Source organism: Streptococcus equinus (assembly GCF_900104225.1).
Classification (GTDB): Bacteria; Bacillota; Bacilli; order Lactobacillales; family Streptococcaceae; genus Streptococcus; species Streptococcus equinus_D.
The window spans coordinates 1-44,837 of the sequence record NZ_FNJK01000009.1 but is presented as its reverse complement, the minus strand read 5'-3'; the positions used below and the strand labels follow the sequence as shown (position 1 = coordinate 44,837).

Annotated in this window: 55 protein-coding genes; all 55 read right to left on the bottom strand. The window is 37.9% G+C overall.

Annotated features, from left to right (window positions below; translation table 11 throughout):
* Window positions 1-1,135: 1,135 nt before the first annotated feature.
* The gene (gene rplQ / locus BLP98_RS08840) at window positions 1,136-1,522 is read right to left on the bottom strand and encodes a 50S ribosomal protein L17 (RefSeq protein ID WP_003062890.1); all 387 of its coding nucleotides are present in this window, start codon (window positions 1,520-1,522) and stop codon (window positions 1,136-1,138) included.
* A gap of 14 nt (window positions 1,523-1,536) precedes the next feature.
* Window positions 1,537-2,475 carry a DNA-directed RNA polymerase subunit alpha gene (locus BLP98_RS08835; RefSeq protein ID WP_009853219.1) on the bottom strand — a complete coding sequence of 313 codons (939 nt, stop codon included), beginning with the start codon at window positions 2,473-2,475 and terminating at the stop codon, window positions 1,537-1,539.
* Window positions 2,476-2,523: 48 nt separating this feature from the next.
* Window positions 2,524-2,907, bottom strand: a complete 384-nt coding sequence (rpsK, locus tag BLP98_RS08830; protein WP_003062885.1) for a 30S ribosomal protein S11 — start codon at window positions 2,905-2,907, stop codon at window positions 2,524-2,526.
* Between the two features lie 17 nt (window positions 2,908-2,924).
* Window positions 2,925-3,290, bottom strand: coding sequence for a 30S ribosomal protein S13 (gene rpsM / locus BLP98_RS08825; protein ID WP_003067196.1), 366 nt, complete (start codon window positions 3,288-3,290; stop codon window positions 2,925-2,927).
* Window positions 3,291-3,307: 17 nt separating this feature from the next.
* On the bottom strand, window positions 3,308-3,424 hold the full coding sequence (rpmJ, locus tag BLP98_RS08820) for a 50S ribosomal protein L36 (protein WP_002959355.1): 117 nt from the start codon (window positions 3,422-3,424) through the stop codon (window positions 3,308-3,310).
* 26 nt (window positions 3,425-3,450) lie between these two features.
* The gene (infA, locus tag BLP98_RS08815; RefSeq protein ID WP_001040189.1) at window positions 3,451-3,669 is read right to left on the bottom strand and encodes a translation initiation factor IF-1; all 219 of its coding nucleotides are present in this window, start codon (window positions 3,667-3,669) and stop codon (window positions 3,451-3,453) included.
* Window positions 3,670-3,786: 117 nt separating this feature from the next.
* Entirely contained in the window at window positions 3,787-4,443 is a 657-nt protein-coding gene (locus tag BLP98_RS08810; protein ID WP_074482941.1) for an adenylate kinase, read from the bottom strand.
* Window positions 4,444-4,539: 96 nt separating this feature from the next.
* Window positions 4,540-5,844: a preprotein translocase subunit SecY gene (secY, locus tag BLP98_RS08805; RefSeq protein WP_074482940.1), complete on the bottom strand. Its 1,305-nt coding sequence runs from the start codon at window positions 5,842-5,844 to the stop codon at window positions 4,540-4,542.
* Window positions 5,845-5,860: 16 nt separating this feature from the next.
* Complete coding sequence (rplO, locus tag BLP98_RS08800) at window positions 5,861-6,301, bottom strand: 50S ribosomal protein L15 (RefSeq protein ID WP_003067203.1); 441 nt, start codon at window positions 6,299-6,301, stop codon at window positions 5,861-5,863.
* A gap of 140 nt (window positions 6,302-6,441) precedes the next feature.
* Complete coding sequence (gene rpmD / locus BLP98_RS08795) at window positions 6,442-6,624, bottom strand: 50S ribosomal protein L30 (RefSeq protein ID WP_074482939.1); 183 nt, start codon at window positions 6,622-6,624, stop codon at window positions 6,442-6,444.
* A gap of 14 nt (window positions 6,625-6,638) precedes the next feature.
* Complete coding sequence (gene rpsE, locus BLP98_RS08790; protein ID WP_003067208.1) at window positions 6,639-7,133, bottom strand: 30S ribosomal protein S5; 495 nt, start codon at window positions 7,131-7,133, stop codon at window positions 6,639-6,641.
* Between the two features lie 18 nt (window positions 7,134-7,151).
* The gene (rplR, locus tag BLP98_RS08785) at window positions 7,152-7,508 is read right to left on the bottom strand and encodes a 50S ribosomal protein L18 (protein WP_003001342.1); all 357 of its coding nucleotides are present in this window, start codon (window positions 7,506-7,508) and stop codon (window positions 7,152-7,154) included.
* 107 nt (window positions 7,509-7,615) lie between these two features.
* A complete protein-coding gene (gene rplF / locus BLP98_RS08780) occupies window positions 7,616-8,152 on the bottom strand; it encodes a 50S ribosomal protein L6 (RefSeq protein WP_074482938.1) in 537 nt (178 codons plus the stop codon).
* Window positions 8,153-8,294: 142 nt separating this feature from the next.
* Entirely contained in the window at window positions 8,295-8,693 is a 399-nt protein-coding gene (rpsH, locus tag BLP98_RS08775; protein ID WP_006531328.1) for a 30S ribosomal protein S8, read from the bottom strand.
* A gap of 177 nt (window positions 8,694-8,870) precedes the next feature.
* Entirely contained in the window at window positions 8,871-9,056 is a 186-nt protein-coding gene (locus tag BLP98_RS08770) for a type Z 30S ribosomal protein S14 (RefSeq protein WP_003062863.1), read from the bottom strand.
* Between the two features lie 17 nt (window positions 9,057-9,073).
* Window positions 9,074-9,616, bottom strand: a complete 543-nt coding sequence (rplE, locus tag BLP98_RS08765) for a 50S ribosomal protein L5 (RefSeq protein WP_003067215.1) — start codon at window positions 9,614-9,616, stop codon at window positions 9,074-9,076.
* A 26-nt stretch (window positions 9,617-9,642) separates the two neighbouring features.
* Window positions 9,643-9,948, bottom strand: coding sequence for a 50S ribosomal protein L24 (rplX, locus tag BLP98_RS08760; RefSeq protein WP_003067218.1), 306 nt, complete (start codon window positions 9,946-9,948; stop codon window positions 9,643-9,645).
* Window positions 9,949-10,024: 76 nt separating this feature from the next.
* The gene (gene rplN / locus BLP98_RS08755) at window positions 10,025-10,393 is read right to left on the bottom strand and encodes a 50S ribosomal protein L14 (protein ID WP_020916217.1); all 369 of its coding nucleotides are present in this window, start codon (window positions 10,391-10,393) and stop codon (window positions 10,025-10,027) included.
* A 24-nt stretch (window positions 10,394-10,417) separates the two neighbouring features.
* Entirely contained in the window at window positions 10,418-10,678 is a 261-nt protein-coding gene (gene rpsQ / locus BLP98_RS08750; protein WP_002885836.1) for a 30S ribosomal protein S17, read from the bottom strand.
* A 27-nt stretch (window positions 10,679-10,705) separates the two neighbouring features.
* A complete protein-coding gene (gene rpmC / locus BLP98_RS08745) occupies window positions 10,706-10,912 on the bottom strand; it encodes a 50S ribosomal protein L29 (RefSeq protein ID WP_003062854.1) in 207 nt (68 codons plus the stop codon).
* A gap of 9 nt (window positions 10,913-10,921) precedes the next feature.
* Window positions 10,922-11,335 carry a 50S ribosomal protein L16 gene (gene rplP / locus BLP98_RS08740; protein ID WP_003029477.1) on the bottom strand — a complete coding sequence of 138 codons (414 nt, stop codon included), beginning with the start codon at window positions 11,333-11,335 and terminating at the stop codon, window positions 10,922-10,924.
* Window positions 11,336-11,338: 3 nt separating this feature from the next.
* Window positions 11,339-11,992 (bottom strand): 30S ribosomal protein S3, encoded by a 654-nt coding sequence (gene rpsC, locus BLP98_RS08735; RefSeq protein ID WP_021141408.1) that lies wholly within the window; start codon window positions 11,990-11,992, stop codon window positions 11,339-11,341.
* Between the two features lie 12 nt (window positions 11,993-12,004).
* A complete protein-coding gene (rplV, locus tag BLP98_RS08730) occupies window positions 12,005-12,349 on the bottom strand; it encodes a 50S ribosomal protein L22 (RefSeq protein ID WP_074482937.1) in 345 nt (114 codons plus the stop codon).
* Between the two features lie 15 nt (window positions 12,350-12,364).
* A complete protein-coding gene (rpsS, locus tag BLP98_RS08725; protein WP_074482936.1) occupies window positions 12,365-12,640 on the bottom strand; it encodes a 30S ribosomal protein S19 in 276 nt (91 codons plus the stop codon).
* Between the two features lie 99 nt (window positions 12,641-12,739).
* Complete coding sequence (gene rplB, locus BLP98_RS08720; RefSeq protein WP_074482935.1) at window positions 12,740-13,573, bottom strand: 50S ribosomal protein L2; 834 nt, start codon at window positions 13,571-13,573, stop codon at window positions 12,740-12,742.
* Window positions 13,574-13,590: 17 nt separating this feature from the next.
* Window positions 13,591-13,887 (bottom strand): 50S ribosomal protein L23, encoded by a 297-nt coding sequence (locus BLP98_RS08715; RefSeq protein WP_003062842.1) that lies wholly within the window; start codon window positions 13,885-13,887, stop codon window positions 13,591-13,593.
* Complete coding sequence (gene rplD / locus BLP98_RS08710) at window positions 13,887-14,510, bottom strand: 50S ribosomal protein L4 (protein WP_003067225.1); 624 nt, start codon at window positions 14,508-14,510, stop codon at window positions 13,887-13,889. Before rplD ends, BLP98_RS08715 begins: the two co-directional genes overlap by 1 nt.
* Window positions 14,511-14,533: 23 nt before the next feature.
* Entirely contained in the window at window positions 14,534-15,160 is a 627-nt protein-coding gene (rplC, locus tag BLP98_RS08705; RefSeq protein WP_003067226.1) for a 50S ribosomal protein L3, read from the bottom strand.
* Between the two features lie 109 nt (window positions 15,161-15,269).
* The gene (gene rpsJ, locus BLP98_RS08700; protein WP_006531319.1) at window positions 15,270-15,578 is read right to left on the bottom strand and encodes a 30S ribosomal protein S10; all 309 of its coding nucleotides are present in this window, start codon (window positions 15,576-15,578) and stop codon (window positions 15,270-15,272) included.
* A gap of 272 nt (window positions 15,579-15,850) precedes the next feature.
* Complete coding sequence (locus BLP98_RS08690; RefSeq protein ID WP_074482933.1) at window positions 15,851-17,149, bottom strand: MATE family efflux transporter; 1,299 nt, start codon at window positions 17,147-17,149, stop codon at window positions 15,851-15,853.
* Between the two features lie 52 nt (window positions 17,150-17,201).
* Entirely contained in the window at window positions 17,202-18,686 is a 1,485-nt protein-coding gene (gene thrC / locus BLP98_RS08685) for a threonine synthase (protein ID WP_074482932.1), read from the bottom strand.
* 351 nt (window positions 18,687-19,037) lie between these two features.
* The gene (locus BLP98_RS08680) at window positions 19,038-20,831 is read right to left on the bottom strand and encodes an acyltransferase family protein (RefSeq protein ID WP_074482931.1); all 1,794 of its coding nucleotides are present in this window, start codon (window positions 20,829-20,831) and stop codon (window positions 19,038-19,040) included.
* A complete protein-coding gene (locus BLP98_RS08675) occupies window positions 20,828-21,208 on the bottom strand; it encodes an MORN repeat-containing protein (RefSeq protein ID WP_074482930.1) in 381 nt (126 codons plus the stop codon). The genes BLP98_RS08680 and BLP98_RS08675 overlap by 4 nt, the downstream gene beginning before the upstream one ends.
* 18 nt (window positions 21,209-21,226) lie before the next feature.
* Complete coding sequence (locus BLP98_RS08670) at window positions 21,227-21,658, bottom strand: low molecular weight protein-tyrosine-phosphatase (RefSeq protein ID WP_074482929.1); 432 nt, start codon at window positions 21,656-21,658, stop codon at window positions 21,227-21,229.
* A 242-nt stretch (window positions 21,659-21,900) separates the two neighbouring features.
* On the bottom strand, window positions 21,901-22,428 hold the full coding sequence (locus tag BLP98_RS08665) for a DUF7010 family protein (RefSeq protein ID WP_074482928.1): 528 nt from the start codon (window positions 22,426-22,428) through the stop codon (window positions 21,901-21,903).
* A 170-nt stretch (window positions 22,429-22,598) separates the two neighbouring features.
* Window positions 22,599-23,597, bottom strand: a complete 999-nt coding sequence (gene ruvB, locus BLP98_RS08660) for a Holliday junction branch migration DNA helicase RuvB (protein ID WP_074482927.1) — start codon at window positions 23,595-23,597, stop codon at window positions 22,599-22,601.
* A gap of 173 nt (window positions 23,598-23,770) precedes the next feature.
* Window positions 23,771-24,679, bottom strand: a complete 909-nt coding sequence (locus BLP98_RS08655; protein WP_074482926.1) for a helix-turn-helix domain-containing protein — start codon at window positions 24,677-24,679, stop codon at window positions 23,771-23,773.
* A gap of 146 nt (window positions 24,680-24,825) precedes the next feature.
* Window positions 24,826-26,124 carry an adenylosuccinate lyase gene (gene purB / locus BLP98_RS08650; protein ID WP_074482943.1) on the bottom strand — a complete coding sequence of 433 codons (1,299 nt, stop codon included), beginning with the start codon at window positions 26,122-26,124 and terminating at the stop codon, window positions 24,826-24,828.
* 92 nt (window positions 26,125-26,216) lie between these two features.
* Window positions 26,217-26,441 (bottom strand): phosphoribosylaminoimidazole carboxylase, encoded by a 225-nt coding sequence (locus BLP98_RS08645; RefSeq protein WP_074482942.1) that lies wholly within the window; start codon window positions 26,439-26,441, stop codon window positions 26,217-26,219.
* A 19-nt stretch (window positions 26,442-26,460) separates the two neighbouring features.
* Window positions 26,461-27,552, bottom strand: coding sequence for a 5-(carboxyamino)imidazole ribonucleotide synthase (gene purK, locus BLP98_RS08640; RefSeq protein WP_074482925.1), 1,092 nt, complete (start codon window positions 27,550-27,552; stop codon window positions 26,461-26,463).
* Window positions 27,539-28,027 carry a 5-(carboxyamino)imidazole ribonucleotide mutase gene (purE, locus tag BLP98_RS08635; protein ID WP_074482924.1) on the bottom strand — a complete coding sequence of 163 codons (489 nt, stop codon included), beginning with the start codon at window positions 28,025-28,027 and terminating at the stop codon, window positions 27,539-27,541. Before purE ends, purK begins: the two co-directional genes overlap by 14 nt.
* Entirely contained in the window at window positions 28,027-28,434 is a 408-nt protein-coding gene (locus tag BLP98_RS08630) for a 2-thiouracil desulfurase family protein (RefSeq protein WP_234792820.1), read from the bottom strand. Before BLP98_RS08630 ends, purE begins: the two co-directional genes overlap by 1 nt.
* Before the next feature lie 31 nt (window positions 28,435-28,465).
* A complete protein-coding gene (gene purD / locus BLP98_RS08625) occupies window positions 28,466-29,728 on the bottom strand; it encodes a phosphoribosylamine--glycine ligase (RefSeq protein WP_074482922.1) in 1,263 nt (420 codons plus the stop codon).
* A 364-nt stretch (window positions 29,729-30,092) separates the two neighbouring features.
* Entirely contained in the window at window positions 30,093-31,640 is a 1,548-nt protein-coding gene (purH, locus tag BLP98_RS08620) for a bifunctional phosphoribosylaminoimidazolecarboxamide formyltransferase/IMP cyclohydrolase (RefSeq protein WP_074482921.1), read from the bottom strand.
* A 71-nt stretch (window positions 31,641-31,711) separates the two neighbouring features.
* Complete coding sequence (gene purN, locus BLP98_RS08615; RefSeq protein WP_074482920.1) at window positions 31,712-32,263, bottom strand: phosphoribosylglycinamide formyltransferase; 552 nt, start codon at window positions 32,261-32,263, stop codon at window positions 31,712-31,714.
* Window positions 32,263-33,282, bottom strand: a complete 1,020-nt coding sequence (gene purM / locus BLP98_RS08610; RefSeq protein ID WP_033152113.1) for a phosphoribosylformylglycinamidine cyclo-ligase — start codon at window positions 33,280-33,282, stop codon at window positions 32,263-32,265. Before purM ends, purN begins: the two co-directional genes overlap by 1 nt.
* 41 nt (window positions 33,283-33,323) lie before the next feature.
* On the bottom strand, window positions 33,324-34,787 hold the full coding sequence (gene purF, locus BLP98_RS08605) for an amidophosphoribosyltransferase (RefSeq protein ID WP_074482919.1): 1,464 nt from the start codon (window positions 34,785-34,787) through the stop codon (window positions 33,324-33,326).
* 111 nt (window positions 34,788-34,898) lie between these two features.
* Window positions 34,899-38,624 (bottom strand): phosphoribosylformylglycinamidine synthase, encoded by a 3,726-nt coding sequence (locus tag BLP98_RS08600; RefSeq protein WP_074482918.1) that lies wholly within the window; start codon window positions 38,622-38,624, stop codon window positions 34,899-34,901.
* A 51-nt stretch (window positions 38,625-38,675) separates the two neighbouring features.
* Window positions 38,676-39,386: a phosphoribosylaminoimidazolesuccinocarboxamide synthase gene (gene purC / locus BLP98_RS08595; RefSeq protein WP_074482917.1), complete on the bottom strand. Its 711-nt coding sequence runs from the start codon at window positions 39,384-39,386 to the stop codon at window positions 38,676-38,678.
* A 124-nt stretch (window positions 39,387-39,510) separates the two neighbouring features.
* Entirely contained in the window at window positions 39,511-39,753 is a 243-nt protein-coding gene (locus BLP98_RS08590; protein ID WP_074482916.1) for an acyl carrier protein, read from the bottom strand.
* A gap of 17 nt (window positions 39,754-39,770) precedes the next feature.
* Window positions 39,771-40,766 carry a phosphate acyltransferase PlsX gene (gene plsX / locus BLP98_RS08585; protein WP_074482915.1) on the bottom strand — a complete coding sequence of 332 codons (996 nt, stop codon included), beginning with the start codon at window positions 40,764-40,766 and terminating at the stop codon, window positions 39,771-39,773.
* 137 nt (window positions 40,767-40,903) lie between these two features.
* A complete protein-coding gene (recO, locus tag BLP98_RS08580) occupies window positions 40,904-41,659 on the bottom strand; it encodes a DNA repair protein RecO (RefSeq protein ID WP_074482914.1) in 756 nt (251 codons plus the stop codon).
* Window positions 41,649-42,824 carry a pyridoxal phosphate-dependent aminotransferase gene (locus tag BLP98_RS08575; RefSeq protein WP_074482913.1) on the bottom strand — a complete coding sequence of 392 codons (1,176 nt, stop codon included), beginning with the start codon at window positions 42,822-42,824 and terminating at the stop codon, window positions 41,649-41,651. The genes recO and BLP98_RS08575 overlap by 11 nt, the downstream gene beginning before the upstream one ends.
* Before the next feature lie 185 nt (window positions 42,825-43,009).
* A complete protein-coding gene (locus BLP98_RS08570; RefSeq protein ID WP_006531291.1) occupies window positions 43,010-43,981 on the bottom strand; it encodes a ribose-phosphate diphosphokinase in 972 nt (323 codons plus the stop codon).
* A 140-nt stretch (window positions 43,982-44,121) separates the two neighbouring features.
* Window positions 44,122-44,837, bottom strand: a 716-nt coding sequence (locus tag BLP98_RS08565; protein WP_142349372.1) for a CHAP domain-containing protein, incomplete at its 5' end; no start/stop codon positions are given.

Here is a 44,837-nt window from a genome sequence, read left to right as displayed (position 1 = left end):
CTGACAGATTTATCGTTTCTTTGACAGGTTACTTCCGTAACCCGCACGTTTGGTTCGTATTGTTCAGTTTTCAAAGGTCTTTGTCTCATCAGAGACAACTTCTATATTCTATCAAATTTAAAACTTGTTGTCAACACCTTTTTCAAGAAATTTTCAAACTTGTTTCAAACTTGTTACCGCTATCCTCTCGGACAACAGCTATATTAGTTTATCATTTCTATCACGCTTTGTCAAGAACTTTTTTTAAGTTTTTTTAAAGCCTTCTGAAATGTTTGCTGCCTCAAACAACAGCTTATTTAGTATACTAAACTTAACTTTCACTGTCAACACTTTTTTGATAGTTTTTTGATATTTTTTTGTAACAATGTCACAAAACCTGTCATAGTAGGTTTTCTTTGATATTTTAAAGTTCAAAAAAGTAACTTTTCTGTCTTATTTCTCTTACTTTTTATCAATTTATCATAGTCGTAATACCAATAAAATGGTAACTTTCATCCTTCCACGTTCGACTTTTTAAGGACAATATCATTTCTTCCAATTCAAAATTTGCTCCACAACTTTCTCTGCTTATTTAGCCAAACACGTCGATGTAGCCTTTTTTGGTAATAACCAGCAATTTCTATACTTATATCTTTAACTATCTTGATTATCAAATCATCAAGTTTCATATTATCAGACCTCACTATTTCAAGAAATAAATATTTTAATCAGTTATCATGCATCTAAACTAAACACTAAAAAACACGTGACTACATAATCAAAGGGGGCTTAAACGCCATTTAAGGCCATTTTATACCCTATTTAGTCGCTTTTTCATAAAGGGCCTCTAAATTCCTGTATAATGCCCATATAACGCCTTTAAAACATTTATCTCACATATTTCTTGTGAAACACTAAAATGTATCAAAAATGTGATTTTGAGCCTTTAAGATAATCTTGCATAACAGTGAATAATAGAAATAGAAAAACGCCTGCTTACGAAGTGTTTCTAATCTAGAGACATTTCGTAAACAAGCGTTACTAAATCACCAATATGATGAGTGTTCCCGCTAGGGAAAATCCCTAGCGGTAGACCAGAGCTAGACTAAGAACCCAAGAGTTCCATCATCATAACACTCAACAAAATTGATAAAAATTATACTAATTCAATGATTGCCATTGGAGCAGCATCACCACGGCGAGGTTCAGTTTTAAGAATACGAGTGTATCCACCGTTGCGTTCTGCGTAACGAGGTGCGATTTCATCGAAAAGTTTTTGAAGTGCTGTTTGTGAAGTGTATTTTTCAGTAGCTTCATCAAAGTTTTCAGATGCAATTTCATTGCGAACGAAAGCAGCAGCTTGACGACGAGCATGAAGATCACCACGTTTACCTAAAGTAATCATTTTTTCAACTGTTTTGCGGATTTCTTTAGCACGAGCTTCTGTAGTTACAATAGATTCGTTAATCAAAAGATCTGTTGTCAAATCACGAAGCATTGCTTTACGTTGTGAGCTAGTGCGTCCTAGTTTACGGTAAGCCATTTTATCCTCCTATATTATTTATCGTTTTTGAGTCCGAGTCCAAGATCAGCAAGTTTAACTTTAACTTCTTCAAGGCTCTTACGACCAAGGTTACGGACTTTCATCATTTCAGGCTCAGTTTTTTCTGTCAAATCAAATACAGTATTGATACCTGCACGTTTAAGACAGTTATATGAGCGGACTGACAAATCAAGTTCTTCGATAGTACGGTCAAGCACTTTTTCATCGTTAACTTTTTCTGTTTCTTTCATCACATCAGTGTTTTTAGCCACTTCAGTAAGGTCAGTAAACAAATTCAAGTGTTCAATCAAAACGCGTGCAGATAGACCTAAAGCATCTTCAGGAATGATTGTGCCATTTGTCATGATTTCGATTGTTAATTTATCAAAGCCATCATTGCTACCTACGCGAGCAGGTTCAACTTGATAATTAACTTTTTTCACTGGTGTGTAGATAGAGTCTACAGCCAATGTTCCCACTGGAGCATCTTCTTTTTTATTACCTTCTGCTGGAACGTAACCACGTTTTTTAGCAACAGTCATTGTAGCTTTCAAACTGTGTCCTTCAGCGATTGTAAAGAGATAGTGGTCTGGGTTGACGATTTCAACATCGCTATCTGTTAAAATATCTCCTGCAGTAACTTCTGCTGGACCTTCAACATCAAGTTCGATAATTTTTTCATCATCAACATAAGATTTTACTGCAAGTCCTTTAATATTAAGGATGATTTGCATAACATCTTCGCGTACACCTGGAATAGTGTCAAATTCGTGGAGTACTCCATCAATTTTAATTGATGTTACTGCCGCACCTGGGAGTGAAGACAAGAGTACACGACGAAGAGAATTACCTAGAGTTGTCCCGTATCCACGTTCAAGTGGTTCGATGACAAATCTGCCGTAATCTTTATTTTCATCAATTTTTGTTATTATTGGTTTTTCAAACTCAATCATTTATTATACTCCCTCGAAACGAATCTTGTGTACTATTAACAATTATGATTACACACGACGACGTTTTGGAGGACGAGCACCATTGTGTGGCACAGGAGTAACGTCACGGATTGAAGTCACTTCAAGACCAGCAGCAGCAAGAGCACGAATAGCAGACTCACGACCTGAACCAGGACCTTTTACAGTAACTTCAACAGTTTTAAGACCATGTTCTTGTGCAGATTTAGCAGCAGCTTCAGCAGCCATTTGTGCAGCGAATGGAGTAGATTTACGAGAACCTTTGAATCCAAGAGCACCAGCTGATGACCAAGCAATTGCATTACCGTGCACATCTGTAATCATAACAATAGTGTTATTGAATGTAGCGTGAATATGAGCAACACCAGATTCGATGTTCTTTTTCACACGACGTTTACGTGTTGGTTTAGCCAATTTTTTTACCTCCTATTTTATTTTTTCTTACCAGCAATCGCAACAGCTTTACCTTTACGAGTGCGAGCGTTATTTTTAGTGTTTTGACCACGGACAGGAAGTCCACGACGGTGACGAATACCACGGTATGAACCAATTTCCATCAAACGTTTGATGTTCATGTTCACTTCACGACGAAGGTCACCTTCAACTTTAATTGCATCAACTTCACGACGGATAGCATCTTCTTGATCTGATGTCAAATCTTTAACACGGATGTCTTCAGAAACACCAGCAGCTGCTAAGATTTTCTTAGAAGTTGCAAGACCGATACCATATACATAAGTAAGTGAAATTACTACACGTTTTTCATTTGGAATATCAACTCCAGCAATACGAGCCATTTTTTCTCCTTTCTATATTATCCTTGACGTTGTTTGTGTTTTGGATTTGATGGACAAATTACCATAACACGACCGTTACGACGAATAACTTTACAGTATTCGCAAATTGGTTTAACTGATGGTCTTACCTTCATTTTTTTAATCCCTCCAATTATTTCGATTATTTAAAGCGGTATGTGATACGTCCACGTGTTAAATCGTACGGACTCATTTCAACAGTAACACGGTCACCTACCAAAATACGAATGTAGTTTTTACGGATTTTTCCTGATACAGTTGCCAAGATTTGGTGTCCATTTTCTAATTCAACAGTAAACATAGCATTAGGCATCGTCTCAACAACTTTACCTTCAATTTCAATCACATCTTCTTTTGCCACGCAAAAGTACCCCCTAAATTTCGATTTGATGTCCTCTGAGCACAGAGGTAACAATTATAAGCCAGACTAGCCTATTATATCACGACTCTTCTACTTGTGCAAGTAGAAACTCTTAAATTATTTTAATGATGAGATTGCTTTTTCAATGTCAGCAAATACATCATTGATGTCTTGGTTACCTTGAATATCAAAAACAATACCAGCTTTACGATAGTGTTCAATGATTGGTGCACCTTGAGCAATATTAACATCAAGACGACGTTTTACAGTTTCAGGTTTGTCATCTTCACGTTGGTAGAATTCGTGTCCGCCACATGCATCACAAGTTCCTTCAACTTTTGTTGGATTGAATACTTTGTGGTATGTTGCTCCACAAGAACGGCAAATAAAGCGGCCAGATAAGCGTTCAATCAAGCTGTCTGGATTAACATCAATGTTAATAACACCGTCTAATTTAAGATCCAAATTTTTAAGTGTTTCATCCAAAGCATGTGCTTGTTCGATAGTACGTGGGTAACCATCAAGCAAGAAACCTTTTTCAGCGATATCAGCTTGCGCCAAACGTTCTTTAACAATACCGTTAGTTACTTCGTCAGGTACAAGTTCACCTTTATCGATGAATGATTTAGCAAGAACACCCATTTCAGTTTTGTTTGCCATTGCAGCACGGAACATATCTCCGGTAGAAATGTGTGCAACGCCGAATTCTTCAACGATTTTTGCTGCTTGAGTCCCTTTACCAGCACCTGGTAAACCCATGATTAAAAGATTCATGATACTCTCCTTATTTTATTTTTAAATAAATTTAACACCGAAGTGCTAAACTTATTCAAAAACAAAATAGAAAGGTTGACTAGGTCAACCTATATTCTATTCTGCTGTGTTCATGAAACCAACATACTGTCTCTTCAAGAGATAACCTTCAAGTTGTTTCATTCCTTCAATGCCTGTTGAAATCAAGATAAGAAGACTTGTTCCTCCAAGGGCAATACTGCTAGATAAATTCATAGCTTGTTGTGCAATAATTGGTGTTAATGAAATAAACGCCAAGAATATTGAACCTACAGTAGCTAATTTCTTCAATAGTGAAGAAAGATATTCTTCTGTTTCGCGTCCAGGTCGAACACTAGGAATATATGACGCACCTTTTTGCAAGTTTTCTGCTGTTTTTTCAGGATTAACTTGAACAAAAGTATAGAAGAATGAGAATAAAATAATTAGTACTGCGTAAATTACCATTCCGATCGGTGTTTGGTAATTCAAGTATGATTCTAGAGTTGTAAGCCAAGGAATATCATGTCCATTTGAAATCAACGGAATAATCGTACTTGGAATCGTTGTAATCGAGCTGGCAAATATAACGGGAATGACGCCAGCCGGATTAATTTTTAAAGGAAGATAAGAACTTGTTGGTGCACCTTGAACAAGCTTTGTATATTGGATTGGAATTTTATATTCTGCTTGTTGGACAAAGGTTGTAAAGAACACAATTGCCAATACAGCTACTATTAACAAAGCTACGAAGATATATGAAGATATTAAATCACTTGAACGAACGTTTACAAAGAAATCTTCATAGATTGTTGAAATAGCATTTGGAATTGATGAAATGATACCTGCGAAGATAATCATTGAAACACCATTCCCGAAACCTTTGTCGGTGATTTGTTCACCGAGCCATGTCACAATCATACTACCGGTAGTTAGCAAGGCACCAATTAAAATGTAAGTTTTAACATTTGGTGTTGACACCAATGCAATACTTGATAAAGTATTAAAACCTGCTGTAATCCCGATTGATTGAATAAAAGCTAAGACAAGGGAAATATAGCGAGTCGCCTGATTTAACTTACGACGTCCAACTTCACCTTGTTTGCTCCACTCAACAAACTTAGGTAAAATATCCATTTGCAACAGTTGAACAATGATAGATGCTGTGATGTACGGGCTAACACCCATTGAGAATACAGAGAAGTTACTCATAGCATTACCAGAAACAAGGTTCAACATATTTAGAAAGGGAAGCTCACCTAGTTGATCAAGACTCTTAGCATTGATACCTGGCACAGTAATATGTGTTCCAACACGGAAAACAAAGATGATAAAAAGTGTAAAGAAAATTTTATTTCTAACATTTTTTACCTTTAGTGCATCTTTAAGTAATTTAAAGAACATACCGAGTCCTCCTTAATTAGATGACTTCGATTGAACCACCTTTTGCAGTGATAGCTGCTTCAGCAGATTTAGAGAATTTAGCTGCTTTAACAGTCAATTTTTTAGTCAATTCGCCGTTACCAAGAACTTTAACACCTGATTTTTCAGCACGAATGATTCCAGCTTCTTTAAGAACAACTGGTGTTACTTCTGTACCATCTTCGAAAACGTTAAGTTGATCAAGGTTTACAAGAGCGTATTCTTTAGCGTTGATGTTCAAGAAACCACGTTTTGGCATACGACGGAACAATGGAGTTTGTCCACCTTCAAAACCAAGACGTACTTTACCACCACTACGAGCTTTTTGACCTTTTTGACCGCGTCCTGCAGTTTTACCGTTACCAGATGATGTACCACGACCTACACGGTTACGTACTTTACGAGAACCTTCAGCAGGTTTAAGTTCATGAAGTTTCATTATTATTTTCTCCTTATTTGTAAAATGCTAGCGCCTCTATGAGGGGAAAGGACTCCCCATAGAAACTCGCCTATACTATATCTAGTTTAAGTCGCAAGAGTATCCCTTGCGACTTAAACCTAAAATTTATTTAATGTTAATTATTTAACATCTTCAACAGTTACCAAGTGTGAAACTGAAGTAATCATTCCACGGATAGCTGGAGTATCTTCTTTGACAACTGAGCTATGTAATTTACCAAGTCCAAGAGCAGCAACTGTTTTACGTTGTGCAGGAATGCGTCCGATTGGAGACTTAGTCAAAGTAATTTTAATTTGAGCCATTATTATCCCCTTTCTTATGCTAAATCAGAAACTGAAATACCGCGAAGAGCAGCAACTTCTTCTGCACGTTTAAGTTGTTTCAAACCTTCAACAGTTGCACGAACGATGTTGATTGGAGTGTTTGAGCCAAGTGATTTAGATGTAACATCTGCAACACCAGCCAATTCGATGACGGCACGTACAGCACCACCAGCGGCAACCCCAGCACCTTCTACAGCAGGTTTCAACAATACTTTAGCTCCACCAAATTCTGAACGAACTTCGTGAGGAATTGTTGTACCAACCATAGGTACTTCGATCAAGTTTTTCTTAGCGTCTTCAACAGCTTTACGAATAGCTTCTGGTACTTCTTGAGCTTTACCAGTACCGAAACCTACACGACCATTACGGTCACCAACAACTACAAGAGCAGCAAAGCGAAGACGACGTCCACCTTTAACAACTTTTGTAACACGGTTGATCGCAACAACGCGTTCTTCAAGTTCAACTGCATTATCTTTAAATGCCATTATTAAGTGTCCTCCCTATTAGAATTTCAATCCGTTTTCACGAGCTGAGTCAGCCAAAGCTTTAACACGTCCGTGATAGAGATATCCACCGCGGTCAAACACCACTTCAGAAATACCTTTAGCTACTGCGCGTTCAGCAACAAGTTTACCGACAACAACGGCTTGTTCTGTTTTAGTTCCTTTAGAAACTTCTTTATCAAGAGTTGATGCACTTGCGAGCGTTACACCCGCTACGTCATCAATAACTTGAGCGTAGATGCCTGTATTAGAACGGAAAACGTTCAAACGTGGGCGATCAGCAGTTCCAGAGAGTTTACCGCGAACGCGACGGTGGCGTTTTTGGCGGATTTTGTTTTTATCTGGTTTCGAAATCACAATTTTCACCTCTTAATTAATTGATTAATGTCAAAACGACATTATTTTTATAAATGTTAGCATATGAGTTCTGCGAGAATAAATCTCGCAAGACATCCCATAAACTATTATTTACCTGTTTTACCTTCTTTACGACGTACGTATTCACCAACGTAACGGATACCTTTACCTTTGTAAGGTTCTGGAGCACGAAGGCTACGGATGTAAGCAGCTGTTTGACCAACAACTTCTTTGCTGATACCGTTAACGACGATTGAAGTTGCAGATGGTACTTCAAATGAAATTCCTTCTGGAGCTTCTACTTCGTCTTGGTGAGATTTACCTACAGAAAGTACAAGTTTTGAACCTTGAAGTTGTGCACGGTAACCAACCCCGCGCATTTCAAGTTCTTTTTTGAAACCTTCAGAAACACCAATTACCATGTTGTTCAAGTTAGCACGAGCTGTACCATGGATTGTTTTCATTTCTTTTGAGTCGTTTGGACGGTGAAGTGAAACTTCAGTTCCTTCAACTTTGATTTCAATGTTTTTGTTAAACTCACGAGTGAGTTCGCCTTTAGGTCCTTTAACAGTTACTACGTTGTTGTTGTTAGTAACTTCTACACCAGCAGGCAAGTTGATAACTTTATTACCAATACGTGACATAGTTTTATTTTCTCCTGTTAAATTGTCAAGCCGCACAAAGCGACGAGTTTTCACGGGGCGACTAATATACAGTAGCTGTATTATAGTCCATTATTTCAAGTAAGAAACTTTCCTCAATGAAAATTGAAGTAAAGTCTTTATCTTACCAAACGTAAGCAATAACTTCTCCACCAACGTTCTTTTGACGAGCTTCTTTGTCAGTCAAAAGACCTTCTGATGTAGAGATGATTGCAATTCCAAGTCCGTTAAGAACTTTAGGAACATCTTCACGTTTTGCGTAAACACGAAGACCTGGTTTAGAAATACGTTTCAAGTTAGTGATAACACGTTCACCGTTTTGTCCGTATTTAAGGAATACACGGATGATACCTTGTTTATCGTCTTCGATAACTTCAACGTTTTTCACGAAACCTTCGCGTTTAAGGATTTCAGCAATCCCTTTTTTGATATTTGATGCAGGTACTTCAAGCACTTCGTGTTTTGCTTGGTTAGCGTTACGAATGCGTGTCAAAAAGTCTGCAATTGGGTCAGTCATAACCATTTATATATTCTCCTCTTACTAGTAGTTTGAATGTGTTCACTTGCTAGTTAATGTAGCCCTAGGGCTTAATTTTGTTCAAGCAATATTCTTGAACCCATCATGAACGGTGCCAAGCAGAAAATTGTTAAAACAACTTACCACTTTGGCTAGTTCAGTCTGGTTTCTTATATCATCGACTTACCAAGAAGCTTTGGTAACGCCTGGAATTTGACCTTTGTAAGCTAACTCACGGAAGCAAACACGGCAAAGTTTGAATTTGCGGTAAACTGAATGTGGACGACCACAACGTTCGCAACGAGTGTAAGCTTGCGTAGAGAATTTCGCAGGGCGATGATTCTTAGCAATCATAGATTTTTTAGCCAATTGATTTACCTCCTAAATTATTTTGCAAAAGGCATTCCAAGGCCTTTAAGCAATTCACGACCTTCTTCGTCAGTGTTAGCAGTAGTTACGATAACAATATCAAGACCACGTACTTTATCAACATCATCAAAGTTGATTTCTGGGAAGATCAATTGTTCTTTCACACCAAGTGTGTAGTTACCACGTCCGTCAAATGATTTTGTTGGAACACCGTGGAAGTCACGCACACGTGGAAGTGAAACAGTTACCAATTTATCTAAGAATTCGTACATACGTTCACCACGAAGGGTAACTTTTGCACCGATCGCTACACCTTCACGAAGACGGAAGCCAGCGATTGATTTCTTAGCTTTAGTAATCAATGGTTTTTGACCTGAAATAAGTGCCAATTCAGCAGCAGCTTTTTCAAGGTTTTTAGCGTTATTTACAGCATCACCAACACCCATGTTAAGAACGATTTTCTCAACTTTTGGGACAGCCATAACTGAAGTGTAGTTGAATTTTTCAGTCAAAGCAGGAACTACTTCGTTAGTGTATTTTTCTTTTAAGCGATTTGCCATTATATACTTTCTCCTTTCCTTCGTGATTAATCAAGCACTTCGCCTGATTTTTTGTTGTAACGAACTTTTTTGCCGTCTACAACTTTGTAACCAACACGTCCTGCAACACCATTTTTGTCAAGAACTTGAACGTTAGACACATGGATTGGTGCTTCTTTTTCCACGATAGCACCTTGAGGGTTTACGTTGTTTGGTTTTTGATGTTTTTTAACAATAGCAACACCTTCAACAACAACTTTGTTGACTTTAGGAAGGGCTTTAAGAACTACAGCTTCAACGCCTTTGTCCTTACCAGCAATAACGCGAACTTTATCGCCTTTTTTTACAAACATTTGGTTTTTCTCCTATTATTTCTTACGCCCTAATGGGCACCCTGCAAAAGCAGGGGACTTAGTTTGTGTTTATGAATTAAAGTACTTCTGGTGCAAGTGATACGATCTTCATGAAGCCACCTTCACGCAATTCACGTGCAACAGGGCCGAAGATACGAGTTCCGCGAGGAGTTTTGTCATCACGGATGATTACAGCAGCGTTGTCGTCAAATTTGATGTATGAACCGTCTGGACGGCGTGCACCAGTTTTAGTACGAACAACTACAGCTTTTACGACATCACCTTTTTTAACAGCTCCACCAGGAGTAGCTTGTTTTACAGAAGCAACGATTACGTCACCGATGTTAGCGAATTTACGTCCTGAACCACCAAGAACTTTGATAGTCAAGATCTCACGAGCACCGCTATTATCAGCAACTTTCAAGCGAGTTTCTTGTTGAATCATTTCAAATTTCTCCTTTTAGTTTGATTAGATAATAACAGCTTCTTCCACAACTTCTACAAGACGGAAGCGTTTTGTAGCTGAAAGTGGACGAGTTTCCATGATACGAACGATATCGCCTTCTTTAGCAACGTTGTTTTCATCATGTGCTTTGTATTTTTTAGAATAGTTGATACGTTTACCATAGACTGGGTGGTTACGTTTAGTTTCAACTACAACAGTGATTGTTTTATCCATTTTGTCAGATACTACGCGTCCAACAAGGGTTTTACGTTGATTACGTTCCATTATTAGAATTTCTCCTTTCCCAATCTATTATTTCTTTTCAGATTGCACTGTTTTAACACGTGCAATTTGTTTTTTAACTTCGTTCAAACGAGCAGTTTGATCAAGTTGACCTGCTGCAGCTTGGAAACGAAGATCAAAAAGTTCTTTCTTAAGTTCGTTTTCTTTCTTAGCAAGTTCTTCTTGAGAAAGACCACGAAGCTCTTTAACAAAATCTTTAATTTCTTGAAGTTTCATGATTTCTCCTTATTCTGCTTCACGTTTCACGAATTTAGTCTTAACTGGCAATTTGTGGCTAGCAAGACGAAGTGCTTCACGTGCAACTTCTTCAGGTACACCAGCGATTTCGAACATAACTTTACCACGTTTAACTGGTGCTACCCAACCTTCAGGTGCCCCTTTACCAGAACCCATACGTACACCGATAGCTTTAGCAGTGTATGATTTGTGTGGGAAGATTTTAATCCAAACTTTACCACCACGTTTCATGTAACGAGTCATTGCGATACGGGCAGCTTCGATTTGACGGTTTGTGATCCAGTGGCTAGTAGTAGCTTGAAGACCGTATTCACCGAATGCGACTTCTTTACCACCTTTAGCTTCACCGCGCATTTTTCCACGGAATTCGCGACGGTGTTTAACACGTTTAGGTACTAACATTTGTTATTTGCCTCCTTTAGTGTTTTTACGAGCTGGAAGAACTTCACCACGGTAGATCCAAACTTTAACACCAAGTTTACCGTAAGTAGTGTCAGCTTCTTCCCAAGCGTAGTCGATATCTGCACGAAGTGTGTGAAGTGGAACAGTTCCTTCTGAGTAACCTTCAGCACGAGCGATATCAGCACCGTTCAAACGACCAGATACTTGAGTTTTGATACCTTTAGCACCTGCACGCATTGTACGTTGGATAGCTTGTTTTTGAGCGCGACGGAAAGCAACACGTTGTTCAAGTTGACGTGCAATGTTTTCACCAACAAGGTGTGCGTCCAAATCAGGTTGTTTGATTTCAACGATGTTGATGTGAACTTGTTTTCCAGTCAATTTGTTAAGTTTAACGCGAAGAGCGTCAACGTTAGCTCCACCTTTACCGATAACCATACCTGGTTTAGCAGTATGAAGTGAAACAATTACTTTATTTACAGCACGTTCAATTTCAATACGTGAAACTGAAGCGTCTGCCAATTCTGTTTGGATGAATTTGCGGATTGCAAGATCTTCATGAAGGTAATCCGCGTATTCTTTTTCAGCATACCATTTCGCATCCCAATCACGGATGATTCCGACACGCATACCAATTGGATGTACTTTTTGACCCACGATTTTACCTCCTTATTTTTCTGACACAACTACTGTTACGTGAGTTGTGCGTTTGTTGATTGGTGAAGCTGAACCTTTAGCACGTGGACGGAAACGTTTCATTGTTGGTCCTTCGTTTGCGAAAGTTTCAGATACTACCAAGTTAGCTTTTTCCAAACCAAAGTTATTTTCTGCGTTAGCGATAGCAGAGTTAAGAACTTTTTCAACTACACGAGCTGCTTTGTTTGGAGTGAATTTCAAGATTGCGATTGCGTCAGCAACTTTCTTACCACGGATAAGATCAAGTACAAGACGTGTTTTACGAGGTGAAACACGGACTGTACGAGCCATTGCTTTAGCTGAAGTAATTTCTGCCATTGTGTCCTCCCCCTATTAACGTGTTTTCTTATCGTCTGATGCGTGACCTTTGTAAGTACGAGTTGGTGCGAATTCACCAAGTTTGTGACCTACCATGTCTTCTTGAATGTAAACTGGTACGTGTTTACGTCCATCATAAACTGCGATTGTATAACCAATGAAACTTGGGAAAATCGTTGAACGACGTGACCAAGTTTTAATTACTTTTTTCTTTTCGTCATTTGCTTGAGCTTCAACTTTTTTCATCAAATGCTCATCGACGAAAGGTCCTTTTTTAAGACTACGTCCCATTTTGTAGTTTTCTCCTTTAAATATAGTACCACAGCGGCCTGTGTGCATAAATGCACACTACCGAGCTGGCGGATGATTATTAATTAAGCGACTGACAGATTATTTATCGTTACGACGACGAATGATAAGTTTGTCAGATTGAGCTTTTTTGTTACGAGTTTTAAGACCAAGCGCAGGTTTACCCCAAGGAGTAGATGGCGCTTTACGTCCAACTGGTGCTTTACCTTCACCACCACCGTGTGGGTGATCATTAGGGTTCATTACAGAACCACGAACTGTAGGACGGACACCCATCCAACGGCTGCGACCAGCTTTACCAAGGTTAACAAGAACTTGTTGTTCGTTACCAACTGTACCGATTGTAGCACGGCAAGTTCCAAGAATCATACGAACTTCGCCTGATTGAAGACGAACAAGAACATATTTACCTTCTTGACCAAGTACTTGTGCAGATGCACCAGCGGCACGGATCAATTCAGCACCTTTACCTGGTTGAAGTTCGATGTTGTGAATAACTGTACCAACAGGGATGTTAGCAAGTGGAAGAGCATTACCAACTTTGATATCTGCATCTGGACCTGAAACGATACGTTGACCAACTTCAAGACCTTTAGGTGCAAGGATGTAAGTTTTCACACCATCAGTGTAGTGTACAAGAGCGATGTTAGCTGTACGGTTTGGATCGTACTCGATAGTTTTAACAACTGCTTCAACGCCATCTTTGTTACGTTTGAAGTCAATCAAACGGTAGTGACGTTTGTGACCGCCACCTTGGTGACGTACAGTGATGCGACCGTTGTTGTTACGACCAGCTTTGTTTTTAAGTGAAACAAGCAATGATTTCTCAGGAGTGCTTGTAGTGATTTCAGCAAAATCCAAAGAAGTCATATTACGACGACCATTTGTCGTTGGTTTATAAGCTTTAATACCCACGTTATTTCCTCCTTAGATTATTCAGCTTCAGCTGCAAACAACTCGATTGCTTTAGAATCAGCTGTAAGAGTGATGATAGCTTTTTTAGTTTTTGAAGTGAAACCAGTGTAACGACCAACACGTTTAGCTTTTGGTTTAACTGTTACAGTGTTCACGTTTGCAACTTTAACTCCATCAAAAGCAGCTTCAACAGCTTGTTTGATCAAAAGTTTGTGCGCACGAGAGTCAACTTCAAATGTATATTTACCTGCTTCGAGGTCGTACATTGATTTTTCAGTGATAACTGGTTTTTTGATTACGTCGTACAAATTCATTATGCAAGAACCTCCTCGATTGTAGAGATTGCTTCTTTAGTAACAAGAAGTTTGTCGCTGTTTACGATATCAAGAACACTTGCAGTTGTTGCAGTTGCAACTTTAACGTTTGGAAGGTTACGTGCAGAAAGTGCTGCAAATTCATTACCTTCTTCAAGGATTACAAGTACTTTTGAGTCAACGTTAAGAGCTGAAAGTACGTTTGCGAATTCAGCAGTTTTTGGAGCTGCAAATGAAAGGCTTTCTACAGCTACAAATTTTTCTTCAGCAACTTTAGCTGAGTAAACTGATTTCAATGCAAGGCGACGAACTTTTTGTGGAAGTTTGTATCCGTATGAACGTGGAGTTGGTCCGAAGACTACACCACCACCACGCCATTGTGGTGAGCGGATAGAACCTTGACGAGCGCGTCCAGTTCCTTTTTGACGCCATGGTTTACGACCACCACCAGATACTGCAGAGCGGTTTTTAACTGCGTGAGTACCTTGGCGAAGGCTAGCGCGTTGGCTGATAACAACATCAAACACTACTGATTCGTTTGGTTCGATACCGAAGATAGCGTCGTTCAATTCAACTGAGCTAACTTCTTTACCAGTTTGGTCAAATAGTTTTACGTTTGCCATTTTAACTGTTTTCTCCTTTCTTATTATTTAGCAGCCTTAACTGCTGATTTGATAGTGATAAGAGATTTCTTAGCACCTGGTACGTTACCTTTGATAAGGATAACGTTTTTCTCTGGGATAACTTGGACAACTTCAAGGTTTTGGATTGTCACACGGTTACCACCCATACGTCCTGCCAAGTGTTTGTTTTTGAAAACACGGTTAGGCGCAACAGGTCCCATAGAACCTGGACGACGGTGATAACGAGAACCGTGAGCCATTGGTCCACGAGCTTGACCATGGCGTTTGATAACACCTTGGAAACCTTTACCTTTAGATGTACCAGTTACATCAACAACATCTCCAGCTTCGAATGTATCAACTGTGATTTCTTGACCAACTTCCAAGCCTTCAATGTTTTTGAATTCACGAATGAAGCGCTTAGGAGCTGTGTTAGCTTTTGCTACATGGCCTTTGGCAGGTTTGTTGCTCAATACTTCACGTTTGTCGTCAAAACCAACTTGAACAGCTTCATAACCGTCTGTTTCAACAGTTTTCACTTGAAGCACAACGTTTGGAGTTGCTTCGATGACAGTAACAGGGATGAATTCACCAGATTCAGTGAAGATTTGAGTCATTCCCACTTTTTTCCCTAAGATTCCTTTTGTCATGAGAAAATATTTCCTTTACTTTATTTATTTAAAAAGTTTTTAATGAGCGTTTTTTATGCTCAAAAAAGTTTTTAACGAGCGTTTTTTGTGCTCAAGAATCAAATCCTTATTAAAGTTTGATTTCTACGTTAACACCACTTGGAAGATCCAATTTCATCAAAGCATCAACTGTTTTTTGAGTTGGGTTGATGATATCGATCAAGCGTTTGTGAGTACGCATTTCGAATTGTTCGCGAGAGTCTTTGTATTTGTGAGTCGCACGAATAATTGTGTACAAGCTACGTTCAGTTGGAAGTGGAACTGGTCCAGCTACTGAAGCACCTGTACGTGTTGCAGTTTCAACAATTTTTTCTGCCGCTGTGTCAAGTGTACGATGTTCGTATGCTTTCAAACGGATACGGATTTTTTTGTTTGCCATCTTTTTCTCCTTTTCGTCTATTTAAGATAATAGGCTAGCTCCTCAAGAAAACCAACACGCTTTTGCGTGGCAATGCAACCGAGCGTGTCGCAACCTCTTGTATCATAGCTAAAGTCACTGTATTAACAGCACCAGTATATAATATCAGATTTAACAGTGGTTTGCAAGGATTTTGCACCCTTTTTTTCGTTTTTTTAAAAGAAAATGTTTTCAGTATTTTCTTCCATTTTTTACAACAAAAAAGCCAGACTAGTATCTGGCAAAAAATGATGCTATTTAATAGTAGATTCTTGTAAATTTTTTATATATTTTCGATAAAGTATATATAGAAAAATCCAACGGAAAATATTATCTGCTACTGTCGCTAACCAAACTCCAGTTAAACCTAAATTCATGCTCACACCAAGTACATAGCCCGAAATAATTCGAATAACCCACATACCAAAAGTTGTTGCGTAAAATGGTAATTTAGCATTCCCTAAACCTTGCCAAGCTGCTGTGAAAATTAAGGTACCAGCGGTTGCCGGTCCACCAACAAAAGAGTAAAACAAGACAACAAGACTGGCAGCTAAAGCCGCTTGATTATTTGTAAATAAGTGTGTTAAATACCCGCCGGAAAAGAAGACCGTAGCACCAACCAAAAGCATCAGTACAACTGAAATTATGTAAGATTCTCTTACCAATTGTTTAATTTCATGAACATTCTTTTGTCCAAGACTATGCGCCACTAAGATTACAGTCGCTGTAGCTACTCCCATCCCTGGCATATAGTTAAACTGAGTCAAAGTCTCTCCGATAGCATTTCCCGCTACCACTTCCGTACCAAATTTAACGATAATAGCCACAATAACAACATCACCAGCACGCATCATCAAACGCTCGCCGGCAGCGGGCAAGGCGATCTTAACCAAGTCGCGATCCAAAATCCATCTAATATTTTTGATAATCTTTTTGATTGGCAACTGACTCGCTAGCAACATAGTTCCAATCAAGCGTGACAAAACCGTTGAACAGGCAACACCAAGAATTCCCCATTGAAAAACAAATACAGCTATAGCTGACAAACCGGCATTCAAAACATTTGTCAACAAACTAATATACATTGGAAGTTGCGGCTTCCCCAACGCTCGCAAAAAAGCACTCAAGGTGGTCATCAACCCCAAACTAAAAATCAAACCACCCACAACAGCAAGATATAAACCACCAGCCTGAGTAACAGCCGCTTCAGTTCCCAACCAAGTCAGAATTGTTTTTCCAAGCAAAATAGAAATCAAGCCAAGAACTAAACTCAATCCTAAAGTAATAAGCAAGGACTCAGATTGATAATGAAGAGATTTCTTGGCATTCTTTTCCCCAATACTCTTAGCGACTAAGCTTGAAACCGCCGCACCAAGAGCAATAAAAATTGCTTGATAAATGGTAATAATATTGTTAGCTACAGAGACACCAGACATAGCAACAAGACCAACTTGTGCAACAAGATAGTTATCAACTACCCCCATGAGCATCTGCAAAAGATTTTCCATCATGGCTGGAAAAGCCAATCGAATAATTTTCTTTGTTTGTTTCATGTTTCTATCGTAACAAAAAGAAAAGCTGAGAACCAGTCTCAGCTCCTGCTTTTTAAAGCCCTAAGTACTCCTCGACAGCTTTTTGCATATCACTTGTTGCAACAACTGTCTTGTGGCGAACTTCAGCTGTTTCAAGTCCGTCAACAGCTTTCGGAATGACAACACCTGATAATTTTTCAAGTTCTTTAACCGCAGCAAAATCATCTGCTGGTGCTTGTCCACTAACTGCTTCCACTGCTACACGCGGGAATTTATATGGACTAGCTGTTGAAGCAATTACTGTTGGTGTGTGATCACCTGTACGTTCAACGTATTTTTGGTAAACAGCTGAAGCAACTGCTGTGTGAGGATCTTCAATGTAATCAGAAGCATCATAAACACGTTTAATCTCAGCTGATGTTTCAGCTTCTGTTGCATAACCAGCTTCAAACATATCAAGAATAGCTTGGTTAGCATCTGAAAGAGTATATTCTCCTTCTGAAACAAGTTTTTCCATCAACACTTTGGTTTTTGCGGCATCATTACCTAGAAGATGGAAAATCAAACGTTCCAAGTTAGATGATACCAAGATATCCATTGATGGGCTTGTTGTCACTTTAAATTCACGTTTTTTATCATAAGTACCTGTTGTGAAGAAATCAGTTAACACTTTATTTTCATTCGAAGCACAAATTAATTTACCAACTGGGACACCAATTTGACTTGCATAGTAAGCTGCCAGAATATTACCGAAGTTTCCTGTTGGCACAGTGAAGTTAACTTTTTCACCTGCTTTAATGTGACCCGCTTTAACAAGTTGCGCATAAGCATAAACATAGTAAACAACCTGCGGTACCAAACGACCAACGTTCATTGAGTTAGCTGATGAAAATTGTGTTTTGTGCGCAAGTAATTTTTCACGTAAATCAACATCATTGAACATGCGTTTAACATCTGTTTGAGCATCGTCAAAGTTACCAGTAATTGCCACAACATGCGTATTGTTACCAGTTTGTGTTGTCATTTGAAGTTCTTGGATTTTGCTGACACCATCTTTTGGATAAAAGACAATGATTTCAGTTCCTGGAACATCTGCAAAACCAGCCATAGCAGCTTTACCAGTATCTCCTGATGTTGCTGTCAAAATGACAATTTTATTATCAACACCTTGTTTTTTAGCTGATGTTGTCAAAAGGTATGGCAAAATTGATAAAGCCATGTCTTTAAAGGCGATTGTTGAACCATGGAAAAGTTCAAGATTATATTGATCGCCCAACTTAACTACTGGAGCAATTACTGGAGTGTCAAATTTTTCATCATAAGCAGAATCAATACAGTAAGTCAATTCTTCTTCAGTGAAATCATCCAAGAAGGCTGATAGGACTAATTTTGCTACTTCTTGATATGAAGCGTCTTTCAAAGTTTCAAAATCCAACGCTACTTCTGGAATTGATACAGGGGTAAACAAACCGCCGTCAGTTGCCAATCCTTGTAAGATAGCTTGGCTAGCAGTTACTTTGTTATTTTCGTCGCGAGTTGATTGGTAAATTAACGTCATCACAAATTCCTCATATTTTTAGATAGTCTTGCACCCATTGTATCATAATTATCAGAAAATTTATACAAATTTACGCTATTTATTAAAAAAAGCACTTTTTAGTGCTTTTACGCTTATTTAGTTACCCCAACGTGAGTCTACTCCAGCAATAGCAATCCAAACACTTGCTAAAACATCATAGAATAAATCAACCACTTCTTTAATCCTCTTTTCTTACCTTTTATGTCATCTGTATTATAACGCTACAAACCATTGATGTAAAGGTGCTTTTCACATATTTTTAACGTTATGTTTTCTGACATAAAATGATAGTTTTGTAATAAAAAAGCCAACCGAAGTTGACTTTCAATATTAACTATTTGCTTCACCTTTTGCTGGAAGCTTAGCTGATTTATTAATTGCTTTTTGAATTGTTTTAACGTAAAGATTCGCACCAGTGGTGTTAGCATCGCTATAGTGAACACCATCGGTTCCATTCCAAATTTCCGGATGATCCGTTGCTGTTTTGTACCAGTCAGCAATCGTAATGTAATTGTAAGTTTTCGGAAGACTTAACTCATATTTACGTGCTTGTTTGACTTGGGCCTCATCACTAGCATTGTAAGGTGTCACAATAATTAAACGGTAACCATCCGGTAAAGCGTCAATGAATTGTTGAATATCTTCTTGATAATGATCAAGAGAATTTACACCAATGGCAAGAACCGTTGTTTTAGAAAGAGTCCCACTCGAAATTTGATTTTGGAAAATTTCAAAGGCATTATCAAAACTACGACTAACCGCTGCATCTAATTGAGCATTTGGCAAGATATTTGAAAATGCCGCACTTGAACGAAGAGCAACCGAATCACCGATAACTGTAACATCACTCAATGCTCCTGCATCACCTGCTGTCACTGTATGAGTACGGTTCAAATTTGTCTGTGCTTGTTGAAGTGAGTTAACCAAAAGACCTGTTTCAAAATCACCCATAGCTGGAGCTGTTACAACAGTTAACACTGTTATCAAGCCTAGTGCAGCTGCCACACCATAAATCCATTTTTTGTAAGGTTGTAAATCCAATGAAATTCCAAATGGTTTAACTGGTTTTCCAGCAAGATAAGGTTCAATTACATAATAAGATAAAGTTGAAAAAGCTAATGAAAGCACAACGGTCACAAATACTGCTAAGCCATTTGACATCAACTGTGTAAAGATAATATAAAACGGCCAGTGGAACAAATAGACCCCATAACTGACATCTGCCAAGTAATTAATAATCGCTGGCTCTTTGGCATTCGGAGTTTGGTCATTTAAGACACGCGCTGCATAAATCATCACCGTAGCAAATAAACTTGCCAAAACAAAACCAAATAAATAAGTAATACGTTGGTCAAATTTCAAGGTAAACATCAAAAGAACTAAAAGTCCTGCGCTCACTAGCATTGTGATAATACTGCGTTTCATAGACCATAAACGGACATTCTTTTTAAAACGAATCGTTGTTTCTCTAATACCAGTCATCGTTGCCGCCATGGCCCCTAAGAAGAATGGAAAACTATGTGTCAAAGAAGAGAAGTAAATGGCTGAAACATTATCAACAAAGAATGCTCGAATAAACATCGATAGAAAACTTCCAGCAAAAAAGGCTGCTGAAATGGCAAAAATCAAACTACGAAATTTTGCTAAATTATCCTGATGTCTTCCCAATAACCAAACCAAAAATCCCCAAATCAAATAGAAATGCATCTCTATCGCCAAACTCCACGTGTGAACAAAGAGATGTGGGATAAATTGTGTCTCGTAGTTACCCCCCGTAATAATTTCAAAGAAATTCGTTGTAAATCCAATTGCTGCAGCAACTTGACTGCCAATACTTGCCACATAGTCTCTACGTACCAAGTAAGTAAATGGCATAACAATCAAAATCATCAAAATTAAAGGTGGAACAATACGATAAAATCGTCTCTTGTAAAAACCTAAAAGATCTATTTTCTTATTTCTCGAATACTCATCAATCAGCAACGCTGTAATCAAGTAACCTGAAAAAGTAAAGAAAATATCAACACCAATAAAACCACCTGGAAAGGCCGTTTTAAAGAAATGATAGAGCAGAACTAACAAAAGCCCTGTTACCCTAACCATTGAAAACCATTTTATTCTCATTTTTGAAAAATCCCCTGTTTAAAGGTTCCTGTATATACCTTACCATTTTGTGCTGTCAAAGTTCCCTCACCGTCAGGCTGACCATTTTTAAACTCACCTTTATAAATCCAACCAGAATGTGAAGTAAAGACTCCCTGACCTTCAAAAACACCATCACTAAAATTACCTTCGTAACAATCACCATTTTCATAAGTCAGTTTACCTTGACCATTCATGCGATGATTAACCACATAACCTGTATATGTGATTTTACCATTGTCATAAGTTAATGTTGTTTTTGATTTCATCGATAAAGTAAATACCGACAACCCACAAATAATAAGAATTAAAACCGTCAGAAGCTCTAAGCGACCTCGGGTTATTTCGAATTTTTTCATTTCTACTCAACTTCTCTTCTAAGAATTTCTTAGTTGCGCTAGCCATTGTTCACAGCCACGCTTAACTAAATCATAGGTAGCATCAAAATCACCCGTAAACCATGGATCAGGTACACCACCATCAACAAAAAGAAAGATTTTGTCATCAAATCTCCCCTGTGACATCGCTTTTAAATCTGCCACATTATTGTTATCCATACCAATAATAAAATCGAAGTCCTGAAAATCTTGGTATGAAATTTGTTGCGATGATTTTTGATAATCATATGCAATATGATGCTTTTTAAAAATGCCTTGTGTCCCATGATGAATAGGATTGCCATGCTCCCAACTAGAAGTAGCACGACTTTCAATCACTAACTCGTCATCACAAAGCAAATCTTTCATCACAAATTCAGCCATTGGACTACGACAAATATTTCCTAAGCAAACAAAACAGACTTTTTTCATTCTCTCTCCCTCGTAGCCAATAACTGCTTGATTAAAACTTCTTTTATCATTATAGCAAAAAAGAAGTCTTATCACACAGTAAATTCCTTTATCTTTCAACTTTAAGAAAAAATTAAGCCGAGCTTCTTATAATATAAACAATCCTAAAACTTTTCTTTTTCATAATCTCCTGAAAGGGCTCCACTTGTGGGGCCCTTTCATTTTTACAAAAAAGTTCTTAGACAACTAAGAACCTTTAATCATTAACTCTTCTTTAACTCAATTTCTAACAAAACTGCAAAGATAAATTCCACAACCACCATTACTAAACCAAAACTAGTCATACTTGCCACATGTCCCAGTACCAGCGCAAGTATCGGAATAAAAATTGAAAACACAAGATAAATCTTTGATTTGTAAAGCCAAGAGTAAGGCAAGAGATGTGCTCCGAAAACCATCGCATAAACCATCAACATCTTTGCAGGTAAGGCACTATATACCCACATAACAATCAATAGATAAATCAATTGATTACAAGTAACTAAAAAACCTAATTGACTTAAAGGATTTTCTTTAGAAAAAATATCAACTTTCAGCCATTTCCCTACTAACCAAGAAAGGGGTAATAGAGGACACGAGCAACAAAAAATCAATAGATTCTGCAATTGTATTGTTGCATTTAACGTAGTCACCAAAGTTATCAGCCCCCAGATGATGATGGAAGCAATGATGAATGGTAGACCTTTCTTCTGATTGACAATGATATCCTTTCGTAAAACTTCTAACTCCATAATTCTCCCTTTAAAAACTTTTTTTCAATTATATCACATATCACTGACTCTTTAAAAAGCAAAGAAAGAACCTTGGCAAACCAAGGTTCTTTCCGGAGATTATGAAAAAGAAAAGTTTTAGGATGGTTATAGTATATAAAGCCTTGCTTAAACTTTCCTTAAGATAATATTTATTTCTCTGCAAAAGGATATCCTAAATGTTCATAAGCCTTTGCAGTTGCTACACGACCTGTACGTGTTCGCATAATAAATCCTTTTTGAATCAGATAAGGCTCGTACATATCTTCAACAGTATCACGCTCTTCAGCGATATTAACAGACAGCGTCCCTAAACCAACAGGGCCACCATTATATACTTCAATCATGGTACGCAAGATTTTTTGATCAATGTAATCAAGTCCCTCATGATCAACATCAAGCATCGTTAATGCTTTATCAGTAATATCTTTTGTAATAATGCCATCTCCCATAATTTGGGCATAGTCACGTACACGTTTTAACAAACGATTCGCAATACGAGGGGTTCCTCGACTACGTCTTGCCAACTCTTGCGCAGCTTCGTGGACAATTTCCATTTCAAAAATATCTGCCGTACGTTCCACAATTTCAGTCAAATCCTCAACAGCATAATATTCCATGTGTCCCGTAATCCCAAAACGAGCACGTAAAGGATTTGACAGCATACCTGCTCGAGTTGTTGCACCAATCAAAGTAAAAGGAGGTAAATCTAAATGAACACTACGACTAGTCTCACCATTACCAATCATAATATCAATATAGAAATCTTCCATCGCACTATAAAGCACCTCTTCTACCGCCATTGGCATACGATGAATTTCATCAATAAACAAAACATCTCCTGGTTCCAAATCATTTAAAATAGCAACCAAATCCCCGGCTTTTTCAATTGCTGGTCCAGATGTTTGTTTGAGATTTACCCCTAATTCATTAGCAATCACAAATGCCATTGTTGTCTTACCAAGACCCGGAGGGCCAAACAATAACACATGGTCAAGCGATTCATCTCGTAATTTAGCAGCTTCAATAAAAATTTTCAGCTGATTCTTAACCTTATCCTGTCCAATATATTCTTTTAAATACTGAGGACGAAGCGTACGTTCCACAAACTCTTCATCACCCATAACATCATTATCTAAAATTCTACTCATAGCCCTATTATACCAAAATGAGAGCCGTCAGTGAATTGTTTTGATAGTTGTTACAATCCCCACCATGCTGTCAACAACGTTGAAAATATCATTCTCATTAGCTTCTTCTATCCTTTCTACAATTTCTAATATTATTGTAATTGGTTAAAAGAAAAAACAACATGACAAAAATGTCATGTTGTTGTATCAATTTTCCATTCTTCTTTTAATTTATTTTCTAAATAAGTATCGCCAACTAACCTTGCAAATAATGTTGCATTGGTAAAAGACCGTTCTGCTGCTGTAAAATCATGTTTAAACTTCAAATAATATTTCCACTCTACCAAACTTAAAATTGGACGACGCTGAAAATCATGAACTTCTGACATAATTTTATCACTTAATTTAATAACACGTTCAATATAATATTCTCGCTCAAACTGGAATGATAAAGCGATGTTATTTAATAACACATTATTTAAAATTAAATCAGTCTCTGGTGACATGTGCTTTTGATCTATCAACCTGCCCATCAAATCATCATAAATAGACAAACTATAGATTCCATCAAATTTCTTAGCGGATGAAAAACAAGCAAAATAAAGGTCAAGCAAAATCAAATCATTTACGTTAAAAACTTTTTTGCGGCTGATCTGACCAAAATAATCATTTAAAATACCTTCACCAAAATTAACATCATCACTAAAGTGAACATCAAATTTTGACTGCATACAATCAATAATCAAACGCTCTTCTTCTGGAATGATATCATAAAACTTTTCAGCAATTTCATCAAAATATTTACTTTTACGATCTAATCTCACTTTATCTCCATACGTAGGCGTTCGCAATAACAAATACTTTAACTCTTCATACCGCTTAGGCAATTCTAAACTGTCACCATCAGTTAAGGTACCTAATTTTACTCCCAGACGATTGGCAATGAAGTTTGCTTTACTGAGATTGGGTATTGATTGATTCAACTCGATTCTCGCTAATTGCCGCACAGATAATTCTGTTTCATCACCGCAGAATTCTTCCCGTGAAATTCCCTTTTCTTCCCGCAATAAGCGGACCTTCTCCCCAAATTTTTCCACTTCCATCTCCTATTTATTAAAAAATTTGTATATTCCATATTTTAACATACCGCTTTCATTTAACAAACTATTTTCATTAAAGATAACAAATTTTCTAATAAATGATTTAATAAAAAACACCTGAGATAATTATCTCAGGTGTTTTTTTAATATTAGTCACCTAAACCGATACGGTTAAAGATTTCATCAACACGTTTAGTGTAGTATGATGGGTTAAATAATTCATCAATTTCTTCTTGTGTTAGACGTGAAGTGACTTCTTCATCAGCTTCAAGAAGTGGTTTGAAGTCAACTTGATTATCCCAAGAATAAGCTGTCTTAGGTTGAACAAGGTCATAAGCTTGTTCACGTGTCATCCCTTTTTCAATCAATTTAAGCATAACACGTTGACTGAAGATAAGACCAAATGTAGAACCCATATTGCGAATCATGTTTTCTGGGAAAACAGTCAAGTTTTTCACGATGTTACCAAAACGGTTAAGCATGTAATCGATAAGAATTGTAGTATCTGGTGAAATGATACGTTCAGCAGATGAGTGTGAGATATCACGTTCATGCCAAAGTGACACGTTTTCGTAAGCTGTAACCATATGACCACGAATGACACGTGCAAGACCTGTCATATTTTCTGAACCGATTGGGTTGCGTTTGTGAGGCATAGCTGAGCTACCTTTTTGACCTTTGGCAAAGTATTCTTCAACTTCACGTTGTTCAGATTTTTGAAGACCACGAATTTCAGTTGCCATACGTTCAATTGAAGTTGCGATGCTAGCAAGAACAGCGAAATATTCAGCATGAAGATCACGTGGAAGAACTTGTGTTGAAATTTCTTGTGCACGGATACCAAGTTTTTCACACACATAAGCTTCAACAAATGGTGGAATATTAGCGAAGTTACCAACAGCACCTGAGATTTTACCAGCTTCAACGCCAGCAGCTGCATGTTCAAAACGTTCGATATTACGTTTCATTTCGCTGTACCAAGTTGCCAATTTCAAACCAAATGTTGTTGGTTCAGCATGAACACCGTGAGTACGTCCCATCATGATAGTAAATTTATGTTCTTTAGCTTTATTAGCAATGATTTCAAGGAAATTGTGCAAATCTTTGCGGATGATTTCGTTAGCTTGTTTGTAAAGGTAACCATAAGCTGTATCAACAACGTCAGTTGATGTCAAACCATAGTGAACCCATTTACGTTCTTGACCAAGACTTTCAGAAACTGCACGAGTGAAGGCTACAACGTCATGGCGTGTTTGTTGTTCAATTTCCAAAATACGGTCAACGTCAAAACTTGCGTTAGCACGGATTTTAGCCACATCTTCTTTAGGAATTTCTCCTAATTCAGCCCAAGCTTCGTCAGCTAAAATTTCAACTTCAAGCCAAGCTTTGTATTTGTTTTCTTCACTCCAAATTGCCGCCATCTCAGGGCGTGAATAACGATCGATCATGTTTAAGACATTAAGGGTGTTAAACAAATTTGGTTAACAACCCTATCTCCTTTCCTTTTTTAAGTTATATATCAATAAAATAACTAACGCATTTAATTAAAATCTTCCTTACCAATTTCAACAGATGGATAGTGAGGTAAAGTTGTCAAATCTGTATCAAGTGGTAAATCATAGACAGCAAGGTAATCATTGGGGTACTTATTTGTCAGTTCTGCCATTTTTTCAGAAATACGAGACTTATCAGAAGAAGCAAAAACGACTTCAACGATAGCTTTCTCAGCATTATCAACATAAGCATGAACAATGATTTTCAGCATATTTCCTCCGATTAACACCTTAAAAATCCATTCCTTCACCCATTTCCGCAATGGTATCAGGTTCACTACTAAACAAAGTAATGTGTCCCATTTTGCGGTTATGTTTCGCCTCTAGTTTACCATAAAGGTGGAGGTGAGCGCTAGGATTTTCCTTAACATAAGCTTGCGCTTTTTCCATATGTTGTCCGAGAACATTGAGCATTACAGCTGGTTGATGCAAATGAATTTTAGGAAGTGGCAAACCAAGAATACCTAAAATGTGCGTATCAAATTGTGAAAAGTCACAAGCCTCAATTGAGTAATGTCCTGAATTATGTGGACGTGGTGCGATTTCGTTGACAATGATATCATCAGGTGTCGCAAACATTTCAACGCAAAGTGTACCAGACAAATCTAATTTTTCAGCAATTTGAACAGCCATTGCTTGCGCCTTTTTAGCTAGTTCATCAGAAATACGTGCTGGAACAATTGTCTTAGATAGAATGTTATTTCGGTGAATATTTTCTTGCACTGGGAAAACGGTCATATCTTTACCATTACCAGAAACAATCACTGAAATTTCAAGATCAAAGTCGACAAATTCTTCTAAAACACATTCACAAGAATTAGCTAATTTATTAGCAGCTTCTAAGTCATCTGCCGATTTAATGACGATTTGACCATGACCATCGTAGCCACCAGTTGCTGTTTTCAAAACATAATTCTTAGACAAATCAATATCTTCAAGATCAAGGCTTGATGTAACAACTTTGTATGGTGCTACTTTTACACCTGCCTTTTGAGATAAGAAATTTTTCTCAAAAATACGGTTTTGTGAAATCCTGAGAAGATCAGTTCCTTGTGGCAATTGATTATCTTTGACAACAGCATCCAAAGCATCTGCATCAACATTTTCAAACTCATATGTGAGAACATCACAGCGCTCTGCTAATTCACGCATTGCCTCAACGTCATCATAAGGCGCTACAATCATATCACTCACACGTGAAGAGGGGCAATCTGCTGTTGGGTCCAACGTAACTACCTTATAACCCATATAGATAGCTGAAATAGCCATCATTTGACCTAATTGACCACCACCGATAATTCCGATTGTTTTAGTCGAGTTCATCAGTTGATGCCTCCGCAGCTTTGCCTTGTTCGATGGCAAAGTTTTCTAGTTTTTCTGCCAAAGCAACATCTTCAATTGCTAAAATACGAAGAGCTGTAAGAGCAGCATTTTTAGCTCCTGATTCGCCAATCGCCATTGTTGCCACAGGAACACCACCAGGCATTTGAACGATTGAATAAAGAGAATCAAGTCCACTAAGAGCACGTGATTTCACAGGAACACCAATAACTGGAAGTGTTGTTTTTGCTGCAACCATACCAGGCAAGTGAGCAGCACCACCAGCACCAGCAATAATCACTTTAATGCCACGCCCTCTTGCTTCTTCGGCGTGCTTAAACATCAAATCTGGTGTACGATGAGCTGAAACAACTTTCTTTTCATACGCCACACCAAATTGATCAAGTACTTCTGCTGTTTTTTTCATGGTAGCCCAATCTGATTTGCTACCCATGATAACTGAAATTAATGGTTTCATTATTTTCCTTCCAATTGTTTTATATCTTCGACATCAAGAACGTGATAACCAAGTGATTTTAATTTTTGAGCAAAGAGCCCGCTTCCTGCCACTTTTTGGCCAGAAAAGTTTCCATCATAAATTTGATTAACACCACAAGATGGACTACGCGATTGCAAAACTGCTAAATCAATGTCTTTTTCAGCAATCTCACTTAGGCAACGCTCAATCCCTTTTTCAAAAAGGTCATCATAACAATTACCAGCAACATCAATCACATGACCATCTCGCAATTCAACAGGTTCTCTGGGAGTTGGCAAGCCCGCAAGAACTTCTGGACAAATGGTTATCACTTCCTTGTCAGCAACATAATCCACAAGATCTGGATTGTAATTATGACCACCGTTATACTTACATCTTTCTCCCATCAGACATGCACTGACTAGAACACATTTGGGTTTAACGTCCAATTGCTTTACTTCCAATATCGTTTCGATAGAATAAACCAGTTGTATCTTGTTGTGATAATTGAGCATAGATTGTGTCTTGTGCTGATTTAACATCGTCTTTAGTTGTTACCAACATGTAAACACGACCACCATTTGAAAGCAAAGCTTTGTCATCAGCAAATTTAGCTCCTGCATAATAAGTGATAATGTCACCTGATGTTTTCTCAGAAAGACGAACACCTTTTTCGTAAGCAACTGGATATCCTTCTGAAGCAACCACGACACCAAGAGTCACGCCTTCATTTGTCCAAGTGATTTCTGGTTCTTTGTTATCCAAAATATCAGTGATATTTTGAGCAAAATCAGATGTCAAACGTGGCAAAATAACTTGTGTTTCAGGGTCACCAAAACGTGAATTAAATTCAATAACTTTAGGACCATCAGCTGTCAGAATAAGTCCCGCGTATAGAACGCCAAGATATGGGCGACCTTCAGCAATCATTCCGTTAAGAACTGGTTTAACAATTGTTTCAACGGCTGTGTCAACTACAGACTGTGGTAAATGTGGCACTGGTGCATAAGCTCCCATACCACCAGTATTAGGACCTTTATCGCCGTCAAAAGCACGTTTGTGGTCTTGAGCTGTTGGCATAATATAGAATTTATCACCATTGACAAAAGCAAACAATGAGAATTCTTCACCATCAAGAAATTCTTCAATGACCACACGCGCACCAGAGTCACCAAATTTGTTATCAAGCAACATTTCATGTGCAGCTTCAACGGCTTGTTCTACTGTTTCAGCAACCACAACACCCTTACCAAGTGCTAAACCATCAGCTTTAACAACGATTGGTGCACCATGTTCTTCGATATAGCTCTTTGCTTGCTCAAAATCTGAGAAAGTGCTGTAAGCAGCTGTTGGAACATGGTATTTAGCCATAATTGATTTTGCAAAATCCTTAGACCATTCTAGCTCCGCAGCTGCTTTACTTGGACCAAAAGCTTTCAAGCCCGCAGCATTAAAATCATCAACGATTCCCGCAGCTAAAGCATCATCAGGGCCGATAAATGCCCAAGCAATATCATTTGCTTTCGCAAAGTCAATTAGTTTAGAATGTTCGGAAATTCCGATATTTACTAAATCAAGTCCATCAAGTGTCATCCCATCATTACCAGGTGCAACAAAAACCTGGCTCACTTGAGGAGATTCCAACAACTTCTTAGCAATAGCGTGCTCACGCCCGCCAGAGCCAACAACTAAAAGTTTCATAAGAAAAAATACCTCAATAGAAAACAATCACAGGAGCTTAAACTCCAGAATTAACAAAGCACGCAAAAACAAAATATTTTCACGAATTATATAGTTATATTATAACATATTTGTTCGGAAATAGATGGGATTCCTATGATAAGTTTTTAAAAATTGCTATAAAAATTTAAAAATCCCAATCTAGATAGACTGGGATTGAATTGGACTATGAAAAAAAGTTTATTTAGGAGTTATTGTTAGTATAGTAATCCTGACTTAAGAAATACTTAAGAATACCTTATATTAAACTTAAACAAAAACACCCCAGACATCAGCTGAGGTGCTCTTGCTATATATTTAATAAAGGAAGTCTAATTAATTTATCTTAGTGACGGAAGTGACGAACACCTGTAAATACCATAGCAATACCATATTTATCAGCCATGTCGATAGATTCTTGGTCACGAACTGAACCACCAGGTTGGATGATAGCTTTCACACCTGCAGCAGCAATTTCTTCAACGTTATCTGCAAATGGGAAGAAAGCATCACTAGCAAGAACAGCACCGTCAAGACGATCTTTAGCTTGATCAAGCGCAATACGAACTGAAGCGACACGGTTTGTTTGACCAGGACCAACACCAAGTGTCATGTGATCGTTTGTCACGATGATACCGTTAGATTTAACGTATTTGATAGCTTTCCAAGCAAATTCAAGTGCAGTTTTTTCTTGTTCGTTTGGTTGACGTTTTGTCACAACTTTCCAGTCAGCTGGATTTTCTTTGACAACATCTTGGTTTTGAACCAAAAGCCCACCGACTACACCAGTGTATTCTTTTTCAGCTTCACTAGCTTCTTGAGCTTCAAATGGCAATTGAAGAATTCGCAAATTTTTCTTCTTAGTTGTCAAAATTTCAAGAGCTTCTTCTGAGTAACTTGGTGCAATGATGATTTCAAGGAAGATAGCATGCATCTTCTTAGCTGTTGCTGCATCAACTTCGCGGTTAAGAACGATAATACCACCAAAGATAGATACTGGATCTGATTCATAAGCGTAATCCCAAGCAGTTTCAATATCGTCAGCTTGTCCAATACCACATGGGTTCATGTGTTTAAGCGCAACAACAGTTGGGCGATCTTTGAAATCACGGATAATACGGATTGCAGCGTCAGCGTCACGGATATTGTTAAATGACAATTCTTTACCGTTTAATTGTTTTGCAGAAGCAATTGAGTAATCTGTTGGCAAAGCTTTTTGGTAGAAATCAGCGTCTTGTTGAGGGTTTTCACCATAACGCATTGGTTGTTTCAAATCGTAAGTGATTGTGAGTTTTTCAGGTTTTGTTTCACCAACTTGTTTTGTAAAGTATTCTGCAATCAAAGCATCATAAGCTGCTGTGTGACGGAAGACTTTAGCTGCCAAACGTTGACGAGTTTCAAAGCTTGTTTCGCCATTAGCTGACAATTCATCCAAAACAACAGCATAATCAGCTGGATCAACGACAACTGTAACACTAGCATGGTTTTTAGCTGCAGAACGAAGCATTGAAGGTCCACCGATATCAATGTTTTCAACTGCATCAGCATAAGTCACATCTGGTTTCAAAATTGTTTCTTTGAATGGGTAAAGGTTAACCACAACAAGGTCAATCAATTCGATGTGATTGTCTTTTGCTGCTTGAAGGTGACTGTCAAGGTCACGACGAGCCAAAAGACCACCGTGGATATTTGGGTGAAGTGTCTTCACACGACCATCCATCATTTCTGGGAAACCAGTCACATCATCAATCGCAATTGTATCAACACCTGCTTTATCAAGCGCAACTTTTGTTCCACCAGTTGAGATAATATCCCAACCAAGTTTTTTCAATTCTTGAGCAAATTCAACAATGCCCGCTTTGTCAGAAACACTAATTAGTGCACGTTTTGTCATTTTTTCTCCTTTAAAAAGATGTTACTGTTATGTTTAACCTTCAAAGTTATCACAAAATCTAACTTTTGAGATTACTTTTTCTCAACTCCCAAGCTCTCTAAAACCTCAGGATAAAGCTTATACTCATTTTCATGAATGCGAGCTTCAAAACTTTCAATGGTATCGTCAGCCAATCGAGGCACACGAACTTGTTTAATCACTTTTCCTGTGTCAACGCCATTGTCAACCCAGTGAATGGTAACGCCAGACTGGTCAACACCTGCTTCCCAAGCATCATCAATACCATGAGCACCTGGAAATTCAGGAAGATAAGCTGGATGAATATTGATAATACGACCTTCGTAAGCTTTTAACAAAGTCGGCCCAACAATTTTCATATAACCAGCCAAGCAAACCAAATCAATGTCATATTTTTCAAGCAAAGCCACAATCGCTTCTTCATAAGCTGTTTTACTGTCAAACTCTTTAAGCTCAAAAGTATGAGTTGTTACACCCAGTTTTTCAGCACGTTCTAAGACATAAGCATCTCGGTGGTCTGAAAAGACAAACTCAACCGGAAACTGCTCAGCAATAACTTGAAAATTCGACCCGTTACCGCTCGCAAATACTGCGATTTTTTTCATTATTTAATCACCACACTTGCATCTGCTTTTTTAACGATGCGACCAAGTTCGTAAACTGGTTCGTCAAGTAATTCTTTCACACGTTCAACTTTGTCAGGGCTAACTGCCATCATCAAACCAATACCCATGTTGAAGATTTCAAACATTTCTTCGTGTTTGATGTTGCCATATTTTTCAAGAGCTTTGAAAATTGGAAGAACTGGAATTTTATCTTCTTCAATTTCAGCAGCCAAATCATCAGCGAACATACGTGGAACATTTTCGATGAAACCACCGCCAGTAATGTGGGCAATACCGTTAACCAATTCTTCTTTAATAAGTGGAAGTACCGCTTTAACATAGATACGAGTTGGTTCAAGAAGAACTTCTTTCAATTTCTTGCCTTCAAGTTCTGGAAGAACTTCTTCACCTGTGTAATCAGCAAAGACACGACGAACAAGTGAATAACCGTTTGAGTGAATACCACTTGAAGCAAGTCCAAGAAGAACATCACCATCAGAAACCTTTGAACCATCAATGATTTGTGATTTTTCAGCAACACCTACTGCAAAACCAGCCAAATCATAGTCATCTTCACCGTACATACCAGGCATTTCAGCAGTTTCACCACCAATAAGAGCTGCACCAGATTGAACACAACCTTCAGCAACACCCGCAACAACTTGTTCAAGTTTAGCAGGTTCATTTTTACCAGTCGCAATGTAATCTAGGAAGTAAAGAGGTTCAGCACCAGCAGCAATGATATCGTTGACACACATAGCAACACAGTCTTGACCGATTGTATCGTGTTTATCATATTTGATGGCAAGCATAAGTTTTGTTCCCACACCGTCAGTTCCTGAAATCAAAACAGGTTCTTTAACACCAGTTTTTGTAAGGTCAAACATACCACCAAAGCCACCAAGAGCTCCCATAACACCTGCACGTTCTGTACGAGCAACGTGTTTTTTGATACGTGCAACAACTTCATAACCCGCTTCAACATCAACACCAGATTGAGCGTAAGCATTTTTTGTCATAATAATTTTCTCCTTTTGGGAAATAGCAGAGCTATAACAACCTATTTGTTTTCGTTAACTTCGTGAATATAGAAACTTGTTTTTTCTTCCAAGCTCTTAAGGTAAGCTTCTTCGTAGTCGTAAAGTGGTGTTGGGTACTTACCGTCAAAGTAAGCAACACACAAGCCACCATTAGGGGCATCTGTATCAAGACCGATTGACTCAATCAAACCATCAATTGATAGATAAGTTAAGCTATCAGCACCAATAATCTCACAAACTTCATCTTTAGTATGATTAGCTGAAATCAATTCACGACGATTTTGAATATCGATACCGTAGAAACATGGATATTTCAATTCTGGACTACCGATTGCCACGTGAACTTCTGTCGCACCAGCTTCACGAAGAAGGCGAACAATACGACGTGAAGTTGTTCCGCGTACGATAGAATCATCAACCATGACAACACGTTTACCTTTAACAACGCCAGATACCGCTGAAAGTTTCATACGAACACCTTGCTCACGCAATTCTTGTGTTGGTTGAATGAAAGTACGTTGTGTATACTGATTTTTCACCAAGCCCATTTCATTTGGAAGACCTGATTCTTCAGCAAATCCCATCGCTGCTGAAAGTGATGAGTTTGGCACCCCTACAACGATATCAGCTTCGTGATGAAATTCTTGTGCTAAACGTTTACCCATATTTTTACGAGCAGTATGAACATTTACACCGTAAATGTCACTATCAGGGCGGGCAAAGTAGATGTATTCCATTGAACAAATAGCAAGTTGTGTGTCATTTGTATAAGAATCATAGCGAATACCACTATCGTCGATAATCACCATTTCACCTGGTTTAACATCGCGAACCCATTTAGCACCAACCACTTCAAAGGCACATGTTTCACTTGAAACTACCCAAGCGCCATTTTCCATTTGCCCAATTGACAATGGACGGAAACCATTTGGATCAAGTGCTGCAATCAACTTATCTTCTGTTAATAAAAGATAAGCAAAGCCACCTTTAACAGTATTAAGTGCTTCTTTCACTTTTCCAAGAAATTCTGGATTGTGGCTACGACGAATCAAATGCATTAAAATTTCAGTATCAGATGATGCATTAAAAATCGCCCCTTCATCTTCCAATTCCTTCTTCAAAGAAACCGCATTTGTCAAATTACCATTGTGACAAAGACCAAATTGTTCATCAGTGAAGTTATAAAGAAATGGTTGAATGTTATTAATAGATGCAGAACCAGCAGTCGCGTAGCGAACGTGACCAATAGCTGCAGAACCTGTCAATTTTTCCAAATCAGCAGGATTTTTAAATACTTCTGAAAGAAGACCAGTATTACGGTGTTGAAGAAGTTTACCGTTATCGTTAGAAACGATACCAGCACCTTCTTGACCGCGGTGTTGAAGACTGTGGAGTCCAAAATAAGTGACATGAGCTGCTTGAGGGTGTCCCCAAATCCCAAATACACCACATTCTTCATTAAGAGATTTAACTTCGTATGTCATTATTTTTTATTACCTAGATTAATTAGTTAAGACCTATTCCCTTTAATAAGTTGACAAAAGGTACTAACGTACCTTGTCAATGTCATCTATAAAATATATTTAACGTGCGTTTTAGCCTTTAGTGAAATATTCAACAGCGCTACGGAACAGATGTTGATCTTTATTTCCTGGAATGTTTTGGAAAAGACCATCTTCATAACGTTCTGAATGTCCCATTTTACCAATGATTTGACCATTCTTACTTGTGATACCTTCGATAGCATTAACAGAACCATTTGGATTGTATTTAGAATCCATACTTGGTTTACCATCAAAGTCAACGTATTGGCTAAAGATTTGTCCATTGTCACGGAGTTCTGCAAACTCTTCAGCTGTGACAACAAATTTACCTTCACCATGCGAAACCGGAATAGCATAAACATCACCGACTTCTACACCTGCAAGCCATGGTGAGTTCGTATTAGCAATACGTGTTTCAACCATTTTCGCAACGTGTTGGTTAGCATCATTGTAGAAGAGCGTTGGGCTTGTTTCAGTAGCATCTTCAAAGTTACCATATGGAAGAAGACCTGATTTCACAAGTGCTTGGAATCCATTACAGATACCAATAATCAAACCACCTTTTTCAATAAAGCTATCAATAGCCGCACGAACTTTTTGGTTCAACAAGATGTTAACGATAAATTTAGCAGAACCATCTGGTTCATCAGCTGCTGAGAATCCACCAGCAAAGAAGATAATATTTGCTTTGCTGATATTGTCAACCATTGTGTCAACTGATGCTTCAATAGCTGCTTCGTTCAGTGTTACAAATGGTACCAAGTTAACTTTTGCTCCAGCTTGTTCAAAGGCTTTAGCTGAATCATACTCTGAGTTTGTACCAGGGAATACTGGAATGTAAACCAATGGTTCAGCAACTTTTTCACTAGCTTTAATCACTGCATTTGAAGCTACAGCTGGAACATCTTCAAGTTCAGTACTTTGTTCAAATTCAGTTGGATAAACATCTTCAAGTTTACCTTCAAAAGCTGAAAGAAGTTTGTCACAAGCAAGGTTGACACCATTGACAGTAAGTGTAAAGTCTTCAGTAGTTTCACCAATTTTGTTAACTCCTGCAATTTCTTCTGCAGATGTAAAGATAAAACCACCAAGTTGTGCTGTCAAACTAGTTGAAAGTTCTGCCAACTCAACTTTAGCACCGATATGGTTACCAAAGCTAGCAAGTGCTAAGCTTTCAATCACACCACCATATTTAATAGCTGAAGCTGATGTGATGTGGTGTTCTTTTTGAATTGCTTCAAATTTGGCGAAATTAGCTTTGATAAGGTCAAAGTCAATTTCCTGTGAAATAGCTTGACCTGGAATGTAGTAAACATGCTCACCAGCAGCTTTAAATTCTGGTGAAAGAACTTTACGGCTATCTGCTGTTGTCACACCAAAAGCAACCAATGTTGGTGGTACTGTCAATTCTTCAAATGTACCAGACATTGAGTCTTTACCACCAATTGATGGCAAACCAAGTTGGATTTGTGCTTCAATTGAACCAAGAAGCGCTGAAACTGGTTGACCAAAGCGTTCAGCTTTTTTATCCATACGTTGGAAGTATTCTTGATAAGAGAAGCGCGCTTTAGACCAGTTAGCACCTGTTGCAACCAAACGTGCTGTCGCTTCAATCACAGCATAAGCTGCACCGTGATATGGTGACCATTCTGCGATATATGGGTTGAACCCTTGAGCCATAACAGAAGCTGTTGTTGTTACACCGTTTTGAACAGGAAGTTTTTGAACAGAACTTTCTGTTGGTGTGATTTGGTAACGACCACCAATTGGATGGTTAACTGTTGAACGACCAACAGAGCTATCAAAGATAGTTTGCAACCCTTTTTGACTAGCGTGGTTAAGGTCAGAAAGCACATTTGCAGCATCTGTTTCAAGTGTTGCAGCTGATGTTGTACGTTGTTCTGGCATTTCAACTTGACTATCAACGACATCAGCATCAACAACCACGCGCACACCATTTGTATCAAGGAAACGGCGTTCAATATCAACGATTGTTTGACCATTCCAAGTCATGACAAGATTTGGTTTTTCAGTAACAGTAGCAACTACTACTGCATCGATATTTTCTTTATGACATTCTACTACGAAAGCATCAACGTCTTTTGGACGAACCACAACAGCCATACGTTCTTGTGATTCAGAAATAGCAATTTCAGTTCCGTTAAGTCCTTGATATTTAAGTGGCACTTTATTAAGGTCAATTTCAAGACCATCAGCTAATTCACCGATAGCAACGCAGACACCACCAGCACCAAAGTCATTTGATTTTTTAATAAGGCGAGTCACATTACCATTACGGAAAAGACGTTGAATTTTACGTTCTTCAATGGCATTACCTTTTTGAACTTCTGCACCAGCTGTTTCAACAGATTCAACTGTTTGAACTTTAGATGAACCAGTCGCACCACCGACACCATCACGACCTGTTTTACCACCAAGAAGGATAACCACATCGCCAGCTTCTGGTTTTTCACGAACAACGTTACCTTTTGGTGCTGCACCGACTACTGCACCAAGTTCCATACGTTTAGCAACAAATCCTGGGTGGAAATATTCTTTAACGTAAGTTGTTGCAAGACCAATTTGGTTACCATATGAAGAATAACCGTGAGCTGCTGTTTTAGAAATCACTTGTTGTGGCAATTTACCAAGACGAGTTTCTGAAATTGGTGTTGTGATATCGCCAGCTCCTGAAATACGCATTGCTTGGTAAACATAAGAACGTCCAGACAATGGGTCGCGAATAGCACCACCAATACATGTTGCCGCACCACCAAATGGTTCAATTTCTGTTGGGTGATTATGTGTTTCATTCTTGAACATAAGAAGCCAAGGTTCTTTAACACCATTCACATCAACTTCAATTTCAACAGAACATGCGTTAATTTCATCTGACACTTCCATATCATCCAAACGACCATTCGCACGTTCGTAACGACCAAAAATAGTCGCCATATCCATCAATGTTTGTGGTTTTTCAGAACGCCCTAGTTCGTCACGCATAGCAATGTATTTATCATAAGTTGCTTGCAATTGTTTTTGGAATTTAGACGCTGAGAAATCAATATGTTTAAGCTCAGTTTCAAATGTTGTATGACGACAGTGGTCTGACCAGTAAGTATCCAAAACTTTCAATTCTGTTTCAGTTGGTACACGACCAATTGATTTGAAGTAATCTTGGATGAAAATAAGGTCATCAACTTCCATTGCCAAACCTTGTTCTGCTTTGTATTCAGCAAATTCAGCTGCTGTATAAGTTTTGAAGAAATCAAGATTTGGAATTGTTTTGTCAGATTCTGAAAATGCTTGTGGTGCGATACCAGTTGTAATATCTTTAAAACGAGAATCAACTGGGTTAAGAAGATAGTTCTTAACAGCATCAAGTTCAGATACATCAATGTCTTTATTAACAAGATAAAGTTGTGCAGTATTAACAGTTACATCGTTATTGCTACCAAGTAAAAGCAAAGCTTCTTGTGAAGATGCCGCACGTTGGTCAAATTGACCAGGAAGTGATTCAATAGCAAAGAAAGCATAGTTAGCAAGTTCAGCAACCACATCACTTTCAGCCAAAATATTATCTGTTACTTGTTCAGAAAAAATATGTTTTTCAGCACGTTCGAAAAGCGAATCTGCCAAACCAAAAACATCATAAACTTGAATAATACGTAAATCAGTCAAGCTTGTTAATTGAAGATTATGTTTAAGCTCTTTGACAAGTGCTTGAGCTTTAATATTAAAATTTGATTTTTTCTCAACGAAAATTCGTTTATCCATTTTTTACCCTTTTTAGAATTTCTCTGTCAACTACTTAGCAAGTGTAGTGGCTTAGTCAAGTCCTTTTAATTTTTCAAGAACAACTTCGTATACATCTGTCAAGCTACCTAGATCACGACGGAAGACATCTTTGTCCATGTGGTGACCTTCAGCATCCCAAAGACGGCAGTTATCTGGTGAAAATTCATCAGCAAGAATAATTTTGCCATCTTTGTCTTTACCAAATTCCAATTTAAAGTCGATCAAAGTAAGACCAATTTGTTTGAACCAATCTTTCAATAGTTCGTTGATACGGCGTGTTTCTGCTTTGATATATGCAATATCTTCATCACTTGCAATACCAAGAAATTTCACGTGTTCATCATTGATAAATGGATCATCTAATTCATCATTTTTATAGTAAAATTCAACAATCGGTGTGTCTAATTTGATACCTTCTTCAACACCAAAACGTTTTGAGAATGAACCTGCAGTAACATTACGCAAAACAACTTCAAGTGGAACAATATCAACTTTTTTGTTCAATTGTTCGGTTTCTGACAATTGCTTAACAAAGTGAGTTGCCACACCTGCCTCATTCAATTTAGTAAAAATTAAAGATGAGATTTGATTATTAAGAACGCCTTTACCTTTAATAGTCTCTTTACGAGCACCATTAAGCATTGTTGCTTGGTCTTTGTAGACTGAAATAATCAAGTTCTCATCTTCTGAAGTTGTGTAAATATCTTTAGCTTTTCCCGTATAAATTAGTTGTCGTGACATGTTTTTGTTCGCCTTTCGCTTTTATTCTACTAAATTTTAACACATGCTCTAACCAATTTCAATATTTAACAGACTTTTTAATAAAATAAAAATAAAAACGTCCGCTTTTAGCGAACGTTTTTGCTTAATTTACTCTATTATAGAGATATTCCATCATTTCTCCCATACATTTCATGTCTTCAACATCTTCGTCAGGAATCTCCAAATGAAACTCATCTTCTAAATTAATGATAAATTCCATCAAAGCAATTGAATCAACTCCCAAATCATCATGAAGACTAGTTGTTTGCGTAATCTCCAAATCAGGTTTATTCATTTGCTCTTTAATAATGAAACTAATCCTTTCAAAAATAGTCTCTTTTGTCATCTCGTCCTCCCTTTTCGTTAGTCTTTGGGTGTAAATGCTTCTACCAACTGACCAACGACATTTGTATCTAACATCTTACGAGCTTGTCTAATAGTATAATAAACAGCTTGTGCATCACTTGAACCGTGGCATTTCACAACAGGTGCTTTAAGACCAAAAAGAACAGCCCCACCTGCACTTGAATAGTCCATAGAATCTTTTAGACTGTACAAACTATCTTTTAATAGAAGTGCTCCCAATTTTGCCTTAAAGCCACCAGACTTAATAGAAGATTTCAAACTTCCCATAATGTTAAGGGCAGTTCCTTCCATTGTTTTAAGAACAGCATTTCCAGTAAATCCATCTGATACCACAACATCAGCAACGCCATTCATCAAATCACGCGCTTCAACATTTCCAACAAAATTCAAACTAGTATCTTCTGCCAAAAGAGCATAAGCTTCCTTATGAAGCGGGTCACCTTTAGTAGCCTCTGTTCCGTTATTTAGCAGACCAACTCGAGGTTTATCAATGCCACGAACATTTTTAGCATAAAATGATCCTAAGATAGCATATTGGTGCAAGTGTTTAGGTGTATTTTCCGCATTAGCACCAAGGTCCAACATATCATAACCTTTACCATCTAAAGTTGGTAGAGTAGACATAAGCCCTGGACGATCAATTCCTTTAATACGTCCCACAACAAAAAGACCTGCTGCAAGAAGAGCTCCTGTATTACCTGCAGAAATCACAGCGTCTGCTGTACCTTCCTTAACAGCTTGTGCGCCAAGTACCATACTTGCTTTCTTTTTACGACGAATTGCCTTAGCTGGCTCATCATCGGAATTAATTTTTTCATCTGTATGAATAATTGACACACGCTCTGTCGCTGTCAAATACTCTTTAATCTTTGCTTCGTCTCCATAAAGTTGAATCTCAATATCTGAGAATTCTGCTAGGGCACGATTAACACCTTCGACAATAGCCTTAGGTGCATTATCGCCGCCCATAGCATCAATAGCAATTTTTTTCATATGAATTTCCTCACAAAACATTATCGCCTTATTATAGCATGATTCGCGATTTTTTTCATTTTTTGAAAATTTTAGAGCTGCTTTCAGAAAAAAAAGCCACCAGATAAACACAGAAATTCTGCGCTTATCAAGTGAGCTTATTTCATAATATTTCCCCAAGTGCCCAAATCATCGATGAATTTTTTACTCTTTAAACGTAATCCAACATAATTATCATAAATATCATCAATAAATAAACGCAATTTTCGTTTCATCTCAGGTTTAACTGAAATCGTCTTTAACTCGTCAAATTGAATCGCTTGAAAACGATCTACCAAATAAAGGACATTAGGATCTAAATGACTACGATGATCATCCTTAGCATAATGTTCTGGACAAAGCAGCCCAGAATATTTATGTGAAAAATCAAAAGGAAGACCTACACGATGACAAAAAGCACAGTCATGAAAATTTAGACTAACACCAAATCGTTCCAAAATCTGAATCTCAAAAATATTAGTCAAAATCTCATAATCAAGCCCATCTTCCATCAAAGAAAGCGTCTTATTTAAAAAGGCAAATAGCTGCGGATCTGCCACACCATCTGGCACAGCCGCATCAGCTAATGCTGTTACATAAGAAGCATAAGATAACTTAAATAAATCAGCATTAATTGCCTTAAATGAAGCAACTTCCTTATAATCCTCAATGAATGATAAGCCAGCCTCATTGATTTTTAAAATGAATTTAGCTATCGTCAATGGCTGAATGACCGAATTAAAACGAGATTTACTAGCATGTTTCACAAAAAACATATGCTTTCCATTCGTCTCGGTGAAAATCTTAACCAACTTATCATCCTCACGATAATTACGATTATAAAGGACGAGACCATAAGTTTCCTTATTTTGCATGTTCTTCCATAAATTCTTTCAAACGATCCATAGCTGTTGTGATTGTTTCCATGCTAGCTGCATATGACAAACGAAGATAACCTTCACCATATTTACCAAAAGCAACACCTGGAATGAATGCAACTGCTTTTTCACGCGCAAAGTCCTGACAGAATTTAAATGAATCTTGTTCGTGATCAGCAGGAATTTTTGCAAAGATATAAAATGCTCCATCTGGTTTGATAATCTTAAAGCCAAGCGCTGACATTTTATCAATAATATAATCACGACGTTTCAAGTATTCAGCCTTCATTGGAAGAGCGTCATCCTTACCAGCAGAAAGAGCTTCAATTGCAGCAAATTGCGCCATTGTCGCAGCAGCTGTAACTAAGTATTGATGACTCTTAATTAATTGCGCTGTAAAATTAGCTGGCGCAAAAATCATCCCAATACGCCATCCAGTCATAGCATGAGACTTAGAAAGCCCATTAATTAAAATCGTTTGTTCTGGAAGATATTCAGCAATTGAGACATGAGGTTCATCACTATAAGTTAACTCAGAATAAACTTCATCTGAAACTACAAAAACATCATATTTCTTAAGCACGTCTGCCAAAGCTTTAATTTGTTCACGTGAATAAGTAACACCAGTAGGATTAGTTGGATAATTAAGCAAAACAGCTTTTAATTTATCACCTTGTTCTAAGATAGCTTTTTCAAGCATCTCTGGGGTTAAAACAAAATCATTAGCCGTTGTATCAATTTCAACAATTTCAGCCCCTACAAGATTAACAATTGGTTCATAACCAGGATAAGCTGGTGCTGGTAGAAGCACAGTATCACCAGGTTCCAAAATAGCTGTCAAAGTTGCAGACAAGGCTTCAGTTGCTCCGATTGTCACTAAAATTTCATTATCAGGATTATATGATAAATTGTATTTTGTTTTCAAAAAATCTGCAGCAGCTTGACGAAGAGCAGGAAGACCAGCCATACCAGTATAATGAGATTGATTGGCATCAATGGCTGCTTTGGCTGCTTCTTTAACATGATCAGGTGTTGTAAAATCAGGCTCTCCAAGAGTCAATTTCATAATGCCTGGCACGTCAGAAATAGACTGATCAAATTGACGAATCAACGATACTTCAATTTTATTTAGATTTTTATTAAAACGATCTGTTAAACTCATAGTCTCACCTCAAAAATTTAATTATATCTATTATACATGAAATTTGATAATTATACACCCTTTTTCAAGTTATCCACAGCGACTGCTAAAAAGTCAAGTTGCAAAGTTATCCACATGTTAATAGTTAAAAATAAAAAACCGCTGGAATTTTACACCAACGATTTTTTCTGACCTTTAAGTCATCCTTATTTATTAGCTGTTCCCATTTCAAACAATGGTGACAAAGGACGTTTTTCATGAATACGAGTAATAGCTTCTGCAATCAACTCAGCAATTGAAATTTGTTCAATTTTATCAATTAAACGTTCTTCTGGAAGATAGATAGTATCCAAAACAACCAATTTTTCGATTGCTGATTTTTCAATATTTTCAAGAGCAGGTCCAGAAAGAACTGGGTGAGTACATGAAGCATAAACTGCTGTTGCACCAGCTTCTGCAAGAGCATCTGCTGCGTGACAAATAGTACCTGCTGTATCAATCATATCATCAATCAAGATACATTTTTTACCTTTAACATTACCAATGATATTCATAACTTCACTGGTATTCATTTTTGTAACACTACGACGTTTATCAATGATAGCAATCGGTGTTTGGAGGAATTGTGCCAATTTACGTGCACGAGTCACACCACCATGGTCAGGACTAACGACAACAACATCGTCTCCAACCAATCCGTGACGGTCGAAGTAATCAGCGATCAATGGTGCACCCATCAAGTGATCAACTGGAATATCAAAGAAGCCTTGAATTTGTGCAGCGTGCAAGTCAACTGTCAAAAGACGATCAACTCCTGCTACTTCAAGCATATTTGCTACTAATTTAGAAGTAATCGGTTCGCGAGAACGAGCTTTACGGTCTTGACGAGCATAACCGTAATAAGGAATAACCACACTAATTTTTTCAGCACTAGCGCGTTTAAGAGCATCAACCATAATCAAGATTTCCATCAAGTTATCGTTAACTGGTGAGCTAGTTGACTGCAAAATAAAGACATGGTCGCCACGAATTGATTCTTCAATGTTGACTTGGATTTCACCATCAGAAAATTGACGAACAGTTGATTTTCCGAGTTGAATTCCCATAGCCGAAGCTACTTTTTCTGCTAATTCTTTGTTTGACGATAAGGCAAACAATTTTAAATCAGAATAAGACATGATTTCCTCCAAAGTTTTTATCCTTTACCATTTTAACGTTTTTTTAGCATTTTTTCAATGACAAATGCGTTAAATCCGCTAAATACAGGGAAAATAGAAAGATAAAAAAAGAGAAGGACATAATCCTTCTCACAGATTTATTATTGGTAGATGTAGTAGACAGTTCCGCCACCCCAAGTTGATGAAGTTGGATTGAACCATCCACGATAGTTACCGATTGATGAGTTACCAGCGTAGTTAGCTTCCATAACTTGAATGTTTGTAGAGCTTTGAACAGCTGTTACGTATGCAACGTGTCCATAACCACCACCATCATATGGCCATACAGCAACTGCACCAGCTTGTGGTGTAGTACCTACAGAGTGACCAGCAGCTTGTGCGCTAGCAATCCATTGGTTTGCATTACCCCAATAGTTACCAACCCATGAAGCAAGTGATTTAACACCCCAAGTACATTGACCTACTGGGTAAGTGTTACCTGCTGTGTTTTGAGTAGGTGTTACAGTTGATGGTTTAGCAGCACTTGAAGATGAATTATTTGTAGTTGCTGGTTTAGCAGCTTGTGCTGGAGCTGATGCTTGTTGTGCAGGTGCACTTTGTGCTGGAGCTGATGCTTGTTGTGCAGGTGCACTTTGTGCTGGAGCTGATGCTTGTTGTGCAGGTGCACTTTGTGCTGGAGTTGATGCTTGTTGCGCTGGAGCTTGTTGTGCAGGTGCTTGCGCAGAAGAATCAGCTGATGAATCTTGAGCAGAAGTATCTGTAGTAGTATCAGTTGTTGCTGTACCATTTTGAACAGCAGCTTGTGCTTGTGCTACAGATTCAGCTTGCGCTTGTGCTTCTGCTTGTGCTTGTGCTT

Coding starts and splice junctions, on each gene's coding strand:
- rpmD (WP_074482939.1), bottom strand. CDS start 6,624: ATGGCTCAAATTAAAATTACTTTGACTAAGTCTCCAATCGGACGCATT.
- purC (WP_074482917.1), bottom strand. CDS start 39,386: ATGTCACGACAACTAATTTATACGGGAAAAGCTAAAGATATTTACACA.
- ruvB (WP_074482927.1), bottom strand. CDS start 23,597: ATGAGTAGAATTTTAGATAATGATGTTATGGGTGATGAAGAGTTTGTG.
- BLP98_RS08575 (WP_074482913.1), bottom strand. CDS start 42,824: ATGAGTTTAACAGATCGTTTTAATAAAAATCTAAATAAAATTGAAGTA.
- rpsH (WP_006531328.1), bottom strand. CDS start 8,693: ATGGTTATGACTGACCCAATTGCAGACTTTTTGACACGCATTCGTAAC.
- rplC (WP_003067226.1), bottom strand. CDS start 15,160: ATGACAAAAGGAATCTTAGGGAAAAAAGTGGGAATGACTCAAATCTTC.
- BLP98_RS08645 (WP_074482942.1), bottom strand. CDS start 26,441: ATGCTGAAAATCATTGTTCATGCTTATGTTGATAATGCTGAGAAAGCT.
- rplO (WP_003067203.1), bottom strand. CDS start 6,301: ATGAAACTTCATGAACTTAAACCTGCTGAAGGTTCTCGTAAAGTACGT.
- rplX (WP_003067218.1), bottom strand. CDS start 9,948: ATGTTTGTAAAAAAAGGCGATAAAGTTCGCGTTATTGCTGGTAAGGAC.
- purB (WP_074482943.1), bottom strand. CDS start 26,124: ATGATCGATCGTTATTCACGCCCTGAGATGGCGGCAATTTGGAGTGAA.
- purF (WP_074482919.1), bottom strand. CDS start 34,787: ATGACATACGAAGTTAAATCTCTTAATGAAGAATGTGGTGTATTTGGG.
- BLP98_RS08665 (WP_074482928.1), bottom strand. CDS start 22,428: ATGGAGTTAGAAGTTTTACGAAAGGATATCATTGTCAATCAGAAGAAA.
- BLP98_RS08600 (WP_074482918.1), bottom strand. CDS start 38,624: ATGGATAAACGAATTTTCGTTGAGAAAAAATCAAATTTTAATATTAAA.
- BLP98_RS08655 (WP_074482926.1), bottom strand. CDS start 24,679: ATGGAAGTGGAAAAATTTGGGGAGAAGGTCCGCTTATTGCGGGAAGAA.
- rpsQ (WP_002885836.1), bottom strand. CDS start 10,678: ATGGAACGTAATCAACGTAAAACCCTTGTTGGACGCGTAGTATCTGAC.
- rplD (WP_003067225.1), bottom strand. CDS start 14,510: ATGGCAAACGTAAAACTATTTGACCAAACTGGTAAAGAAGTTAGCTCA.
- BLP98_RS08715 (WP_003062842.1), bottom strand. CDS start 13,887: ATGAATTTGTACGACGTAATCAAAAAACCAGTTATCACTGAAAAATCA.
- BLP98_RS08690 (WP_074482933.1), bottom strand. CDS start 17,149: ATGAAACAAACAAAGAAAATTATTCGATTGGCTTTTCCAGCCATGATG.
- BLP98_RS08590 (WP_074482916.1), bottom strand. CDS start 39,753: ATGACAAAAGAGACTATTTTTGAAAGGATTAGTTTCATTATTAAAGAG.
- purD (WP_074482922.1), bottom strand. CDS start 29,728: ATGAAACTTTTAGTTGTTGGCTCTGGCGGGCGTGAGCACGCTATTGCT.
- BLP98_RS08675 (WP_074482930.1), bottom strand. CDS start 21,208: ATGAAAAAATTCGAAATAACCCGAGGTCGCTTAGAGCTTCTGACGGTT.
- purN (WP_074482920.1), bottom strand. CDS start 32,263: ATGAAAAAAATCGCAGTATTTGCGAGCGGTAACGGGTCGAATTTTCAA.
- rpmC (WP_003062854.1), bottom strand. CDS start 10,912: ATGAAACTTCAAGAAATTAAAGATTTTGTTAAAGAGCTTCGTGGTCTT.
- rpmJ (WP_002959355.1), bottom strand. CDS start 3,424: ATGAAGGTAAGACCATCAGTTAAACCAATTTGCGAATACTGTAAAGTT.
- purE (WP_074482924.1), bottom strand. CDS start 28,027: ATGAAACCATTAATTTCAGTTATCATGGGTAGCAAATCAGATTGGGCT.
- secY (WP_074482940.1), bottom strand. CDS start 5,844: ATGTTCTTTAAATTACTTAAAGATGCACTAAAGGTAAAAAATGTTAGA.
- rplQ (WP_003062890.1), bottom strand. CDS start 1,522: ATGGCTTACCGTAAACTAGGACGCACTAGCTCACAACGTAAAGCAATG.
- rplP (WP_003029477.1), bottom strand. CDS start 11,335: ATGTTAGTACCTAAACGTGTTAAACACCGTCGCGAATTCCGTGGAAAA.
- rpsM (WP_003067196.1), bottom strand. CDS start 3,290: ATGGCTCGTATTGCTGGAGTTGATATTCCAAATGAAAAACGTGTAGTA.
- rpsJ (WP_006531319.1), bottom strand. CDS start 15,578: ATGGCAAACAAAAAAATCCGTATCCGTTTGAAAGCATACGAACATCGT.
- BLP98_RS08630 (WP_234792820.1), bottom strand. CDS start 28,434: ATGGGAGAAAGATGTAAGTATAACGGTGGTCATAATTACAATCCAGAT.
- purH (WP_074482921.1), bottom strand. CDS start 31,640: ATGACAAAACGTGCACTAATTAGTGTTTCTGACAAAGCGGGCATTGTT.
- BLP98_RS08810 (WP_074482941.1), bottom strand. CDS start 4,443: ATGAATCTTTTAATCATGGGTTTACCAGGTGCTGGTAAAGGGACTCAA.
- BLP98_RS08570 (WP_006531291.1), bottom strand. CDS start 43,981: ATGTCTTATTCTGATTTAAAATTGTTTGCCTTATCGTCAAACAAAGAA.
- BLP98_RS08670 (WP_074482929.1), bottom strand. CDS start 21,658: ATGAAAAAAGTCTGTTTTGTTTGCTTAGGAAATATTTGTCGTAGTCCA.
- rplF (WP_074482938.1), bottom strand. CDS start 8,152: ATGTCACGTATTGGTAATAAAGTTATCAACTTGCCTGCTGGTGTAGAA.
- recO (WP_074482914.1), bottom strand. CDS start 41,659: ATGCAAAATAAGGAAACTTATGGTCTCGTCCTTTATAATCGTAATTAT.
- rplE (WP_003067215.1), bottom strand. CDS start 9,616: ATGGCAAATCGCTTAAAAGAAAAATACACTAACGAAGTAGTTCCTGCT.
- rpsE (WP_003067208.1), bottom strand. CDS start 7,133: ATGGCATTTAAAGATAATGCAGTTGAACTTGAAGAACGCGTTGTTGCG.
- purM (WP_033152113.1), bottom strand. CDS start 33,282: ATGACAAAAAATGCTTACGCTCAATCTGGTGTTGATGTTGAAGCGGGT.
- rplV (WP_074482937.1), bottom strand. CDS start 12,349: ATGGCAGAAATTACTTCAGCTAAAGCAATGGCTCGTACAGTCCGTGTT.
- rplN (WP_020916217.1), bottom strand. CDS start 10,393: ATGATTCAACAAGAAACTCGCTTGAAAGTTGCTGATAATAGCGGTGCT.
- BLP98_RS08835 (WP_009853219.1), bottom strand. CDS start 2,475: ATGATTGAGTTTGAAAAACCAATAATAACAAAAATTGATGAAAATAAA.
- BLP98_RS08680 (WP_074482931.1), bottom strand. CDS start 20,831: ATGAGAATAAAATGGTTTTCAATGGTTAGGGTAACAGGGCTTTTGTTA.
- rpsS (WP_074482936.1), bottom strand. CDS start 12,640: ATGGGACGTAGTCTTAAAAAAGGACCTTTCGTCGATGAGCATTTGATG.
- purK (WP_074482925.1), bottom strand. CDS start 27,552: ATGAACTCGACTAAAACAATCGGAATTATCGGTGGTGGTCAATTAGGT.
- thrC (WP_074482932.1), bottom strand. CDS start 18,686: ATGACGTTAATTTACCAATCAACTCGCGACGAAAATAACAAAGTAACT.
- plsX (WP_074482915.1), bottom strand. CDS start 40,766: ATGAAAAAAATTGCTATTGATGCTATGGGCGGCGATAATGCACCTAAG.